At 46.1% G+C, this 57,671-nt stretch carries 47 protein-coding genes (1 of these 47 running past the window's edge); 10 read left to right on the forward strand and 37 right to left on the reverse strand.

Going from position 1 to position 57,671, the window contains the following annotated elements; translation table 11 throughout:
- Positions 1-147 precede the first annotated feature (147 nt).
- A complete protein-coding gene (locus DWW13_RS08465; protein WP_055221858.1) occupies positions 148-1,011 on the forward strand; it encodes an AraC family transcriptional regulator in 864 nt (287 codons plus the stop codon).
- Between the two features lie 72 nt (positions 1,012-1,083).
- On the opposite strand, the gene DWW13_RS08470 is transcribed toward DWW13_RS08465, so the two are convergent.
- The 9 genes from DWW13_RS08470 to DWW13_RS08510 form a co-directional block, all read right to left on the reverse strand.
- Positions 1,084-1,980, reverse strand: coding sequence for a helix-turn-helix domain-containing protein (locus tag DWW13_RS08470; protein ID WP_055221860.1), 897 nt, complete (start codon positions 1,978-1,980; stop codon positions 1,084-1,086).
- Between the two features lie 864 nt (positions 1,981-2,844).
- The gene (locus DWW13_RS08475) at positions 2,845-4,002 is read right to left on the reverse strand and encodes an FprA family A-type flavoprotein (RefSeq protein ID WP_118595824.1); all 1,158 of its coding nucleotides are present in this window, start codon (positions 4,000-4,002) and stop codon (positions 2,845-2,847) included.
- A gap of 355 nt (positions 4,003-4,357) precedes the next feature.
- The gene (locus DWW13_RS08480; RefSeq protein ID WP_118595820.1) at positions 4,358-5,425 is read right to left on the reverse strand and encodes a helix-turn-helix domain-containing protein; all 1,068 of its coding nucleotides are present in this window, start codon (positions 5,423-5,425) and stop codon (positions 4,358-4,360) included.
- A 322-nt stretch (positions 5,426-5,747) separates the two neighbouring features.
- A complete protein-coding gene (locus DWW13_RS08485) occupies positions 5,748-7,355 on the reverse strand; it encodes a glycoside hydrolase family 43 protein (RefSeq protein ID WP_118595819.1) in 1,608 nt (535 codons plus the stop codon).
- Positions 7,356-7,425: 70 nt separating this feature from the next.
- Positions 7,426-8,319: a carbohydrate ABC transporter permease gene (locus DWW13_RS08490; RefSeq protein WP_118595818.1), complete on the reverse strand. Its 894-nt coding sequence runs from the start codon at positions 8,317-8,319 to the stop codon at positions 7,426-7,428.
- Positions 8,320-8,330: 11 nt separating this feature from the next.
- Positions 8,331-9,281, reverse strand: coding sequence for an ABC transporter permease (locus DWW13_RS08495; RefSeq protein WP_118595817.1), 951 nt, complete (start codon positions 9,279-9,281; stop codon positions 8,331-8,333).
- 67 nt (positions 9,282-9,348) lie between these two features.
- Positions 9,349-11,019: an extracellular solute-binding protein gene (locus DWW13_RS08500; protein WP_118595816.1), complete on the reverse strand. Its 1,671-nt coding sequence runs from the start codon at positions 11,017-11,019 to the stop codon at positions 9,349-9,351.
- A 142-nt stretch (positions 11,020-11,161) separates the two neighbouring features.
- Positions 11,162-12,757: a response regulator transcription factor gene (locus DWW13_RS08505; RefSeq protein WP_118595815.1), complete on the reverse strand. Its 1,596-nt coding sequence runs from the start codon at positions 12,755-12,757 to the stop codon at positions 11,162-11,164.
- Between the two features lie 21 nt (positions 12,758-12,778).
- Positions 12,779-14,536 (reverse strand): sensor histidine kinase, encoded by a 1,758-nt coding sequence (locus tag DWW13_RS08510; RefSeq protein ID WP_118719846.1) that lies wholly within the window; start codon positions 14,534-14,536, stop codon positions 12,779-12,781.
- 211 nt (positions 14,537-14,747) lie between these two features.
- Between DWW13_RS08510 and DWW13_RS08515 the strand changes: the two genes are divergently transcribed.
- A complete protein-coding gene (locus DWW13_RS08515) occupies positions 14,748-15,629 on the forward strand; it encodes a helix-turn-helix transcriptional regulator (protein WP_118595813.1) in 882 nt (293 codons plus the stop codon).
- On the opposite strand, the gene DWW13_RS08520 is transcribed toward DWW13_RS08515, so the two are convergent.
- The 9 genes from DWW13_RS08520 to DWW13_RS08565 form a co-directional block, all read right to left on the reverse strand.
- Complete coding sequence (locus DWW13_RS08520; RefSeq protein ID WP_118595812.1) at positions 15,626-17,191, reverse strand: glycoside hydrolase family 43 protein; 1,566 nt, start codon at positions 17,189-17,191, stop codon at positions 15,626-15,628. The two genes, DWW13_RS08515 and DWW13_RS08520, sit on opposite strands and share 4 nt — an antisense overlap.
- A gap of 11 nt (positions 17,192-17,202) precedes the next feature.
- The gene (locus DWW13_RS08525) at positions 17,203-18,939 is read right to left on the reverse strand and encodes an SGNH/GDSL hydrolase family protein (protein WP_118595811.1); all 1,737 of its coding nucleotides are present in this window, start codon (positions 18,937-18,939) and stop codon (positions 17,203-17,205) included.
- A gap of 119 nt (positions 18,940-19,058) precedes the next feature.
- Positions 19,059-20,204, reverse strand: a complete 1,146-nt coding sequence (locus tag DWW13_RS08530) for a glycosyl hydrolase family 8 (protein WP_118595810.1) — start codon at positions 20,202-20,204, stop codon at positions 19,059-19,061.
- 3 nt (positions 20,205-20,207) lie between these two features.
- Positions 20,208-23,105, reverse strand: coding sequence for a glycosyl hydrolase 115 family protein (locus DWW13_RS08535; protein WP_118595809.1), 2,898 nt, complete (start codon positions 23,103-23,105; stop codon positions 20,208-20,210).
- An 84-nt stretch (positions 23,106-23,189) separates the two neighbouring features.
- Positions 23,190-24,863, reverse strand: coding sequence for an extracellular solute-binding protein (locus DWW13_RS08540; RefSeq protein WP_118595808.1), 1,674 nt, complete (start codon positions 24,861-24,863; stop codon positions 23,190-23,192).
- A gap of 547 nt (positions 24,864-25,410) precedes the next feature.
- Positions 25,411-26,172, reverse strand: coding sequence for an aldo/keto reductase (locus tag DWW13_RS08550; protein WP_226906347.1), 762 nt, complete (start codon positions 26,170-26,172; stop codon positions 25,411-25,413).
- 229 nt (positions 26,173-26,401) lie between these two features.
- Positions 26,402-27,988 carry an AAA family ATPase gene (locus DWW13_RS08555; protein ID WP_118601263.1) on the reverse strand — a complete coding sequence of 529 codons (1,587 nt, stop codon included), beginning with the start codon at positions 27,986-27,988 and terminating at the stop codon, positions 26,402-26,404.
- A 144-nt stretch (positions 27,989-28,132) separates the two neighbouring features.
- Positions 28,133-30,082, reverse strand: a complete 1,950-nt coding sequence (locus tag DWW13_RS08560) for an oxidoreductase (RefSeq protein ID WP_118697310.1) — start codon at positions 30,080-30,082, stop codon at positions 28,133-28,135.
- 47 nt (positions 30,083-30,129) lie between these two features.
- The gene (locus tag DWW13_RS08565) at positions 30,130-30,780 is read right to left on the reverse strand and encodes a YczE/YyaS/YitT family protein (RefSeq protein WP_118601265.1); all 651 of its coding nucleotides are present in this window, start codon (positions 30,778-30,780) and stop codon (positions 30,130-30,132) included.
- Positions 30,781-30,973: 193 nt separating this feature from the next.
- On the opposite strand from DWW13_RS08565, the gene DWW13_RS08570 reads away from it, so the two are divergent.
- Positions 30,974-31,531, forward strand: coding sequence for a PadR family transcriptional regulator (locus DWW13_RS08570; RefSeq protein WP_118601266.1), 558 nt, complete (start codon positions 30,974-30,976; stop codon positions 31,529-31,531).
- Positions 31,532-31,592: 61 nt separating this feature from the next.
- Here DWW13_RS08570 and thrH read toward each other — a convergent pair whose 3' ends face one another.
- A complete protein-coding gene (gene thrH / locus DWW13_RS08575; protein ID WP_118601267.1) occupies positions 31,593-32,198 on the reverse strand; it encodes a bifunctional phosphoserine phosphatase/homoserine phosphotransferase ThrH in 606 nt (201 codons plus the stop codon).
- Positions 32,199-32,587: 389 nt separating this feature from the next.
- On the opposite strand from thrH, the gene DWW13_RS08580 reads away from it, so the two are divergent.
- Entirely contained in the window at positions 32,588-33,328 is a 741-nt protein-coding gene (locus DWW13_RS08580) for a hypothetical protein (RefSeq protein ID WP_022462533.1), read from the forward strand.
- Between the two features lie 282 nt (positions 33,329-33,610).
- Positions 33,611-34,339: a hypothetical protein gene (locus tag DWW13_RS08585; RefSeq protein WP_022462534.1), complete on the forward strand. Its 729-nt coding sequence runs from the start codon at positions 33,611-33,613 to the stop codon at positions 34,337-34,339.
- Positions 34,340-34,415: 76 nt separating this feature from the next.
- Here DWW13_RS08585 and DWW13_RS08590 read toward each other — a convergent pair whose 3' ends face one another.
- From DWW13_RS08590 to DWW13_RS08645, 12 genes are all read right to left on the reverse strand, one after another.
- The gene (locus DWW13_RS08590; RefSeq protein WP_022462535.1) at positions 34,416-35,600 is read right to left on the reverse strand and encodes a MalY/PatB family protein; all 1,185 of its coding nucleotides are present in this window, start codon (positions 35,598-35,600) and stop codon (positions 34,416-34,418) included.
- Entirely contained in the window at positions 35,581-36,759 is a 1,179-nt protein-coding gene (locus tag DWW13_RS08595) for a trans-sulfuration enzyme family protein (RefSeq protein ID WP_022462536.1), read from the reverse strand. The genes DWW13_RS08590 and DWW13_RS08595 overlap by 20 nt, the downstream gene beginning before the upstream one ends.
- Before the next feature lie 201 nt (positions 36,760-36,960).
- Entirely contained in the window at positions 36,961-37,722 is a 762-nt protein-coding gene (locus DWW13_RS08600) for an endonuclease/exonuclease/phosphatase family protein (protein WP_022462537.1), read from the reverse strand.
- 229 nt (positions 37,723-37,951) lie between these two features.
- Positions 37,952-38,236 (reverse strand): hypothetical protein, encoded by a 285-nt coding sequence (locus tag DWW13_RS08605; protein WP_147342031.1) that lies wholly within the window; start codon positions 38,234-38,236, stop codon positions 37,952-37,954.
- Between the two features lie 174 nt (positions 38,237-38,410).
- On the reverse strand, positions 38,411-40,153 hold the full coding sequence (ilvD, locus tag DWW13_RS08610; RefSeq protein ID WP_055221176.1) for a dihydroxy-acid dehydratase: 1,743 nt from the start codon (positions 40,151-40,153) through the stop codon (positions 38,411-38,413).
- Between the two features lie 139 nt (positions 40,154-40,292).
- Entirely contained in the window at positions 40,293-41,186 is an 894-nt protein-coding gene (locus tag DWW13_RS08615) for an ABC transporter permease (RefSeq protein WP_118719848.1), read from the reverse strand.
- Positions 41,183-42,190, reverse strand: coding sequence for an ABC transporter permease (locus DWW13_RS08620; protein ID WP_118719850.1), 1,008 nt, complete (start codon positions 42,188-42,190; stop codon positions 41,183-41,185). Before DWW13_RS08620 ends, DWW13_RS08615 begins: the two co-directional genes overlap by 4 nt.
- The gene (locus DWW13_RS08625) at positions 42,187-43,092 is read right to left on the reverse strand and encodes an ATP-binding cassette domain-containing protein (protein ID WP_118719852.1); all 906 of its coding nucleotides are present in this window, start codon (positions 43,090-43,092) and stop codon (positions 42,187-42,189) included. The genes DWW13_RS08620 and DWW13_RS08625 overlap by 4 nt, the downstream gene beginning before the upstream one ends.
- Positions 43,082-44,098, reverse strand: a complete 1,017-nt coding sequence (locus tag DWW13_RS08630) for an ABC transporter ATP-binding protein (protein ID WP_055227871.1) — start codon at positions 44,096-44,098, stop codon at positions 43,082-43,084. The genes DWW13_RS08625 and DWW13_RS08630 overlap by 11 nt, the downstream gene beginning before the upstream one ends.
- A 64-nt stretch (positions 44,099-44,162) precedes the next feature.
- Positions 44,163-45,764, reverse strand: coding sequence for an ABC transporter substrate-binding protein (locus tag DWW13_RS08635; RefSeq protein ID WP_173841667.1), 1,602 nt, complete (start codon positions 45,762-45,764; stop codon positions 44,163-44,165).
- A gap of 359 nt (positions 45,765-46,123) precedes the next feature.
- A complete protein-coding gene (locus DWW13_RS08640) occupies positions 46,124-47,311 on the reverse strand; it encodes a hypothetical protein (RefSeq protein ID WP_118719854.1) in 1,188 nt (395 codons plus the stop codon).
- 95 nt (positions 47,312-47,406) lie between these two features.
- Positions 47,407-48,519 carry a M20/M25/M40 family metallo-hydrolase gene (locus DWW13_RS08645; protein WP_055221225.1) on the reverse strand — a complete coding sequence of 371 codons (1,113 nt, stop codon included), beginning with the start codon at positions 48,517-48,519 and terminating at the stop codon, positions 47,407-47,409.
- 142 nt (positions 48,520-48,661) lie between these two features.
- Between DWW13_RS08645 and DWW13_RS08650 the strand changes: the two genes are divergently transcribed.
- Positions 48,662-49,948, forward strand: coding sequence for a hypothetical protein (locus DWW13_RS08650; RefSeq protein WP_118719856.1), 1,287 nt, complete (start codon positions 48,662-48,664; stop codon positions 49,946-49,948).
- Between the two features lie 23 nt (positions 49,949-49,971).
- Complete coding sequence (locus tag DWW13_RS08655; RefSeq protein ID WP_055227862.1) at positions 49,972-51,129, forward strand: M20/M25/M40 family metallo-hydrolase; 1,158 nt, start codon at positions 49,972-49,974, stop codon at positions 51,127-51,129.
- Positions 51,130-51,256: 127 nt separating this feature from the next.
- Here DWW13_RS08655 and DWW13_RS08660 read toward each other — a convergent pair whose 3' ends face one another.
- Positions 51,257-51,730, reverse strand: a complete 474-nt coding sequence (locus DWW13_RS08660; RefSeq protein WP_118601279.1) for a hypothetical protein — start codon at positions 51,728-51,730, stop codon at positions 51,257-51,259.
- Between the two features lie 226 nt (positions 51,731-51,956).
- Here DWW13_RS08660 and DWW13_RS08665 point away from each other — a divergent pair, with 226 nt between their 5' ends.
- The 3 genes from DWW13_RS08665 (at position 51,957) to DWW13_RS08675 (ending at position 54,676) form a co-directional block, all read left to right on the forward strand.
- Positions 51,957-52,175 carry a FeoA family protein gene (locus DWW13_RS08665; protein WP_117510951.1) on the forward strand — a complete coding sequence of 73 codons (219 nt, stop codon included), beginning with the start codon at positions 51,957-51,959 and terminating at the stop codon, positions 52,173-52,175.
- 52 nt (positions 52,176-52,227) lie between these two features.
- Positions 52,228-54,171, forward strand: coding sequence for a bifunctional diguanylate cyclase/phosphodiesterase (locus DWW13_RS08670; RefSeq protein WP_118719858.1), 1,944 nt, complete (start codon positions 52,228-52,230; stop codon positions 54,169-54,171).
- Between the two features lie 85 nt (positions 54,172-54,256).
- Positions 54,257-54,676: a MerR family transcriptional regulator gene (locus DWW13_RS08675; RefSeq protein WP_330421837.1), complete on the forward strand. Its 420-nt coding sequence runs from the start codon at positions 54,257-54,259 to the stop codon at positions 54,674-54,676.
- A gap of 107 nt (positions 54,677-54,783) precedes the next feature.
- On the opposite strand, the gene DWW13_RS08680 is transcribed toward DWW13_RS08675, so the two are convergent.
- The 5 genes from DWW13_RS08680 to DWW13_RS08700 all read right to left on the reverse strand — a co-directional run.
- Complete coding sequence (locus DWW13_RS08680) at positions 54,784-54,984, reverse strand: hypothetical protein (RefSeq protein ID WP_118719860.1); 201 nt, start codon at positions 54,982-54,984, stop codon at positions 54,784-54,786.
- Positions 54,985-55,046: 62 nt separating this feature from the next.
- Positions 55,047-55,952, reverse strand: a complete 906-nt coding sequence (locus tag DWW13_RS08685) for an SIR2 family NAD-dependent protein deacylase (RefSeq protein WP_243026080.1) — start codon at positions 55,950-55,952, stop codon at positions 55,047-55,049.
- A gap of 52 nt (positions 55,953-56,004) precedes the next feature.
- Positions 56,005-56,787 carry a protein-ADP-ribose hydrolase gene (locus DWW13_RS08690; RefSeq protein ID WP_118601282.1) on the reverse strand — a complete coding sequence of 261 codons (783 nt, stop codon included), beginning with the start codon at positions 56,785-56,787 and terminating at the stop codon, positions 56,005-56,007.
- 79 nt (positions 56,788-56,866) lie between these two features.
- Positions 56,867-57,478, reverse strand: coding sequence for a pyridoxamine 5'-phosphate oxidase family protein (locus DWW13_RS08695; RefSeq protein ID WP_118719862.1), 612 nt, complete (start codon positions 57,476-57,478; stop codon positions 56,867-56,869).
- 46 nt (positions 57,479-57,524) lie between these two features.
- Positions 57,525-57,671, reverse strand: partial view of a pyridoxamine 5'-phosphate oxidase family protein gene (locus DWW13_RS08700; RefSeq protein ID WP_117801882.1) — the end only. Its footprint extends 249 nt past the window's final position; the window shows 147 of its 396 coding nt (coding positions 250-396); its start codon lies beyond the right edge, outside the window — the gene reads right to left on this strand; the stop codon is at positions 57,525-57,527.

A 57,671-nucleotide genomic window follows, 5' to 3' on the forward strand; every position in this document is an offset into this window, starting at 1 on the left:
CTTTCTTTTGTGCAATATTTTGGATTTGCTCATTTATAGCTATATATATAGCTTATCCTAATCCGCAAAACATGTCTATAAATTGGATTAGACAAAATATGCACTAAATGATACAATGATAAAAAGTGCGAAAAGAGGTGCTGTCCTATGTATTTGAACACCGGTTATTTGAACCACTCACATATGGATTTCAAAGACAAAAGTCGTCCGCTGATTGTAGGTAGCTGTGGTACTTACCGTCTTTCCAGACATCCCAAACTTCCTACCTACCGTCCAAGGGGTCGTCTGGATTATCAGATTATATATATCACTGCTGGTTGTGGGCATTTTCATTTTGATAATGTAAATAACGAAACGATTGTTCCAGCCGGCAACATTGTACTGTACAGACCGAAAGAACTTCAGAAATATGAATATTACGGAGAAGATAAGGCAGAAGTATACTGGATTCACTTCACAGGAAGCAATGTGAAAAATATCTTACGTCAATATGGGTTTCAGGATAAAGAACGTGTCTTTCAAGTGGGTACATCTAATGAATATGAACAAATTTTCAAGCGTATTATTATCGAGCTCCAACGCTGTCAAGACAATTATGAGGAAATGCTTGTCCTTTTGCTACGTCATCTTCTGATCAGTTTCCACCGGGAACTGACAAGAGAGCACATATTAAAAAATGAATATCTTGATCATGAGATGGATAATGCTGTTACCTTTTTCAGTGAAAACTACAATCAAAATATCAATATTGATGATTATGCTGCCTCACGAGGCATGAGTGTCAGCTGGTTTATCCGAAATTTCAAAAAATATACCGGTTCTACACCAATGCAATTTATTGTGGGAATCCGCATCAACAATGCTCAGATGTTACTTGAAACAACAACTTATTCCATCAATGAGATTTCTAAGATTATCGGATATGATAACCAGCTTTATTTCAGTCGGCTTTTTCACAAGTTGAAAGGATATTCGCCGAGAGAATACCGAAAGCTGAGAAACAAATTCTGAAATCCACAAAGAGGATACCACCGAATTATCAAAACAATGATTTGTGATATCCTCTTCTCACTTTTGCTATTCTTATTTTACAAACTCAGCCGAATAATAATACATATACTCATTATCTGTATCTATGTATTCTCCTGTAATGTCCTGTATCGGCAACGAACTCACTCCTTGTTCGCCATAGATCAGTGCTGCCAATCCTTGCTCTGTTCCGTACTCTATCGTGCTTTTGTTCTCTATAGAGGTCGCAGATCTTCCATAATATTCTCTGTTTGCAACACCTTCCAAGATTGGCGTTTCTGTCATATATTTTGAATATTCATCTGCTGCAATAAGCTTTGCAGTAAAATTATCAAAATCCGGAGTGATGACAATCAATCCATTTTTTGCAGATTTCACGTCCTCATAGGAAAGTTCCAAAACTCGTTTATGAGAAACTCGTTTTCCAGAATGATATTCTGACAAGTAAACGTATAATGCTTGAAATGTATCTTTTGAATTGTATCGAAACATCATGGTTCCATCAATTCCGGACAACAATTCAGCCGTTTTCATTTCTACACTATCCGGGTCTACTGCTTCTATATAATTTTGTGGTTGCCGCAATTTATTACATACCATGATTCCAAGAGTAATAGCAAATACTCCCACAGCAATAAGAAGTATAGCAATAATCTTCTTTAAATAACGCTGTTTATGACTACTATCTTTTGATATCTGTATCAGTGTATCTTCCGATTTTTTTTCTACATTAGTTACCTCAATATCTTCACCTGCCAAAAATTCATTTAGACTGATGCCTAATATTTCACATAATTCTAAATACACAGACACATCTGGTAAACAAATCCCACGTTCCCATTTGGAAACTGACTTATCACTCTTACCCAGTTTCTCAGCAAGCTGTTTTTGAGTCATACCAAGTTTTTTTCTTTTTTCTGCAATATAGCTTCCGATTTTCACAAGGTCCATAAATACTTCCCCCTTTCAGAATTATAGTATCTATTTTGTCCCAAAAAGTACACCCCTTAATGGTAGAATCGTATTATATAGGCAGAATCTCATCCAATTTCATAAAATAAAAAGGACGCTGTATGCTCTCGTTTCTTTCGGGGCTACAGCGTCTTTTCTGCTTTCACGGCTCGCGCAGACCGCAGGGCAGTCAAACAGATTTTTCAGCAGAAATAGTTTAAGCCCGATCGATTCTTTTTTCTCTCGACCGGGCTTTTAATGAATTTCCAGTAATTTCATTTTATACACCTGCTACTTTCATTGATTTCGGGGTATTTCGTTATGTTCCTTTTGGACCGTACCTCCTGGATTTTTTTGTTTTTATTTTTTCCCTATGGGCCTCTGCCTTTCATTGGAATCATCTCCTTTAGGTTCTATATGTAAACTCTTCAGAGATTTTTTTGATGTTCAGATTAACTATGCCATTGGACTGTACCTCTTACTTTCTTAGATTTCGTCTTGATGTTTCTTTTTCGTTTTTATTTTTGTTTTCTTTTCTTTTGTTGATCTTATATTAACTCATCTTCTCCGTTTTGTCAATACTTTCTTTTAATTTATTTTATATTTTATTATTTTCAGAATATTATGACATCAAGATCGAAAGATCAGAAACCTGATGCAGTCTCACTTACAAAGAGGCGGCCGCAGGCTTTCGCAAAATTCAACCCCCGGCTTTTTTTGACCCACCGCAGGGCGATCCTGCTCCCTCCGGAACTCCACAGAATCTTCTTTCCAAAAGAGTAGAACGAAAGACTCCGCTGTCTTTGCCTTTCGCAAAGTCCAGCGGAGCATTTTTCCCATATTCTTTCTTCTCTTTCTAATTTCTTATTTGCAGAGTTCTTCGGCCAATGCCTCGATCTCTTTTACGTTCTCTTCCTTCACAGCGGACATTACTTTTACATTATTCTCTGTCCAGGTGATATTTTTGCTCTTTTCAAACATACCTTTCATCACTTTCGCTGCGGTCGGTGCCCAGCTTCCGTTTTCGATCAGACCGATGGTGCGGTTCTGGAAGCTGCGCTCTGTCAGGCGGTTGATGAAATCCTGCATGAACGGGTAAATTCCTGCATTGTAGGTCAGCGTTGCGAGAACCAGCTTACTGTAACGGAAAGCATCCGCTACGGCAGCGGACATATCGTCTCTTGCCAGATCGTAAACAACGACATTCGGACAGCCTTTTTCTTTCAGCTTATCTGCAAGCAATTCGGCAGCTTTTTTTGTATTGCCGTAAACAGAAGTATAGGCAACCACAACGCCCTCTTCTTCCGGACGATAAGAAGACCAGATATCGTATTTTTCAATGTAGTGGCCAAGATTTTCCGTCAGAACCGGACCGTGCAGGGAACAGATTTTCTGGATATCCAGCGTACCTGCTACTTTCAGGAGCTTCTGTACCTGCAAACCGTATTTTCCGACGATGCCGATGAAATAACGGCGTGCTTCGTCATCCCACGGTTCCTCGCGATCGAGTGCACCGAATTTTCCGAAGCCGTCTGCTGCGAACAGAACCTTGTCGGTGCTGTCGTATGTAACCATAACCTCCGGCCAGTGTACCATCGGAGCGAACACGAAGGTCAGAACGTGTTTTCCGAGCGTAAGGGACTCGCCATCCTTTACTTCCAGTTTCTTTCCGGCGAGATCCATCTTTGGGAAAAAGTTTTTCATCATGGCAAAAGTTTTTGTATTTGCAACAACGGTTGCTTCCGGATATGCTTTTACGAAGTTTTCAATATTCGCAGAGTGATCCGGCTCCATGTGCTGTACGATCAGGTAATCCGGTTTTCTGCCATCCAGTGCTTTCGCAACATTTTCCAGCCATTCATCCGCAAAGTTTGCATCTACGGTATCCATAACTGCCGTTTTTTCATCGAGAATTACGTAAGAATTGTATGCCATGCCGTTCGGCACTTTGTACTGACCTTCAAACAGGTCTACCTGATGATCGTTGACTCCTGCGTAGATAATATCCTCTGTAATCTTCATAAAAATCCATATCCTTTCCATCTTGTTTTTTCCTGCCCGGAACCTGCTCCGAACCGTATATTTTTATATTATCCTATGATGGAGGAAAAAGCAAGGAAAAAGCAAGGAAAAATAGTAAAGATTACTATTTTTACTTGCTTTTCTCCGTTCACACACACGATATCCCTTTTCCACAGCTTGCAAATCATCACAATACTTCTATTTTGCAGGCATGTTCTTTTGTTTCTTTATCATAACTGATTCCAACCGCCACTCGCAAAAGCAAGTGCAGAAAGATTCCGAGCGTACATGCTGATACTATGAGTATAGTCTTTTTCTGTGGGAGGCGCAAGAATGGAATCCCGTTTCTCACTTCTTATTTATTTTCCGGGAAAACAATCTCTTTCTCTGGTACGCCTTCTGATTTGATGACGTAGCCGTCAACATCATCAAAATGAATCTTGTACTGATATTCGCTTTCACGTCCCTCTTTTGCGTCATCGGCATCAGCGTAATAGGTAAGGCGAATTTCGAAAGTATTTTTGTTTCCTTCGCGCCAGGACTCATCGCCGATCAGCCAGTCGTTTTCGAGGTTTTTGTTTCTTTTCAGCAGCACCTCGGCGTACTGCTGTGCGCCTCTCCAGATTCCTGTGTTTTTGTACCGGTTCTGCATGGTGTTCTGATACTGCCACAGTGTTACAAACATGATCGTCGCCATAATTGCCGTGAAAAGAACGGTTTTGCATTTCTTTTCTTTTTTCTGTCTCTGCCGGCGGATACATCGAATGGTTCCGATCATCATCATTACCAGAACAAACAGATACCACAGGGTCCAGAAGATCTGCTCTTTTCGTTCCAGACCGCCGGGAATGAATTCTGCCAGCTGATCGCCCCAGACGAAATTTACCAGGGATGCCAGAATGCCGATAGACAGAATGGATGCTGCCCCATAGACTTTCCGGCTTTCTTCATCATCGAGGTTCTGGAAGAAATACCACAGCGATACAAACGCTGCTGCCACCAGACCGCCTAGAATCAGGCCGCCGCCCACGTTTACGATCTTTGCCGCCCACGCTGCCGCTGCCACACCGATCACCAGAAATCCCGCGATCACGTTTGCGTTCCGGTCCTGTTTTTTCTGCTGCCTTGAAATGTCACCTGCGTTCTGCAGCATTTCGGCCACCTCCTTCTGAGTATACTGAATTTCCGGCGCCGCCTCTTCCTTCGCCTTCTCCTGCCGTTCGGAGCGCATCAGTTCCAGCACAGAAATCCCAAGTGCCTGAGCCAGCGGCTCAATCGTCTGGATATCGGGAAAGCCAAGTCCCCGCTCCCACCGGCTGACGGCTTTATCCGTCACATGAATCTTTTCCGCAAGCTCTGCCTGCGTCATCTTTTTCTCTTTTCGCATTCCGGCAATAAACCGCCCGAACTCTTTCGCTTCCACGTCGTGTCCCTTCCTCCTGCTGTTCCCGCACCGTCTCATGTTGCCCAGCGGAGCGTTTTTACAGTCTCAGAATAGGCGAAAATAGGCTGTTTTGTCAATCTACGAATCCTTTACCTGCGTTTTTACGCCAAAAAATCCCCGATTCAGCACAAAAGTGCCAAATCGGGGATCTTGTATTTTCCTGTATTTACAGCCCGATCATATTTGCAAACAATACGATCAGCGGAATGGCAATGATGGTTCTCTCCAGAAAGATCACCAGCAGTTTCCAGAAATTCAACGGAATTTCACTTTTGATAAACGCCGGGGCGGGAACTTTTTGTTAAAAATATCGGAATCTGCCGAATTCTGCGATTCCCCCTGCTTCTTTCGTTGCATAGGCAAACAGTCCAACTCTGCATCCTGTGAAATGATCCATTTTGAAATAGAGCTGATGCCATGGTCCGATCTGTTTCCATTTTTCATCGCTCCAATATAAAAACCGGACTTTATCGTGCTGGTTCTGGAAATCCGCTTCCATCCGGATTCTTATTTTCGATGATTCAACCGCCACTGCTTCCCATTCGTTTTCTTCACTGTTGCCCTGATTTCCTTCCAGGCTGTCATTTTCCGCTTCGAGAGATCTCATAACCAGAAACATCCGTCCATCACGCTTTGTAACTGCCGCCATGCCGTAACATCCCTGTAATGCACACATACCTGCATAATCTCCGTCCTTCAGTCTTTCCGCATCAACGGTTACTTCTGTTATGCACATCGGAAACTTCATCCTCTGGGTGATCGTATTTACTGCCTGCGTGACATTTTTGCACTGCTTTTTACAGCTCATTCGGAGGCACCCTTTTTCTGCATCATTCTCAATCCAGGAAAGTTCCGGTTCGTGATTGAACTGCCAGCAGCTCTTCCATCCAAACGTTCCAAACAGCCGTTTCTGGTCCGGATTCCATTCTGAAAAATCATCACTCTCCACAAGCGAATGATACTGTTCCTCCGGTCTTGTGCTTTTTGTTTCCACTTCACAGAGTGCCCTTCCCGAATCACCCAATACCGGATAATTTTCTTTTATGATCTGCTCTTTTTGTTCGCCCGGCGCCGGCATATAGGTAACTCTGACATTTTTCTCCCATTTTACTGGCACAAGAACCGGGATTCTGCCGACAGCACCTCTGTCCTGGAAAAGTACGGCGTACCATTTATGATCCGGCGTATCCACAATTCCTCCCTGCGCAACGCCCTGGCCGCAATACCCCATGGTATCACACAACACATCTCCGCCTCTAAATTCTCCCGTCAGGCTGTCTGATACATAGCATGCCTGCGTCCGCATCCACCTGTCCGGAAGGGAATGAATCAGGAATAAATAATACATTCCATTGATTTTATAAAAATGACTTCCTTCAAAACCAAGCCCCGGATTCCGACTATCACTGACCAGAATCCGATCCAGTCCGCCTTCCTTTGGACCGCCCAGATCTTTTTTCAATTCCTGCAGACGAACATTTCTATTGCCGGAAACAATATAAACATGATCATCCTCAAACAAAAGTGAGCAGTCATGATAAAAGCCTTCTATGATGCGTTTTTCCCATGGTCCTTCGATATCATCAGCAGTATAAAGGTATGTTTTTCCGGTATCATTCGCCACAAAGCAAATATAATACATCCCTTTATGGTATCGGAGCGATGCGGCCCACATGCCTTTTCCATAGCAGTTTTTCTCACCAACAAGCCTCTGTTCCTCTGTGCTGTCCAGTCTTTCATACACATAGCTCAGATGTTCCCAGTGAATGAGGTCATACGACCGCAGAATCTCACACCCCGGCATAAAGTGCATTGTAGTGCTTACCATGTAATACGTATCATCTACCCGGATGACATCTGGATCCGGATAATCCAGTTCTGTAATTGGATTTTTTCCTGCTATCTTCATATGCTCTCTCCTCATATAATATTTCAGGGTCATGCCAAAACAGCATGACCCTGGATAAAATGCAGTATCTTTATTCTTTTACTCCGCCAAGAGTAAGCCCGGCAACAAAGTATTTCTGTAAAAATGGATAAATACAAATAATTGGAAGCATGGTAATAATGGTTGCTGCTGCACGGACCGACGTCGGTGTGACCGAACCGGCTGCATTTTTCATTGCTTCCACAGAGGTTCCCTGATTCGTAACCGATGATAAGAGTTTCATAAGCTCATACTGAAGGGTCGTCAGATTGCTGTTCATTCTGTTGTACAGCATCGCATCAAACCAGGAGTTCCACTGTCCTACCGCCACAAATAATGCTACGGTTGCATATACCGGCTTACAGAGCGGTGAATAAATCTTCAGAAAAATCGTGGTATATCCTGCACCGTCAAGCTGCGCGGACTCTTCCAGACTGTCGGAAATTCCGTTCATATAGGTACGGATTACCAGCATATTGAACGCACTGACCATTCCAGGAATTACATATACCCCGAAACTGTTTGTCAGGCCAAGTTGTTTGTACAGCAGGAATGTAGGAATCATTCCACCGTTGACATACATGGTGATAACCCAGAATAAGGATAATTCTTTTTTAAACAGAAAGCGTTTTCTGCTTACAATAAACGCCAGGATTGCATTTGCTACCAGTGCCAGCAGCGTTCCGATGATGGTTCGCGCCACTGTGATATATGCGCCCGTGATCAGGTTATCCTTCTGAAGAACGGTGATATAGTTTTTCCATGTGAATTTTCTTGGCAGCAGATAAATTCCTCCGCGAAGGGCATCTGTACCATCGTTTAATGATATTGCCAGTGTATTTAATACCGGATACAGTGTAATGACTATAAACAGTACCATGATAATACCATTTATTATCGGAAACAGATCCAATTTTCCGGTCTTTTTTCCAGTTTTTTTTGCCATGATGAACCTCCTTAGAACAATCGCTCTTCGCCATTGCGTTTTGCAATCTGGTTTGCGATCATAATCAGTATAATGCTGACTGCACTCTTGAAAATACCTGCTGCCGTACCGATTGCATAATCGCCCTGGCTGATACCCCATTTCAATACGTAGATATCAATGGTCTGTGATACTCTCTGTACCAGGCCGTTTCCTAAAAGATACTGAATTTCAAATCCGGCATTCAAAACGTTGCCTACGTTCATCAGGAGAAGAATCATAATGGTCGGTTTGATTCCAGGAAGTGTCACGTACTTAATTTTATTCCACCTTCCGGCGCCGTCTATGGATGCCGCCTCATATAAAGATGGATCAATTGCTGTGATTGCTGCCAGATAAATAATGGCATTCCAGCCGGTTTCCTTCCACACATTTGCAAAAGCAACAATAGGCCAGAAGTAGCTCGTATGTGCAAAAAAGTTAATTGGCTGTTTGATGATATGCAGATTCACCAGAACTTCATTTACAATACCAGTTCCGGAAAGCATATCATGCAGAATACCGGTTACAATAATCCACGAAAGGAAATGCGGCAGATAGGAAATGGTCTGAACCACTTTTTTTCCTATATGGCTTCTGATTTCATTTAATAAAATTGCAAACGCAATTGCCGTTACGAAAGTTACAACAAGATTGATAACTCCCATTGCCAGAGTATTCCGGATAACACGGATAAACGTCATATCTGAGAACAGTGTCCGGAATTTTTCTAATCCTACAAACTCTGAATGCAGGATTCCTAGTTTCGGTTTGTAGTTCTGAAATGCCATTGCCCAGCCAGCAAGCGGAAGGTAATAGAAAATCACACCATATGCTACGATAATTGCTGCCCAGAAAAGCAGGACTTTCTGTCTTTTGATTTCTTTCCATGTGATTTTTGTTCTGGGCTCTTTTGTTTTTGATTTTGTTCTCGCTAAAGACATGACCTCACTCCTTAAAAAAACGGGCAGATGAAATTTTTCACATCTGCCCGCTTCAAAATTTCATTTTTTATTTGAACTTCGCTGCCTGCTCCATTCTTGTGTCTAATTCAGTCTGCAGTTCACTGATAAAGTCTTCCGGGTGGCATGCATTGTAAGCATCCATGTAGGTATCCCATGCCGCGTCAAAATCTTTTGCCATAACAACCTGCGGAAGCTGCTCATGTTTTACATCTGCAATTTTGTTCCATGCAACTCCGCCAGGTGTATCTGTTGTGAAATTGTTAGAGAAGGACCACATCGGATACCAGTCTCCAGGTGCCTCATTTGTTCCAAGCATCTCAACATAAGTCTCAACACCATAAGCCTCAAAGGTTTCTTTTACATCCTGATTTAATCCATCAAAGAACTCACTTGCCTGTCCATCCGGTTTATTGGCGTTAATTCCATCATCACTGGTTCCAGTGTACTGTGGGAAGTAGGAATATGGGCAGGTATGAGATGCTTTGTACGCGGTATCAGACTGTTTCGTCCGCTCTTCCTCTGTTCGGTAGAATTCTCCGTTTTCATCCACCTCATAATCGGTACCCTCTACACCCCAAAATCTGAGATTGTGAATATCCTGATCCAGAAGATCATTTACAAACTGTAATGCTCCTTCCACATCTTCACAGCTTGTTGTAATTGCAAGACCGCTCGACTCATTAAATGCCCCGCCTGAATTGTGCCACTGATTGTCACGGCCATCAATCGTAACCGGAACAGGAATATAATCGCAGCCCTGCTCATCCAGTCCAGCCTGTTTGATTGCATCATTTGCATTCGAGAAATCCCACCACTGATCAATCATTCCAAGTACACGTCCGGTAGAAAGTTTGGAAATATATTCATCGTAACTCTGTGTAAAGGATTCCGGATCTACAATTCCCTTCTGATACTCTTCATTCAGTTTTCGGAAGTAGGCAACCGCTGTATCCGAAGTGTTATAATCTAAAACGGTCAGTGTATCCGGATCTACCATACAGGATCCATCATTTGGATATCCGTCGAGGAACTGCGGGGCATTCTCCAGACAGAAATATCTCCAGTCGTCACAGAGGATGGTGTATGGAATATTTTCCGTTCCGTCTTCCATAGTCGGATTCGCTTCGTTGTAGGATTCAATCAGATTAAAGTAATCATCCATTGTTTTAATTTCCGGATAACCCGCCCATTTTAAGACTCTGGCCTGAATCCAGAATGCTTCATCATTATGTGTACATACTTTTTCTTCATTTTTAATGCAGCTAAACTGTGGAATCCAGTAAATATGGCCATCATCCTGTCTTAATTTTTCCCACTCAAGATCAGAGAACAGATTTTTAATATTAGGATAATCATCCAGATAGTCATCCAGTGCAACCAGTGCATCGGCATCATATAACTGCATCTGTCCGTTTCCGCCCTCAATAAAGTCCGGATACTCTCCTCCTGCGATCATGGTGCCAATAGCCTCAACATCCGTCTGACCCGTCAGCCAGGTTTCTTTTACCTTTGCGCCTGTTTTTTCTGCAATGATCTGCTGAACCTCATTATCATCATTGATTTCGGATCCCGGGACTGCAAAAAATGCGGTAAATTCTTTTATCTCTCCGTCAGAATCTCCCTTAGAGGAACTCTTTCCTCCTGCTCCACATCCTGCGAGCAGGGTTGCTGCCATTGCCGAGGCAAGCAGCATGCTTACAATTTTTTTTCTCTTCATCTTGTAATACCTCCCTTTGATAGTATTTATTTTATCAGTTTGCAGGTTTGAAACAATCGGATGAACTATAGTAAGAAACAGGGTAAATTATAGATCGTAGATACGCACTATAATTTACCCTGTTTCTTACTTCCTGTTTTCTTTAACTTCCCTGCTGCATCTGTTTTCGGAATCTGGCCGGTGTGCACCCTTTCACCTGAATAAAACGGTTTACAAAATAATCCAGATCATGATATCCTACTTCTTCTGCAATCTGCACAATTTTTTTATCCGTGCGGATCAGAAGGCCTGCGGCCTGCTCCATCCGGAAATTGTTCAGATAGTCCTTGAAGGAAAGACCATATTTTTTCCGAAACAGCTGCCCGAGATAGGCACTGTTGACATAGTATTTTTCACTGAGACCCTTCAGCGTGAGGTTGGCGGCATAATTCTCTTTGATTTCTTTTTCTACCATGCCGAGAACGCCCCTGGAAACGTTTTTTCGAAGCTGAGAAAGATAATCGCCGTATTCACATGCAAAGCGCGCCATATGCGCCTTACTGCCACGCAGGATACCATTCTCAAAGCTGCTTTCACTGATCAGCCGCAGGATTTCTTCCTGGTTTACGTCATTATCCTGCTCACTCGCCAGATGGATCAGTTGGAAAAGCAGATAATTGATATTCAGATTCATGCTCTCAGCATTCATTCCCATCTGACTCATTTCTTCATAAAACTGTTCTACTGCTTTCCGGATCTCCATGTGGTTATTCTGTTCAATGGTGGTAAGAAGCTGATCCAGCCCCTGTTTGCATAAGACCATTCCAGCCGCTGTAACCTGCACTTCATCCTCATAATAATAGATTTCTTTTCGTGCCCGGAACCCCTGAAAAGAGCGGAGCATACAGGCATTACCATACGATCTTGCCACATTGCTGATATCTGGTACTTTTTTCCCAACCAGCATAATAACCGGCTGTTTCGTATTATTGACAAGATATTGCCGGAATGCAGAAAGGTATGTTTTATCATCCATTCCCAGACGCTCCGCAAGGTTTTCAGAATATACAAAACCAATATCATATATTTTTTCATCCGCAGAAACATCAAATACACAGTGCTTGGCATCTTCTTTCAAAAATTCTCTGCAGCAGTCATACAGCTCTCTTTGAAAATTCCGCAGGTCTTTATCGCTCTGTTCTTCCAGATTGTTCGGCTGTTCTTTCTGAATCTCCACATAACGGATTCCCTGCGTATCTTTCATGTGTTTTTTTACGTAATTAAGATTGACATCATCGTATTTTCCATGGATTAAAGAGATCAGATGTCTCGAAAAATAGGCATGTTCCATTTCCTCATGTGCCTTTGATTCCTGTCTCTCCCGGTCTGATAATGCACGAACCTTATGCAACAGTTTTAACAGGGTTTCCCGGTCAACAGGTTTTAACAGATATTCCGTACATTTATTCTGCATGGCACGCCTTGCGTAATCAAACTCCGCATAACCGCTCAGAATAACAAAATACGCATCCGATATTTCTTCCCTTCGTATCTGCTCCAGTAATTCCAGACCTGTCATACCAGGCATCCGGATATCTGCTATGATAAGATCCACTTTTTCTTTTTTCAAATATTCCAGTGCTTCCAGACCGTTTTCTGCCGTCGCAGCAATTTCAAATCCTTCTTTTTCCCAGTCTATGATGACCTTAATTCCCTGCAGGATAAAGGGTTCATCATCAACCAACAGTACTTTTAACATTTTTCTCCTCCCTGCTCTACACTACATATACTCCAGGGGCATCCAGATTGTTATCAGTGTACCCACCCCTTCTTCTCCATCCAGATCGATCTTCACTTTATTTTCCGATACCATTTTCAATCTTAAACATGCATTGACAATTCCTACCCTTCCTTTCTTTTTCAGCATCTCAATGTCTGCGTTTCTCATGTTTTCCAGAAGTTCCTGCCTTTTGCCTTCTTCCATTCCGTTCCCAGTATCTTCTATTTCCATGCAGATCAGCTCGTTTTGTTCATATACTCTTACAAAAATCCAGCCTGGAGACGCTTTACTTTCAATTCCATGCACACATGCATTTTCTACGAATGTTACCAGCGTAAGTTTTGGAACCTTTCTTTTTCTGCATTCTTCATCAATCTCAATCTGATAACTCAGTCTTTCTCCGAAACGATATTTCTGGAGTGCCAGATACGCCTTTACAAATTCCACTTCCTGTTCAATCGTCACAGAGTCCTCGCCCCATTCGACATACTGTCTTTGCATGACAGCCAGTTTTTCAACCATATCCGCTGTTTCATTCTCATTTTTCAAAATGCTGTGCATGCGGATGCTCTCAAGTGCATTAAACAGAAAATGAGGATTAATCTGGCTGTGAAGGGCAAGAAGTTCTGCATTTTTGCGGCTGACAAGCATCTCCTGCTCTACGAGTTTGTTTTTATAAACTGTCTGAATCAGCTCATTTGTCCTGGCCGCCATTCGATTGTAGCTTCGAATCATACTTCCGATTTCATCTTTTCCGCCTTCATGACGCATCGGTACAAGCTGTTCGGAATCCACGCTTTTAAACACTTCATTCAGCTCCGTAATACGTTTTGTGAACGAATGATTCAGGATATGTACAAAAAAGAATGGCAGAATCGCATTAATCAGGATCAGAAGCAGAATACTCGGTAAATTATGAGCAATATTCGCAATCGCGTTCTCCCCCGTACGTCTGACATACACCTCAAGTTCCGTACCATACAGATTGACCGTCTGATGATATCCCTTCTTTATTTTATCATCCAGTTCTTCAAAGTCTGAACCTGTGCTTCCATGTTTCGTATTGGAAAGTACAATCTGATTCTCCTCACAGATCAAAACTTCGTTGTCAAAATTCATTTTCTGAAGCGTACGCATCATGTTCCCATAGTCAAATTCCAACTGCAGCATTTTTTCCTGATCTCCTGAAAAAAAATCGAGTTTTTGAAGAAATACCACCTTGTGTTCCTCTGCCGTTCCGGATCTGTTTTTGTCATAGACAAAGAAAAAACCTTTTGTTTCCCCACTCTGGTTCAGTTTCTGATACGCCTGCGTTTCTTTCAGATCCTCTATATTACCTACTTTTCCTCCCTTCACAATGGTGTCATTGTTCGTATACATCGTAAATACAATCTGATTCATTCCCAGCAGATTTTCTAACAAAGTATCCTTGAAAAACTCCTGGTATTCCATGATATACTGAGCAGAGGTATCATATTTTCTGGATAGAAAATCATCAATATATCTGCTGGTATAGATCGTTTTTGCCATTTCTCCTGCATTATTTACCACGCTGCTGATGTTGTAGCTTACCGCATTTGCAATGTTGGTCATATCATGTTTCTGCTTTTCCATCTCGGAATTTCTTATGATTAAAAAAACCACGCTGTCCGTAATGATCAGCGGAAGCAGTACGCAAAAAATATATAAAATGTATAATTTCTTTTTGACCGTAAAGTCATCCATCCGTTTTTCAATTTTTTGAAGCAACTCTTTCATTCTCAGAACCTCTCACGTGAATCAGGGAGCAGACACTGCCTGCTCCCTTCTGGATTTTCCAATGTCATCTTTCACACAGTTATCTTATCATATCCAGATTTAGATTGGAATTCTGTTTTCAGTTCTCTTCTTTCAATTTTTTCTCTTGTGATCTCTGTTTTACTGTATTATGATAATATCAAATTTACAGCAGTCCTCCGGAGGCAATATTATGATTGAACATTTAGACGGGATTCACGAAACCGTAACGTATAAAGAGAACAGCAGTCTGCGGCTTTTTGTAAACACAGACTGCGAGGACTATCCCATTCACTGGCATACTCCCATGGAAATCATTATGCCTCTGGAAGGGACTTATACGGTTTTCCTCGGGGATAAACCTGTTCTTCTTCAGGAGGGCGACATTATTTTCATCTGCCCTGGGATCCTTCACTCTCTTGTGGCACCGGAAAACGGAAAACGAATTATTCTGCAGATTGAATGGTCGGTTGTGTCAAAAATCCGCGATCTCAATTCCATCCTCGCGCTGATTTCCCCGGTTCTCACTCTTACTCCTCAGACCGCTCCTGACATCTATTCCGATATTTATCATCTTATCTGCCAGATTCTTTCGGAATATGAAGAGGATTCCTTTCTTTCGGAAGCTGTTATCTATGCGCGCATGCTTGATATTCTTTCTCTGATCGGCAGATACCAGGCCTTTGCATCCTGCCGTTTTGATGCCGGACCGCAAAAGCAGAAAGAATATCTGGATCGTTTTCTTTCCATCTGCAATTATATTGATGAACACTGCACGGAAGATCTTTCTCTTGACCAGGTTGCAAAAACAGCAGGCTTCAGCAAATACCACTTTACCAGACTGTTTAAGCAGTTTACAAATACCACCTATTACAAATACCTTAATCGCAAAAGAATTGATCATGCCATGCTGCTCTTATCCGATCCCGATATTCCTGTCACGGAGGCAGCACTTCAGTCTGGTTTCTCCAGTCTTTCCACCTTTCTTCGCGTCTTCCGTTCTGTCAAACAATGTACGCCTACGGAATTCCGCGATATGTATATTCATCCGGAAAAGCAGCAGAAAAATCCCTAATTCCTGCTGCTGCAGGTAAACCATGCAAAGTCTGCATGGTTTTTGCTTTCCATTCCATTAGAAGAAGCATACATGCCGATGGTACATCCGACAAAACCACCTGCCTCTTCTGTTGTGTACGGAAGAAGACTGATTTCCTCTGCCGCACATTCCCAGCCATTTTCTGACGCAATCCATACTTTTGCCGTCTGATCATGGCATTGCAGGCGTATTTTCAGCAGTTGTTCCGTCTCTCCTGGCAGTAAAACTTCTGCTGCTTTCGTTTCTGTTCCTTTGATACACGTTACAACACGAAAAACTTTCTGTTCCTGCTTTTTTGCGATTTCCATCCTCAGATGATTCTCATAATTCTGGTAAAGAACCAGACCTGCCGTTTCCTTCTCGTTTTCCGGCACAAAGAAAACTCCTGTTTCCGCTTCAAAGCGATAGCTTTTCTGCCGTAATCCAAGATAGGAGCAATAGGCTGCTTCTGCAATACTTTCTTTTCGGGGATACAACCGCAGCATTCCCTCTTTTTCTTTCAGCGAATAAATGGTTTCATCACACCCGCCAATTCCAATCAGTCTCTGATCCAACTCTTTATCCCAGAAATGAATCTGATCACATTTTGTAACTTCCTGTGCAAAGCGATATTCTTCCATTGGGATTTCCACCTGCTCTTCCAGATGTCCCACTCCAGGCGCAATGACCGGCCATCCATTTTCCCATATCACTTTAGCAAGAAATGTCTCTCTGCCCATACTGCTGTGTTTTCTGCACGGCCGTGAAGCAAGCATTACTACATACCAGTTTCCATGTCCATCATCTACAAGATCTCCATGGCCTGCATAAATCACCGGATAATCCATTCCCAGATTGCGATGTGTAAAAATGGGGTTCCTCGGGCATCCTTCAAACCACTGAAACAGTTTTCTGCTTCTGGCAACTGAGATACTGTGTTCCGGACCTGTACCGCCCTCTGCATGCATCAGGTAATAATATTCTCCGATTTTGTAAATATGCGGCCCTTCCGGCCAGATGCAGTCTTTTACCGCACCTTTCCAGATTGTCATGCTTTCTCCTGTCAGTTTCATGGTGTTCAGATCAAGTTCCTGTACCCAGATTTCCCAGTCCCCATTATATCGCACACCTTCCGGGTTTGGTCTTGTTCCGCAGTAATAGCATTTTCCATCCTCATCAAAAAACAGGCTTGGATCAATTCCTGCTGCTTCTTCACCAAGATAATACGGATCTGACCAGGGACCCTCCGGCTTTTTCGCTGTAACAATAAAATTTCCGCCGTAGCTTACGTTTGTTGTTATCATATAAAATAATCCTTCATGATAACGAATCGTCGGTGCAAAAATACCTCTTGAGATTTCACTTCCCTCTACTGGAAGCTGCTCCTTCCGGTTCAGAATATTTCCGATCTGTTCCCAGTGTGCCAGATCTCTGCTGTGAAAAATCGGAACTCCCGGGGCATAAACAAAACTTGAATTTACAATATAGTAATCATCCCCCGCCCTGCAAATCGACGGATCCGGATAAAAACCGGATAAAATTGGATTATTTGCCGTTACCATAACTTTCTCCTTTACTGTACATACCCGAATCCAAGAATCGTAAACTGTTTATTCCTGTCTTCTTCTGGTATTGTAATTCTCACGATATGTTTCTTACTCTCTTCCTCCTGGAAAAGAATGACCGCATTGCAATGCAGCCAGTTATTGATATGCGGATCCGCTGTCATACAGTATCCTCCATCTACGGAAATCTCTGCTTTTCCCGTATAAATTTCACCGGAATCTTTAAAAACAAGAAGCAGACTTCTGCAGGTTATCGTCATTTCGAAATAGTTTTTATCGGAATTGGTGCCATCATACATCCAGTTATACGGGAACTGCGGCACAGGTGTAAGTTCTGCGTCCATTTCGACGCTCTGCAGTTCCCTGTCCACGGCTGTAAATCCACCTTCATCAATTTCGGCTCCTCTGTATCTGTCTTTTCGATCCAGCAGACGAACTGTTTCAAAACTCTTTCCGATTGCGGGTGGCTCGCTCATGCATTCTTTCAGTCGTTCTTCCGCCTTCATCTGTCTTTCCAGTGTTTCACCCCCACATTGATTCCTGAGATCGCATTGTTCAAACAAATACTGCAGACAGTCCGCCATAATCGTGTGCCCCATATTGTTTGGATGAAACATATCATAAAAGAACTGATTTTTTGTCAGAACCCGTCCCTGTCCTTTTGGCATCTGAAACTGCGGGCTTACGGCATCCCGTATACTGACCATCGGAAGATCATAGCAGTATCCCACCGGTTTCAGGCGTTCCTGAAGATTCCAGTCATTTGCAAAAACAGAAAACAGAAGCACTACAGCAGGCTTCCAGGGAAGATTCAGCACTTTACGTACAAGGCTTTCATAGCAGTCCCCCTTTGTTTCATCCCCTTCATCATTAACAGCAAATTCGATCACTACAAGATCCGGCTGTTCCTCTCCGCGCAGAACATCTCTGTCAAAGCGGATCATCCCCAACTCAGAAGGGGTGCCTCCCACTCCTGCTTTTATCAATCTGACATTATCCTGTGCTGCAAAGCGCTTCTGAAATAATTGGCAGGACTGATAGGCGTAACATTTTGTATGGATCGGAATTGCTCCCGCCCCCTGCGTGATAGATCCGCCGATATATGCAAGCGTAACTTCTTTTCCGTCTCTGGCTTTTTCAATTACTCTCTGTATCCGGCAGGTATTTCCGAAATTCATCAGAGATCTTTGTATCATTTCCCTGTATTCTTCCGAACGAATATCTATTTTTTCTTCTGCGGTTTCTTTCGGTGCATCATATCCATCATTCAAATAAAGTCTTACACTTGCTTTTCCCAGCAATTCCGGTGTCTGAAAGATAAATTTTATCTGCCCCGGAATATCATCATCTTCTGTCCATGTATAATCGGACAGATCTATTTTTCTCTCCATTCCATCTCCGGGCAGTTTGGTTTTCAGATTCGTTCCCCCTCCATAGAGATCCTTTTTTCCATACATCTGAAACACAAATTCAACAGACTCTCTGGGATCATCCAGTTCCACAGAGATTCCGATGCTGTGTACCAGTTTTCGAAATCCTTCTACGTTCTCCAGTAAAGCCAGTTCCTCCTGATCTGTGATATTTCCGGCAATCTGTGCACTGTTGATCAGTCTTCCGTCACTCTCATACACGAACTGGATTCCGGTTCCATCTTCCTGTTTTGATCCAAAAATTTCTTTGTCCTTTAAAATATAAAAATAGGGTCTCATTTTTTCCGGATCTCTTGGCGCCTTCGGTCCTTCCATCCTTATTATTCCTCCTGCTTTTCCTGTGTTAACTCAAGATAACTCCATTGTAACAGAACTCCCGGTGCTGTACACCGGGAGAAACTATAGGAAACCTTCCTGCAAAATATATGATTTTATTACCGATAGATCCGGTAATTTCCTGACAAAGCAAGCATTGCAAAAAGATACAGAAAATTATCATAATACCGTCTCTCGCCTGTCCGAAGCGGTGTATTCCAGAAACGTCTTACACATTCCTCTGCATACGGTCCGTCTGCGGCAAGTGAGGCCTGTGCATTTACCGCAATAATTGCCGTCGGATGAAGTGCTTTTTCTTCCAGCCTGGTGCCGTCAGTCAGAAATACCCCATCCCAGTGTTCCGCCTGTTCTTCACAGTAAAATTGCTGCAGCTTATTGGCATTTTCCGTCTGCCAGGGATCCGCGTCAAACCAGAGATGATCCATTCCGATATTGGCAATCGTACGATATGCATCGCTGTAGTACCAGTCATGACGGCCGAAAATCTCCTGATGCTGTGCATGCGGTGTTCCGTCATAATCTGCATATTCCGCAGATAATCCAGTTCGGAAGTGACATGCCGTGTGAAGATATTTTCGGCTTGCGTCCGCTGCCTTTTTCCAGAATTCATGATCGCAGGGATCTGCCCACAACGCAAACAGCTCATAAAAGTGCGGCAGATGATAGGATGGATCACTGAACTCAAAAGAGGTAACAAATTTGATCAGATGATTTTCCGGATTCCACATCGGCTCTCCCGGATGCCCTGGCTCTCCCTTATGAACACATTCCCGTAAAATCGCTCTTGCCTCGCTGCTGTAATTGAAAATGCCTTCTCCATCTCCCCATCTCTTTGAAGCAAAAAAGAGCGCCATTGCAAAATATTCTTCTCCGTCCGGCGCCGGTCCGTCCGCGTTTCTTGTACCATCGACAGCACACGACCAGACAAAATAATTCTTCCCCGGACCATCCTCGATATACATATACGTCCGTACCCATTTCCATAAACGGTCAAATTCCTGTTTCCGGTTCATCTGGACGCACACCATCATTCCATATGACATGCCCTCCGTTCTGACATCATGATTTCCGGTGTCCTCCATGTATCCCATGTCCGCACCTGCTTCATGATAGAAACGCTCTTCTTCACTTCCATAAAAGATTGTTTCAAATGTTTCTTTCACTCTTTTTTCAATTTCCTCTTCGGAATATCCACACTCTTTAAAAATATTGCGGTATACTCCTGTTTCATATGCTCCTGCCATATTTTATTTTTCCTCCTGTCTGCCGTGATACGTTTCTGCCGGTCCAAGATAACTTTCTTCCGGCTTTTCCCCCATCGGATAAATCACGATTTTTTCGAGAACGAAGCCGGGTGTCACATGATAGACCCGAAGTGTATTGAACCCTGCTCTGCATTTTATCGAAACTGTTTGTCTTCGAATCTGACTCAGAACACCTTCTGCCCATTTCTCTGCCTGATCACCGACCTGATAATCTTTCTCCACTGCGTTTACGGTTTCTGTCATCTCTTCATTTATCCTGACCGCATAAAGAAGTTGATTCTCTCTGGTAACCGGATTGGATGGCTGCATATAGAATTCTGCTTCATATGTTCCGCTTTCTTCCAAAACAAATTGATACTCCAGATACGGCGCATCCTGTCCCGGAACTGTGCAGGCATCGGATGGAAATGCCTTCATCGCTGAATTCGTCTTTCCATATCCCTGCAGATTTTCAAATTTTACCTGTCTGTCTTTGTAATTTCCAGGAACAGAATTTACATAATGTGCCGCTTCGATGCTGAGATACCCCATTGTATCCACAAATACATTTTTCTTATCCTGTAGATTTCCTGTATAAACCGGCACTGTAATCTCACATTTTCCTTCCGGTGTTGCAATCTCGAGCGAATCCTGAATAGTATCCTGGTTCGTTTCCGGTAATCTCTGTTTTATCAAGGTAAGATTCAGCCGCACTTTCTTCTGGCTCACGCCATCCAGCCATCCTTCCATCGGCTCCACAGACAGCCAGCCCGGTTTTTTCAGAACTTTGTACTCTGCCTTTAAATCACTCCGGCTATATAGGGTGACGGATGCTCTGGTACAGTCCGGATTTAAGAAATCCTTTAATTTCATCGTGTTATCCAGCCACGGGCTTCCTTCCGCATGCTGCGCCGTGCCGTCTGCTGCCACAAGGATGGATCTTTTCTTTAATGGTATGACCCGCATAACGACTGGATTCCTGCATTCATCTTCATTCCAGTGTGTAAATCCAATATGCTGTGACATTCCCATTCCATACCATCTTCCCTGATCCATCTGATGATACATTTCCACAGCTTTTCGATCCTGTTCCATGCATCTTTCCACTTCATCCCCATAATCATTGGCACAGACCGCACCAAGATTAGCATAATAATGATTCCAGCCTGCAAGAATCTGCATCTTCACAAGATTCATTGTCCCAAATGCCGGATAATATACAAGCGCGATAAATGCGGACAGATTCTGCGGATTCGTTTTTTCAATTGTTTCATATACGTCCTGCAGTTTTTTCAAAAGCTGCTCTTCTTCTTCGAAGATCCTGCTGCTTTCCTTTTCCTGCACCGGATGATACGTCTCCGGGTTCAGTGCTTCCGGCCTTCTTCTGTGGATGATTTTTGTGTACTGCTCTAAAATGTCTGCAATAGTGTCCTGTGTCTCTTCTTCCACAGAACCGAATTGCTGTCTCACCCACTTTCTGGTGTACTCCTGCGTGCAGTTAAGCGCCCTGCTTCCCCAGCGATCAAAGTCATACGCCATGTCCAGAAAAAAGCTCAGTGGAAATTCCTGTGTGGCGATGTCTCCGACATTTACCATCCAGAGTTCCCGCACACCAAAATCGTATGCCATACTCATCTGCTCCCAGATTTTCGGCAGATAAGAACTGTTGATCCACTCATAGGAAACCGGCCATCCGTGGTAGTCCAGATGATAATACATACCATAGCCGCCCGCATGTTTTCGCATCTCTTCTGTTGGAAGTGTCCGGAGATTTCCATAGTTATCATCACAGAGCATCAGAATCACATCCTCTAACTCCTCTGCTCCCATTAGTCCCTTTGTTTTTTCATTTCCATAGAAAAATTCTTCTACTTCTTTGTATAAGGCTATCATGCGCGGAACCTTGGTCAGATCAGGATTTACACGTTCCTGAATCAGTTTTTTCTGCGTTTTCAGTACATCCCGCAGCAACTGAATATTATCTTCCAGTGTTGCATTCTTTCCCATGATCGCAGTATCCGCTTCTCCACGCATGCCGACGGTGATTACATTTTCAAACTTTCCGCTTCTTTTCAGTCCATCTTCCCAGAATTTTGTAATTCCCTCTCTGTTTGTTCTGAAATTCCAGGCATCTCCGTAAACAGAATTCTTACCTCTGAGATATTTGTATTCTTCCCCCTGCCTTAAGCACGGCTCATGATGTGACATTCCCATAATAATTCCGTATTCATCTGCAAGCTCCGCATTTAAGAGGTCCGGTCCATCATCTGCAAATCTTGCGCTCCACATAGCCGGCCAGAGATAATTTCCTTTTAATCTGAGTAAAAGTTCAAATACATGATCATAAGCTTTTGCATTAAAGCCGCCAAAATTATGATTGCACCAGTTTCCAAATGCCGGCCATTCATCATTAATAAAAAATCCCCGGTATCTGACGGATGGCTCTTTGCTGATACAGGCCATGTCTTCCCTCAGTTCTATCTTTTCCTGCTTTGGCGGCATCAGTCCGCACCAGTCGACAAACGGTGAGACTCCCAGCATTTCCGATAAATGAAAAAGGCCATAAATCGTTCCTCTTTTGTCGCTCCCGGCAATTACAAGAAGGTTCGATTTTGTCCTGTTTTTTATTTCAGGAAAAATCCATGCATAGCATTCTCTCTTTTGTTCCAGCTCTTTTAATTCCGCACTCCCGGCTTCTTCCAGCTTTTTCAGGAAGCTGCTTTTTCCTTTCGTCGCGGCAATGATCGTCCAGTCCTCCCCGCTGCTTTCCAGTGTTTCCGGTATCTCTTTTTCTACCAGAATCTGCGGTTTCTTTCCCGATACAAGTTCCACATCGTGTGCTACCTTTTCCGTAACTCTGATTACGCCCGGAAAGGCACTTTGCTCCAGACAAATTCTCATAGGATTCCCTCCCGTATTTTATAAAAAGCCCCCATCTGTTTACTGGTTATCACCATTGTAAACAAATAGGGGCCTTCGGACTATTTAGTTCTTGTCATTCAATATGCAAAAATTGCTATTCTTTTTGTTCATTCGTTGATCGAGCTCTTTCTGTAAATCCTCAAAATAGCTCTGTGGATCGCATGCGTTGTATGCTTCCATATAGGAATTCCATGTTTCTTCAAAATTCTGTGCCAGAATCACCTGCGGAAGCCACCGGTGTTTTACTTCATCCATCCGTTCCAGTGTCTGTCCTGCCTGTGTATTTGATGTCAGTGAATTGGTATACGAATACATGGGATACCACACTCCCGGCGCATCATTTCTCCCAAGCATATCTACATAGTTTGTTACTCCATACGCCTCAAAACATTCCTGTATATCCCGGGGCTGGCTTTTCCAGAATTCTACCGGTTGATTTTCCGGCGAAAATGCATTGATTCCATCTGACAGCATTCCTTCACTCCTTGGAAAATAGGAATATGTACAAAAATGCGTCTTTTTCAGTTTCCGATCATTTACCCTTACGCCCTGCTCCTCATTCAGATAAAATATTCCGTTTTCGTCTATCGAATAATCCAGATTTTCTTCTCCCCAGAAACGTAATTTCGTAATCTCCGGATCAAGGAGGTTATTTACAAACTGCATTGCCCCTTCCGGGTCTTCACAGGAAATGGTAATAGAAAGTCCTGACGCGGTATCCAGCTCTGCTGATCTTGCCGTATGCCACTGATTCTTTACTTTTTTGTCTATTGTTATCGGAAGTGGCACATAATCACATCCATAACTGCGCAGATTTCCGGAATCATACGCTGTCTGTATGGCATAATAAAACTGCCATCTTTGATCCACCATACCAAGAACAGCACCTGTGGACAGCTTATCCAGATATTCTTCATAAGTATCCAGAAATGTTTCCGGGCTGATCATTCCTTTTTTGTATTCTTCATTTAATTTCTGATAGTATCTTTTGGCTGTCGGTGTTGTATTATAGTCAATGACCTGCAGTGTATCTGGATCTACGATGCAGCTCCCATCATTCGGATATCCATCCAGAAATTGAGGAACATTCTCCAGACAAAAGTATCTCCAGTCATCGCATAAAATAGCAAACGGAATATTCGGTGTTCCATTTTCCAGACAGGGATTTGCTTCCTGATACCGTTCCAGAAGATCAAAATATTCATCCACCGTCGTGATTTCCGGATAGTCTGCCCATTTCAAAACTCTTGTCTGAATCCAGAAAGCTTCTCCGCTGTGGATTACTTCCGTGTCCTGTCCCTGTGAAACTCCGAATTGTGGAATCCAGTAGATATGTCCGTCTGCCTGCCGAAACAGGTCCCACTGTTCCTCTGTCAGATAATTTTTTATATTGGGATAATTGTCCCAGTATTCGTCAATGGGAATCAGTGCTCCTGCATCATATAATTTACTTTCGCCGGAAATAAAATCCGGATACTCGCCGGCTGCAATATAAGCATTCAGTGCATTATCCTTTGTCTGTCCTTTCAGCCATGTTTCTTCACAATCGGCTCCGATCTGTTCAGCGATCTTCTTTTTCATATCATTATCCGAAGTGATCTCTTCCCCTGTTGTTGAAAAAAAGGCCGTATAATGACGGATCTGATTTCTGCTGTTCTGGCTCTGGTACAGGAGAGCAGCTATTCCAGCTATCATCAGACTCCCTGCCAGTAATAATATTGTTGTTTTTTTCTTCATTCTTTTCCCCTGTCTCATTTCCTCTTTCTATTTGTTATAATAAGCACCTGATATTCTGCAATAATACTTGCTAAAAATAACACCTAGGCCTCTGGCTTAGATATTGTCATTATTGTTTTTATTTTATTGCTTTCTACTTCTTGCACACCAAGGGCAGCCCCATGTTAGCCACTTCAATTAAATAAGCAAGCTAAAACCTGTAATAAAAAGAGCCTGACGCATCAGGCTCTTTCAAGGTGTTGTCCGAAGACGGCCACCGCAATTCATAACTATAATGTACCACACAGGGTGAAATCCTGCAAGAAATTTTAAGAGTTATATGTTTTTCCTTTCAGCAGTTCTGCCGCAAGTGCCTCATTGATATCATCGGACAGATTGTTTTCCTCCGGTTTGCCGAAATATGTTTCCATTGCATAGCTTAAGGTATCAAACGCACCGGAAATGACCTACTGGAATGGTACAGACATCGAATATTCTGGATCCAGGAACGCAACGTCTGCCTGTGCAAAAATGATCTTACAGCAGTTGGAAACCAAACCGCCCTGTTTTATTCGTGGATCTTTCTGATATTGCACATTTTAACAAATTCCGGATCAAAATGCTTGACCGCAGTTCCCTGATAGCCAAGATCCAGTGAACTGATTTTCTGCATCTCCTCTTCAGTCAGTGTAAAATCCCATATCTGGAAATTCTCTTCGATTCTCGCTTTGTGAACCGATTTCGGAATGACCACAACGCCGCGCTGCACATTCCAGCGCAGAACAACCTGTCCTACGGTCTTTCCGTGTGCGGCAGCGATTTCTTTTACCATCTCGTTGTCAAACGGATTGTGGCGTCCTCCGCCGAGCGGTGCCCATGCCTCCGGCACGATCTGGTACTCTTCCATGACTTTTAATGCAGACTCCTGTGCGAAGTACGGATGCATTTCAATCTGGTTTACCATCGGACGGATCGCTACCGTTTCCAGTTTACGGTATCCTGCCATGAAATCACCTGCAGGCTGATGGATAAACATCAGATCGATGTAGTCGGTTCCAAGCAGTTCCAGACTCTTTTCTACGGTTCCTTCTGTCAGATACTGGCTTGCCCAGATTTTGGTGGAGATGAAAATGTCCTCTCTTGCCACACCGGATCTTTTGATTCCGCGTCCGACCGCGCGCTCATTCATGTAAGCCTGTGCAGTGTCGATCATGCGGTATCCGCAGGCTAATGCGTCCACAACCGCCTGCTCTGCCTGATCTGGTGTCATCATAAAGGTTCCGATTCCCACTGCCGGAATCTGCACCTGATTGCTTAATGTAAAGTTCATCATCATAACCTCCCTGTTTTATTTTGATGTGTGATATTTTGTTATTTCCCTGTCTTTGTAGCTTTAGCTTATCACCCGGGAGTTGCTACCGGTCAAGGACTTTTTTAAAAAAATTTCTAAAATCTAATCGTTCATTCCTATTTCGTATCGACTGAAATATTTACAAAAACGTCATATCATGAATTCCGTTGTCCATGATATGACGTTTTTCCTCTCAGCATTCGGTTTTCTATCTTTTTATCTTTTCAATCCTGCACTCATGTTCTTTCGTCTTTTTATTGTAGTTAATTCCCACCAGAAGAATATTTCCTGTATATTCCAGAATAGAATCCGGATATTTTTTATCCCAGATCTGCTCTATGGCAGTATCTGTGCTTTTGTTCCACTTAAGTTCTACCAGCAGCGCCGGATAACTTGTTCTGTATTCCGGTTTCGGAAGATAAACAAAATCTGCAAAACCGCGTCCGGTCGGTAGCTCTCTTACGGGTTGGAAATAATACTGCATAGAGCTTAAATATGCTATCGTAAGCACGCTGCTCAGGGAATTTTCATCATTATATTGGATCACCGAACTGTACTCCTGATGAATTCGCTCTATCCCATCTGCTACCGCTTTTTCATCCATATCCAGGGTTGCATCCAGCAAATCTGCGGATTCCTTCTGAAAAGTAATCATTTCATTCCATTTATTGCGTTTCACCGCATTGTTTAATTCATGTCTGATTTCCTCATTTGGAATAAAAACCTGCTCCCTGTCCTGATCGTAAGCCAGATATCCCAAGTGGATCAGATACGTCAGTACATCATCCCGGTTGGCGAAGCTTACGGTATCATTCTGGAAAGATGTCACATCCACATCCACGGCGGCCCCCGACATCATTTCTATAATTGCCGCCCGCAGTCCGTCGAAATTCATGTTAATCAGTGGCACGATTGCTTCATAGCTGCCGGTATTGGACCAGTAGCTTTTATATTTTCCATTCAGCATCAGGCTGACAACGGCTTTTGGATTATATACCTGATACCCTTCCAGAGAATATCCATCATACCATAATTTCACCTGCTCATAGATCTGTCCGTACCTGTCGCATAAATCATGCACTTCCTCTTCTGTAAAGCCAACATACGGTGCCATTCTTCCTGCATCCAGCATGGTAAATTCTTCAAAATTGTTGAGAGCGGACTGTGTCTTTAATTTCTTGATCGGCAGAATTCCTGTCAGATACGCCAATGCAATATATTTTGACGGTTCTGACCCTTTAAACATGCCACGCAGAAAATCAATATACTTTTCCTGTACTTTATGATTCTGTGCCTCATCACGGATCAGTACATCCCATTCATCGATGATGACAACAAATTTGTTTCCGCTGGCAGCCTTGATATAAGACATCGCACCATAAGCAGTTTTTACCGTATCCGGAATCAACTCTCCGTATTTTTCCTTCAGTTCCTGCAGTATTCCATGATTGATATATTCCACAACCTGATCCGCATTCCCGGCGTCCATCATGCACCATTGTACATCAAAATGAATGACATCGTACTGATTCAGATGTTTTTCAAAAGACGAAGCCTTGCAAATCGCATAATCTGCAAACAGTGCTCTGGAATCACAGCCCTTGCTGTAGTATGCTGACAGCATCTCCGCTGTAATCGACTTTCCAAAACGTCTGGGACGGCTGCTGCAGATAAATTTTGATGTCGTACTGATTACTTTATTGGTGTATTCCAGAAGCGGTGTTTTATCTACATAAATTTCCGAATGAATGACTTCCGAAAATGCTTCATTTCCCGGATTTAAAAATCTTCCCATGGCGTCCTCCTGTTCACATTTTTTCTGACTGATACATTCATTATACACGGAAAAAACGCGGATTGGTAGACTTTATCTTTTAAAAAATGCTGCACCACGGATTCTTTTTCCATGGTACAGCATTTCCAAAATTTCTATTCTTGATTAAATATCCAGCGCCGCATGATACCCCTGATATACGGCATTGGTGATGGTAGATACACGTCTTGCGTCTCCGATCACGCGTACAAACGGCGCGGTATTACGGAGCTGCTCTACAACGTCGGTTCTTGCTCTCTGGCCGAGGGCGCAGATGACGGTGGTTCCTTCTACGAGGTGGCGCTCCCCATTCGCATCGGTGCACCATACGCCTTCCGGGGTGATCTCCTCGGCGCGGTAACCGGTGTGGACGGCTTTGACCTGTTTTTCGATTTCTTTTAAGAGCAGCGGGCGGTGGCGGACGTTTGCATCCGGGGCGAGGGCGTCGCGCATTTCGACGAGCTGAACTTCTTTTCCTTCCATGCCAAGAGAGATCGCACACTCGCATCCGGCGAGGCCGCCGCCCATGACAACGACTTTGTCGGAAATCTTGTCGAGATTGCGGTACAGCTCATTGACAACGACAACCTGCTCTCCATCCATGCCTTTGATCGGCGGAACAAGCGGACGGGAGCCTGCGGCGATGATGAGGGCATCCGGTGCTTCTTTCTCGACGTACTCCGGTGTTACCTCGGTGTTGAAGCGGATTTCCACACCTGCATTTCTTGCGAAACGCTCGTAGGTCTCGGTCAGCGCGAACATTTCCCGTTTAAACGGCAGGGCAATTTCGCTCTTTAAGATACCGCCGAGCGCTACTTCTTTCTCGCAGAGCACCACGCTGTGGCCTCTTCTTGCTGCAGTCCATGCCGCATACAGTCCTCCAGGGCCTCCTCCTGCGATGAGGACTTTTTTCTTCACCAGAGCCGGCTGTACTTCATCGCCCTCCATCTCTCTTCCGATCAGCGGATTGACGGTGCATCGTCTCGTGCCGGTTGCCGCACGCTCTGCCATACAGGTGAAGCACCGCAGGCAGTGCACGATATCTTCGGAACGGTTTTCCATGACTTTGCGCGGCAGGAATGGATCTGCGAGAAGGGCTCTTGCCATGTAAACAACATCGGCTTTTCCGGATGCGATGATCTCTTCCATCTGCGCCGGATCATTCAGACCGCCGATCGTTGCGACCGGAATGGAAACGTGTTTTTTGATCTCGGCTGCGAGGTAAACGTTGCATCCGTGGTCTTTGAACATCGACGGATGCGTATCGCCGAAGCCTCTCTGATACGTTCCGGCGGAAACGTGAAGCAGATCGATGCGGGACTCCAATGTCTGTGCGATGCGGACACCTTCTTCCAGATCATAGCCGCCCTCGAACAGCTCGGAACCGCTGAAACGGAACTCGATCGGGAACATCGGGCCGACAGCGGCGCGGACGGCATCGAGTACCTGACAGGCAAAGCGGCAGCGGTTTTCCAGGCTTCCGCCGTACTCATCGGTTCTGTGGTTGAAATACGGGGAGAGGAACTGGTTGATCAGCCAGCCGTGGCCGCCGTGGATCATGATCATCTCGAAACCGGCGCGTTTGGCAAGGCCTGCTACCGTTCCGTATGCCTGTACGATCTCATCAATCTGCTCTTTCGACAGTGCGCGGACCGGTACGCCGTCCGGGCGTGTCGTGTCGGACGGGCCCCACTGGCACATTTCGTGCTGTCTCGTTTTATCGGTCATGTAAGTTCCGGCATACATACCGGAATGGGACAGCTCCAGGCTCGGCACAGCGCCGTGGCGGGAAATTGCATCGGCAGCGTACGTTGCAGATGCCAGGGAATTTAAGACTGCGGTATCCAGATGATACGCATGGGAACCATCGGTTACCGGGTGTACCATGCACTCGCTGACGGTGACAGCTGCTGCTCCGCCCTTTGCGCGAAGCTCATAGAATGCTGCGGACTTCGGTCCGATACATCCGTCGTTCGTGATATCAGTTCCGCCCATCGGTGCGGAAAACATGCGGTGCGGGAAGGTCTTTCCTGCAATGGTAATCGGGCTGCAAAGGTGTGGGTAATCGTATTTCATTTTTGCTTCCTCCTCTTTTTTAAATCTGTAAAATACCCCATTTTTTTTTATTCAAACAGCATCCCCGGAAGGAAATGCAGTTTTTTGCCAATCGTTCTGGCAATGAATCCGACCAGAAGGGCTGCTACGATGGTTCCCTCGCGGACACCGTTCAGCTCACGCGCCAGGAAGAACGAAGCGGCAGCGGCAATGACGGCCATCGAAACATCGAATGCGATTTTCGTCACACCGAACTCCGTTTCCCATCTGGCAACAACCGCGCGGACAAAGGATTCGCCCGGCAGCATGACAACATCAGCGAGCACTTCCATGTAAACACCGACGCCGAGGATCAGACATCCGATCAGAAGATAAGCAACTTTTGCCGCATACATCTGCGGATTCAGTGCGTTTAACAGAATCATACTGAAATCAATGAAAAATCCAAAGGCAATGGATACCGGGATCTGAAGAAGGGATTCCGGTTTGAAATTCTTTCCGAGAATCACAATCTGGAGAACGATCAGCAGGATGCTGAAGATGATCGTAAAGTTTCCGAGAGATAATGCAAAGTTAAGACTTAATACGTAAGGGATCGAAGAGATCGGAGACGTTCCGAGATTTGCTTTGGTGATGAGTGCAACCCCGAGGGAGTTTACAAACAGTCCCGCAAGAAAAATCAGGTAACGTTTCAGAAGGTCTTTTTTGTTGTTTGTCATAGGTGCAGTTCAAATCCTTTCCTCATAATTGTAATTCTTTGTTATCTTATCACCAACCGCAAAACATGTCAACTTTTACATGTTTTATTTTACTTATTTTTTCTGTGGATTTTCCGGTGAAGCTGTGCTATACTCAAAAACACAAAAGCAAAACGGTTTTGAAAAATTATTTGGATAAAGGAGTTTCATGCGAATGGGAACTTTGAAATATGCGATTCTCGGACTTTTGAACCGAAATGAAATGACAGGCTATGAACTGTCGAAAGAATTTGAGACAACCTTATTTGAATTCTGGAATGCAAAGCACAGCCAGATTTATCCGGAACTGAAATCACTGAACGCCGAGGGGCTGATCCAGTATCGGGTGGAAATCACGGGAAATGTGCTGGAGAAGAAGGTCTATACGATCACCGATGAAGGACGGCGCGATTTTTCGGAATGGGAAGAAACGCTCTGCCCGATCCAGACGGCATCCAAGGATGAATCCCGCCTGCGGCTCTTCTTCCTCGACGGCGCTTCGCCGGATTTTCAGCAGCGTTTTCTTGCCGACCAGCTTTCCCAGCATCAGAAGCATCTGGAACATCTGCTGGAAAACCAGAAAAAGTTTGATGAAATCCCTCCCACAGATGACCGCGCGTTTTCGGATTATCTCGTCCTGCGCGGCGCGGTGTACCGGGAAGAAGCTGCACTGCAGTGGATTCAGGAATGCATCAAACTTGGTGAGCAGCGGTCTGCGGAATTAAAAAAATAATTAAAAAATGCAGAGAACCTGTTTTTTCGGTTCTCTGCATTTTTTATAAACGTATTTATACTTATTTCTCCATTGCCTTTTTGATCGCTCCAAGCAGCTCCTCATACGTCTCATACGCCGGGATCTGCGGATAGTCGGCTTTGATCTTATCGGTCGAGCGGAACAGGAATCCTGCCTTGCTTGCCTGAATCATGCCGAGGTCATTATAGGAATCGCCGCTTGCGATCGTTTCGAATCCGATAGACTGCAGTGCTTTGACCGTGGTGAGCTTCGACTGCTCGACTCTCATCTTAAAGCCGGTGATCTCTCCGTCGTCTGCGACTTCCAGGGAGTTGCAGAACAGGGTCGGATAGCCGAGTTTTTTCATCAGCGGTGCGGCAAACTCCGTGAAGGTGTCGCTGATCAGGATCACCTGGGAGAAGGTGCGCAGCTCGTCGAGGAACTCTCTTGCGCCCGGCAGTGGATCAATCTTCTCAATCGTAGCCTGAATCTCTTTCAGTCCCAGGCCGTGCTCTTTTAAGATTCCAAGTCTCCATCTCATCAGTTTATCGTAATCCGGTTCGTCGCGTGTCGTTTTTTTGAGTTCCGGGATTCCGCTTGCCTCTGCAAACGCGATCCAGATCTCCGGTACCAGTACTCCTTCTACGTCCAGGCATGTAATATACATTGTTATAATCCCCTTTCCTGCGCTGCCCGCCTTGTTTGCCGACGGGGTTTTGTTTTTTTTCACAGCATCACTTTACCACACTATATCATAGAATCCATATCACTGCAAATTAAAATCACGTTTTATTTTTTTATACGTATATATCTCTCTAAAATTACATTCTTTTTACAAAATCGTTGTTTTTTACAAATTCATATATTTATTTATATGTTTTTTGACTATTGATTTATTTTTCATATATTTATATAATAATTACAATCATTTTTATTAATTTTCTATTTTATCATCCATATTAACGAACGAATTTACTTTTCAGATAGTGCACTAATCTAAGGATAAATAAAAAACTAAAACCATCCAACAATACTTATGAAAGGAGACCACTCATCATGAAAAAATTAAAAACATGTCTTGCATTTTTTATTTGTTGTATTCTGTCCTTAAATATGGTAATTTGCAATGTAAAGGCAGATAATAATGTTGTTCTATCTAACAAAGCATATCTATTAAAAACCGGAATGCCACAAAAGGAAATAGAAAAGCTGGATGATGACGTCATGCAGTTCATTGTGGATGACTTAAAAAGTGGAGGTAAACATTTTGAATATATTAATTCAAATATCGAAAATCAAATATCGATACTCAGTAGCGAAACTTTAACCGGTATTTCCTTTACTGCATCAGCTTTTAAAAATGCATCAACCATTTATATCTATCCAACATACGAGTTTACTTCTAATAAACAACCTCGCGGAAAAGACAGTTTTTCTTTTCAATTAGGCGCTGCTATGAGACCGTATGAATATGGTGGAAAATTATGGTACAAAGATAATACTATGAACGATTGGAAAGTCGGTGGAACTCTTACTGCAAATAATCAGCAATTATCTGGTGCTGAATTTTCAGGGAGTCAACTAGGAACACCCGACTATGCCATGAAGCTTAAAGGTGTTACATACTGTCACGCTACTGCAGGTAATAGCAGTGATAAAAGAATTGTAATGGGATACTTATATAATCCCCAGAAAACCGGCTACAGTATCTCTTTTTCCTACAACGGTGGTGGAATTAGCTACTCTCCATCAGGAACAGCCTATACTGCATATAAAACAATGAACCTAAGTTATTAAACTTTCATTCACCACATACAAATACATTTAATTTCTAATTACTCTTTCAAAGTAACAATTTGCCTATCCAGAAGCACAAATTTCTCTGATAGGCAAATTGTGTTTAAGGTATTTTCAAGTAATTTAAGTAAAATCATGAGCAAGTCGCCATTACTCGTAGAAAAACGGGCAGATTATGAATGTTTTAGGAATTGCAGGAACAAAAAGTACAGAACAACCATTCAAAAAAACTTTTAAATCCGGCATCAACTGAATAAAGCCATAAATAAGAGGTAACTCATTATGAAAAAAATCAAATTTTTATTTTTCACCCTGTTATTCTGTTTTTCTGTTCCAGTCAAAGCAGACACTGCATTCGAAAATGACGATACGGTATTGTGCTCTTTTTTAAAAGAAAACGTACCAGAAAATGCTTCGCCAATAGAATCCAGTTTAGAAAACGAGTATCGAAAAACTTCTTCCAAACCTATCGATTTCTATTTTTTTAAACGATCTGAAAAGACAAAAAGTTTCCAAGATCTGTATGCCGCAAATGTACTCACCTATCAGGAAAAATCAGATCGTTCTTTGTTATATCAGACAGTTTTCGATTTTCAAAATATAACCCAGGTAAGAACTGCGAAAGAAGACTTTATCCGTCTGGAGACAGATCCACTGATGTATCTTTTTGAATTAGAAAAAGCAGAATTGTGGACTCGGAACAGCACGGAAGAACCCTGGACGCTGGAACGGAAAATCACAACGCCTGGAAACCCAGATTTTTATCTTCCTTATAGCCAGTTTTCTTCTGATAAAAAATATTTTCGAATTCTGGCATCTTTTTCCTGGAGCCCGAGCCCTGCTGAGGAAAGCGAAGTTTCTTCGCCAGAATATCATTGCATTTATACCTCTGTGTATCCGGTATATCAGATTCCGGTGAAAGTACTCGTTTTGATATGCGGAGGCGCAGCTTTCTTCTTTCTCTACCGGAGACACAAAAAAAATCATATCTCCCAAAAAGATGTTCCGTAAGCTGCGCCTTTTCAACATGTTTTCGTCACTGTTCAGAGCCAACTTCCAAAATGCTACGCATCTCATCGGTGTGGCTTTATCTGCTTTTCATCGCATCCCGAATCCGCTCCAGTGCCTCGGTCAGGGTTGCGCGCGGGCAGGCGATGTTGATCCGCTGGAAGCCGCGACCGCAGTCTCCGAAGATCTTGCCGCTGTCGAGCCACAGCTTCGCCTTGTTGATGATCAGGTCTTCCAGTTCGTCGACAGAAAGCCCCGTCTCGCGGAAATCGAGCCATACGAGATATGTTCCCTCCAGGTCGATCATCTTCACGCCCGGAATCTGCTCCTCCACATACTGCCTTGTAAATTCTGCATTTGCCTTCACATAGGAAAGCATTGCCTCATACCACTCCTCGCCCTTATTATATGCCGTCTCGCATGCCACCAGACCCATCACACCAAGCTGGCTCGTTCCGGCTGCATCGAGCTGTTTCCGGAATTTCGCACGGAGTTCCGGGTTGGCGATAAAGATGTTTGACATCATCATACTTGCCAGATTGAATGTCTTACTCGGCGCGGTGCAGGTGATCGTGATGTCCTCGTACTCTTTTTTGATCGCAGCAAACACCTGATGCTCGCCCTTAAAAATGAAATCTCCATGGATCTCATCACTTACAACGGTCACGCCGTACTGCACGCAGAGATCGCCGATCGCCGTCAGCTCCTCTTTCGTCCAGACTCTTCCGACCGGGTTGTGCGGATTGCAGAGGAAAAAGAGCTTCACGTTTTCAGCTTTCAGCTTCTCCTCGAAATCCGCCACATCCATGTGATAGCGGTTATCATTGCCGAGCACCAGCGTGCTGCTGACAACTCTTCTGCCGTTATCCGCAATGACTTCCGAAAATGGATAGTAAACCGGTGACTGGATCAGCACGGCATCCCCAGGCGCGGTGTAAGCTTTGACTGCCATCGCAAGTGCAAATACAACGCCCGGCGTTTTGATCAGCCATTCTTCTTTCGGCTCCCAGTTGTGATGGCGTTTCATCCATCCCGCAACGGCCTCAAAATACGGAGTCTGCGCATCGCTGTAGCCGTAAATGCCCATTTTCGCACGCTCTACCAGCGCATCCTCGATGTAGGAGGATGTCTCAAAGTCCATGTCCGCCACCCACAGCGGCAGCACGTCGGCTGGCATACCGCGTTTTACTGCGAAGTCATATTTTAAACAGTCTGTATTTTTTCGGTTGATGATTCTGTCAAAATCAAGATTTCTTTCCGTCATTTTTCTCTTCCTCAATTTCTGCAAAAACCTTCTCAAGCTCGCCGATCAGGTCCTCGATATTTTCAATTCCAACAGAGAAGCGAAGGGTGCTCTCCGTAATTCCGTTCCGCTCACGGATTTCCTTCGGCACATCGGCATGTGTCTGCGTCGTCGGATACGTAACGAGTGTCTCCACGCCGCCGAGGCTCTCTGCGAAACGGATCATTCTTACCTTTTCCAGAATGGCAAGGGCAAACTCTTTGCTCTCGAGCTGGATTGTCAGCATGGCACCGAAGCCTCTTGCCTGTTTTTTCATAATCTCATGGCCCGGGTGATCCGGCAGTCCCGGATAAATCACTCTTGTGACTGCTTTCTGCTGCTGCAGCCATGCGGCAATCTGTTCTGCATTCTCCTGGGAGCGTTCCATGCGGATGCCAAGCGTCTTCATGCCGCGCAGTACCAGCCAGCAGTCAAACGGAGCAAGGCCTGCACCTGTTGTCTTGATCAGGAAACGCAGTTTTTCCTGAATATCTTCGCGGTTCGTCACGATAAAGCCTGCCAGTGTATCGTTGTGGCCACTCAGGTATTTCGTGCCGCTGTGAATCACAACGTCCGCACCGAGATCGAGCGGATTCTGAAAATACGGGGACATAAAGGTGTTGTCCACAATCAGAATCAGGTTGTGGCGTTTTGCAATATCCGCCATCTTTCGGATGTCGGTTACGTTCATCATCGGGTTCGTCGGAGTTTCGATGTAGATTGCTTTTGTATTTTCTTTCACATAACTCTCCACGTCATCACGGCAGCAGTCGATGCTGGAAAACTCGACGCCGTTTTTCTCGTTGACGTTGTGGAACAGACGAATGCTTCCGCCGTACAGATCGGAATCCGCAATGATGTGGTCGCCCTGGCGGAACATTTCCATCAGAAGAGAGATCGCTGCCATGCCGGAGCTTAATGCAAACGCATCAATTCCGTTTTCCAGTGCAGCCACCATCTTCTCCAAATGCTCTCTGGTCGGGTTCTGCAGTCTGCTGTAATCAAATCCGGTGCTCTGTCCTACGCCCGGATGCGCATACGTTGCGGTCTGATAAATCGGGTAGCTGAGTGCGCCGTAGTGGCTACACTGTCCTTCGTCTTCTTCTAAATGGATACATTTTGTGTCAATTCCTCTTGCCATATGAATAATCTCCTGTTATTTCGTAATTTTTCTTTCTATACTAATCTGATAGGTTTTGTAACGTAACCTATCATAACAGAAAATGCGGCGTTTGTATATTCCCTTTTTTCTTTGACTTGTTATAAGTTTTTCCTATAACTATCGTAAAAAAACGCCGCCAGAAGATTTTTTCTCCCGGCGGCCGCCTCTTGCATCCATATTTTAAATAAGTTCCGCACAGATCGGATAATGATCAGAAAGGCACACACCGTCCTTCTGCTCCGTCCATTTTTCCACCTTTTTCAGTTCCCAGTCCCCTTTGAGAATGATGTAGTCAATCGAGCACTGCGGATCATTCGGATCATCGCGATGATAGTTGTGGAAGGTAATGCCGATTCCTTCCGTCGCATTCACAAGACCGGCAGTTTCCCTCAGCGGTTTCATCTCTTCGCTGTCCGGCTCGGCATTGAAGTCGCCGCTAAGAATCACCGGCACATCGGCAAATGCTTTCTCTGCTCTCAGATGTGCGAGAATCTGCTCCAGGCCAAGCTTTCTCGCCCCGGCGCACTCGTGATCCAGATGGGTGTTGATGACGCGGAACACTTTTCCGGTCTCCATATCCTCAAATACCACATCCGTCGCAGTACGCGGGCACATACTCTGTACCGGATAGCGGGATCCCGGCACGTACGGTGTCGGTGACAGCCAGAAGGTTTCCAGGCTCACACTCTGAAAACGTTCTTTCCGATAGGCAATGATCATTGCCTCACCGGTCAGATCCTTTTCTCTTCCACATCCGGCAATGTAATATTCCGTCAGATTTTCCTTCAGCCAGGCAGCCACATGCGGCAGTACCTCCTGAAAACCGATGATATCCGGCTTTTCCTGTCTGATTTTTTCCAGAATCAGCGGTCTGCGGTAGATAAAATTATTGGCTCCATCCTGGCCAAAATCACAGCGAATATTAAATGTTACAAATTTCATGGTAAAATCCCTCTTTTCATTTGTTTTCCTAACCCTTATTTTTGCTGGAAAGCGCTGTGCTTTCTCTTCTTTTTCTTCGTATTCACACGGCGCAGACACGCATAGCGCAGCTTCAGCCGCATTTTCCAGCTGCAGCCCGGTACCGGCTCCATCAGCTTTTCCAGAAAATGGTTCAGCGTACGTTCCTCATAAGGAGACAGCAGAATCTCACCGTAGATATGTTTCTCGATCAGATGGCAGACACGCGTATATTCGCCTGGCTCGACCGCCGGAAATCTGCGGGCGAGTTCTGCATCGGTTGCTGCTGTTTCTTTGCCGCCTGTCCAAGGCAGATGATCCGCGCCGCCTCCGCCGCAATCACAAGCAGCGTCAGCAGAATCAGAAGCACGCCAAGCAGCCCGAGAAGAAACAGCGAAACACTGCGCAGTACCGGAAGAACGGCTTCGCCTGCCTTGCTCTTTCGGTTTTCCACACCGGTAATCTGCTCCGCCGACAGCGAATTGTTCTCCAGCACCACATTCTTCTGGACAGAATCTGGACTTCCGACCATTTTCTGAAGAGATGCAACATTATACAGGAACAGTTTGTTTTTTAGGTATTTTCTTTCACTTGTTTTTCTGTTGCTCCTTCCTCCATTTTTTGCTCTGCCTTAACTTCTAAAGACCATCCCAGAAAAACGCAAGTATTTTTAGTACTCCAGATACGCCCCTTTCATCGGGCTTGCTGCGTGGAGGCTGAAAAGACGGAGTACGCCTTTTTTGTATTTCGGCTCGCGCGGTTTCCAGTTTTGGCGGCGTTCTTTTAAGATCGCATCGATTTCTTCCATGGACTTGCGCTCACCGGCGATTCCGATAATGTTAAGTTTTCGTTCCTTCACATCAATCTCAATCAAATCCCCTTCCTCGACGAGTGCGATCGGGCCGCCGTCTACAGCTTCGGGACTGCAGTGGCCGATAACCGGGCCGGTGGAGGCGCCGGAAAAACGGCCGTCGGTGATAAGCGCGATGCTCTTTCCAAGCTCTTTGTCGCTGCTGATTGCCTCGGAAGTATAGAACATCTCCGGCATACCGCTGCCTTTCGGGCCTTCGTAGCGGATGAAGACGGCGTCGCCTTTCTGAACCTTATGTTTCAGCACGGCATCGAGGCACTCCTCCTCGCTGTCGAACGGTCGGGCACGGAGGACGGCGTGGAACATTTCTTTCGGGCAGGCCGTGTGCTTGATGACGGCTCCCTCCGGCGCAAGGTTTCCGCGCAGAACAGCGATGCTGCCGTCCGTTCCGATCGCCTTGTCATACGGGCGGATAATATCTTCTTTTGTAATCGAAGTTCCATACCGCTCATTGAATTTTGCGAGCCATCCGCTGCACTTCTCATAAAATCCATTTTCACGAAGCTCCGCCAGATTTTCTCCGAGCGTCTTTCCGGTCACCGTCATCACATCGAGATGCAGATGATCTTTGATTTCTTCCATAATCGCCGGAACGCCGCCCGCATAATAGAAGCACTCTGCCGGCCATCTTCCCGCCGGGCGGACATCGAGCAGATATCTTGCGTTGCGGTGCAGACGATCGAATGTGTCGCCGGTAATCTCGATGCCGAACTCATGCGCAATGGCCGGGATGTGCAGCAGGCAGTTTGTGCTTCCCGAAATTGCCGCGTGGACAAGAATCGCATTCTCAAAACTCTCTTTCGTCACAAGATCGCTTGGCCGCATATGCTCCATCTGTGCCAGTTTTACCGCCTGGCGGCCTGCCTCCCGTGCATATGCCAGAAGATCCGGGCTTGTCGCCGGCATCAGAGCGCTTCCAGGCAGGGCGAGGCCGAGTGCCTCCGCCATGATCTGCATCGTGGATGCCGTTCCGATAAACGAACAGGCACCGCAGCTCGGGCAGGCATTGCATTTCGCCCAGTCGAGCTTCTCCTCGTCGATCTCACCGCGCTCAAATTTTGCGCTGTACATGCCAAGCTGCTCCAGTGTCAGCATCTCCGGTCCCGCATTCATCGTTCCGCCCGGCACAACAACCGCCGGAATATCGACACGCGCAAGGCCGATCAGATTGCCCGGCATACCCTTGTCGCAGCTCGACAGATAGACGCCGCCGTCAAACGGTGTCGCATTCGCGTGGATCTCGATCATATTGGCGATCATCTCGCGGCTCGCAAGACTGTAGTTGATGCCGTCCGTTCCCTGGCTCTCGCCGTCACAGATGTCGGTGCAGAAATACCGCGCCCCGAAGCCCCCCGCTTCCGCAACGCCTTTCCGCACTTCCTCGACCAGCAGATTTAAGTGGCCGCTTCCCGGGTGGCTGTCCCCGTACGTACTCTCCACCATAATCTGCGGTTTTTCAAGATCCTCTTTTTTCCATCCTGTTCCAATCCGGAGCGGATCCATCTCCGGTGCAAGTTTCCGCATTTCCTGACTCTTCAGCATTTCCTTCTCCTCCCGCTGTTTTTTAGGTATTAAAAATACTCTTTCTGCTTTTCACTATAGCAATCCCTGTATTTGATTGCAAGACAAAAAAGCTGCAGTCTGCAGGGATTCCCCACTGACCGCAGCCTCTCTGAACAGCTCACAGATTTCTCTGTTTTCTGTTTGCCTGCTTCCGCAGATAATTTCCAATGCTTGTAAAACTAAGCAGCGTCACAATCAGAAAAACACCCGGGATCAGAATGATCCACCATGCCTTTGTCATCAGCGCTTTTTCCGAGAGTGACAGCATGCTGCCCCAGGAAATCACCTCCAGTGGAAGACCGATTCCCATAAAACTCAGTGTGGATTCTGCTACAATCGCACTTCGGATGTTCATAACCACCATAAACATAATAGACGAAAAAAAGTTCGGTGCCAGATGGTGCCATAAAATATAGAAAAAGCTGCCTCCCATACAGCGCGACGCAATCACGTATTCACTGTTCCGGATCTGCCGTACTTCGGTCCGCACAACCTTTGTAATGCTTGTCCAGCTTGTCATTCCGATCACGGCAGAAATCGTAATCACATTGGATTTTCCCGCAGCGGCCAGAAGAAAAATGACAAGAAGAAGATTCGGCACCGACAAAAAGATCTCGGTCAGCCGCATCAGAAGTGCGTCCAGCCACGCCGGTGCACATCCGCTGACTGCGCCGAAGAGAACGGCAATCACAGTGGAAATCAGCGTAGAAAGCAGACCGATCGCCAACGATATTCTGCCGCCGTACCAGATCATCGAGAAAATATCTCTTCCCATCGTATCGGTTCCAAACAGAAATTCCCGGCACGGCATGACGGAACAGTTTTTCAGATCCATATATGAGGGATCCTTCGTCATGATCTGCCGACAGAAAAGGCAGCCCAGCACAAGAAGACCCAGAAAAAGCTCTGCTGCCACCGGCCGGTCCTGATACCATTTTTTCTTTTTTTCTGCTTCTGTTTTTTCTGCAGGCCTCTCTCCTGCAAATTGAAATAATTGTGTTTTTTCTGTCACAGCATCATTACCTCCGATGTTTCTGCCGCTTCTTTCTCCCGCATCCGCGGATCAATTCTCTCGTTGATGATCTGTGCCGCCATATTGCACAGAATCACAACGATTCCGGACATCAGGCAAAGCAGCATCAGAAGATTGTAATCTTTGTACCGTGCGCTCTCATACGCCAGCGTTCCGATACCGGGATACGAGAAAACCGTTTCTACAATATAGGTTCCCCCCAGCACATGCGGAACAGAAATGGCCATGATGCCAAGATACGACGGAATCGTATTCCGCAGGCAATGCCGGAACAGAACCGTCTTTCGTTTCAGCCCCTTGGCTCTTGCCAGAAGCACATACTCTTCCCGCACTTCATCCAGAATTTTATTGCGGATCATGTATGCGTAATACCACAAATGACTCAGCACTACGACCGTCATCGGCAGGATCAGATGACAGACACGGTCAGAAAAATCTGCCTGTTTTCCAACAGAGTAGGCACCGGAACTCGGCAGCCATTTGAGCTGCATGGAAAAAACAAGAATCAGAAGCAGCGACAGCCAGAATTCCGGAATACATCCCGTGATGGTTCCCACCTTACAGATGATGCGGTCCAGCCATGTGTCTTCCTTCCATGCACAGAGAATTCCAAGAAGCAGCGCGAGGGTGAAAATCAGCAGAAACCCAATGCCGCCAAGCACCAGCGTATTTCCAATTCTTCCCTCGATCACGCGCGTTACATCCATTTTATATTTGTACGAAATTCCGAAATCCCCATGCAGCGCATTGCCTGCCCAGCGAATATACTGTACGGAAATGGGATCATTCAATCCCAATTTTTCTTCGGCCCACGCTCTTTCTTCGGGCGTCATTTTTTCCACGCGGTCTCCGTAATATGATACCAGCGGATCTCCCGGCGCAAGCCTTGAAATATAAAATACGAGCACAGACAGCAGCAGAACACTTGCCAGAAATGCCGCTGCCTTTTTCCCATAATAAAGTACTCTGTTCCGGCTTTTCATGTCGCATCGCCTCCCTCCATCAGCACAAAATGGTCTTTTTCCACTTCCTGTAGGGTTCCTTTCCGGGAGAATTCCATATTGGCAAAATCCGGAACGGCTCTCGCCCGTTCCCTTCGCGGATCCGGAATCGGAATGGCCGCGATCAGCGCTTTTGTATACGGATGCAGCGGATTTTGAAACACGGCTCCTGCCGGACCGGTTTCCACCAGCTTTCCATGATACATCACACCTACTCTGTCACACAAAAATTCGACCATATCCAGATCGTGTGCAATGAACAGGATCGAAAAGCCATGCTCCTTCTGCAAATGGCGGAACAGATTCACAATCTGCGCCTGGATCGACGCGTCCAGCGATGCAATCGGCTCATCTGCTACCAGAAGCTCCGGCTCCATCGTCAGAGCCCGTGCAATCGCAACGCGCTGCCGCTGTCCGCCGGATAATTCTCCCGGATATTTTTTCAGATATTCCGGATCCAGCCCCACGTATTTCATCTGGAATCTGGCTTCCTCCTCATAGCTTCCCCGCAGCGGCCGGATTTTCTGCACGCGCATCGGCTCCTCAATAATGTCGCGGACCTTCATCCTCTGATTCAGACTGGAACCGGAATCCTGAAAAATCATCTGGCGTGTCGTCTGCAGCATTTTTTTATTTTTCCGGAACTGGCCTCTGTCGCAGGTATCAATCCCTTTATAATAAATCTGGCCGGCATATGGCTGATAAATATTCATCACACAGCGTGCAGCGGTAGATTTTCCGGAACCGGATTCTCCTACCAGTCCAAAAATTTCTCCTCTTCGAATCTGAAACGATACATCATCGACTGCCTTGACTGCTGTTTTCCGGGACAGTGGAAAAATATGGGTCAGATGACGCACATCCAGCAAAATCTCATGTTCCATCTGTGTTTCCTCCTATCGGCGGCACAACCTTCGGTGCTCTCTCATCCAGCAGCCATGTTGCCGCATAATGGCTGTCTGTGACCCGGAACATCGGCGGCTCCTCCTCAAAATCAATTTCCAGCGCATAAGCATTGCGGCTGGCAAAGGCATCGCCTTTCGGCGGATGGAGAAGAGACGGCGGCATTCCCGGGATAGACGGCAGGCTTTCTTTTCCCCTCGAAAACGCCGGTATGGAACGCAGCAGTCCCCACGTATACGGATGACGGGGATCATAAAAAATCTCATCCACGGTCCCGATCTCTACGATTTTTCCTGCATACATGACCGCTACCCGGTCTGCGATCCGCGCTACAACGCCAAGGTCATGTGTGACAAAGACCGTCGCCGTTCCCAGTTTTTTCTGAATTTCCCGAAGCAGGTCCAGAATCTGTGCCTGAATCGTCACATCCAGCGCTGTCGTCGGCTCATCAGCAAACAGAATTTCCGGATTGCCCGCCAGCGCAATCGCCAGTACGATCCGCTGCCGCATTCCGCCGGAAAAGTGATACGGATATGCCTTTTTCCGCTCTTCTGCCTGCTCGATTCCCACCAGCTGCATCAGTTCTGTCACTCTCTGTTCCACTTCTTCTTTTCCCATGTCTTTCTGATGCGCCCGCACTGCCTCTGCAATCTGCGCTCCGACTGTCATCGTCGGATTTAAGGAAGTCATCGGATTCTGGAAAACCATCGAGAACAGTTTTCCCCGCAGTTCCCGCATTCTTCGCTCCCCGTATCCTGCAATTTCTTCTCCATTGACCAGAATTTTTCCGTTTTTGATCTTTGCATTCTCCGGCAGCAGCTTCATAATGCTTTTGCAGAGCACACTTTTTCCGCAGCCTGACTCGCCTACAACAGCGAGCACCTCACCTGCATTCAGGGAAAAGCTGACATCGCGGACCGCCTGTACTTCCCCCTCATCCGTAAAAAAGCTGACGGAAAGATGTTCCACTTTTAATCGTTCCTTCATTCCGTTTTTCTCCTGTACAGACAAAAAGGAGGTAACCATACCTCCTTCGTCTGCTTTTTTGTTTTTATTCTTCGATTGTCCAGTCCTGAATATTCCAGAAAATACCAACGCCGTGGTGGCCCAGCACCGTGTCTTTGGAAATTCCCTGAATACCGGAATCTGCCACATAATTTGCATCAATATAACAGATGAATGCATAGGCCGGATCTTCTGCCAGTTCTTCCTGGAATTTTCCGTAATATTCTTTCCGCACTTCCGGATCGTCACTCTGGCGGGCAAGAGACAGATACTCATCTACTTTTTCATTGGAATAGCTCGAATAATTCGCCCCTTTGTCCGTGCCGAAAACCTTATATGTATGATCGTCCGCATCGAACGGGCTTCCCCAGCCGATCAAACAGGCCATCTGTCCGCCCCAGTCCATCTGTGCCGGAATTTCTACGGTACAGTTGATTCCGGTTTCCCGGAGCTGCTGTGCTGCTGCCTGGGCAATATCAATGCGGTCCTGCTCACCGGACATCACGCTGATGACAAAACCGATTTCTTCGCCGTCCCGCTCATAGAAACCATCGCTGTTTCTGGTGCATCCGGCCGCTTCCAGAATTTCCTGTGCTTTTTCCGGATTGTAATCATAGTGTTCTACATTTTCGTTATTATAAATGTTACGCTGCAGAGGACTGTATGCCGGCATTCCCTCGCCAAGAAGTACAGAATCAATGATCGCCTGACGGTCAATAGAATAGCATACCGCCGGAATGATGTCTCTGTTTTTCGTCCAGTAATCATTTGCAAAGTTAAATAAAATTCCGCGGTAATCTGCCGTTGTCATATCGTAGCAGGTAAAACCGTCTTTTTCTTTGAAATTCTGTGCATTTTTCGGGTCAAGCAGCGCCAGATCCAGTTCGCCGGATTCCAGCTGCATTGCCTGTGCATTATCATCCGGTACAATTTTGAAAATGACCTTGTCAATCTTTGGTGCACCGAGGTAATAATTTTCATTTTTTGTCAGAACGATCGACTGGCCTTCATCCCAGCTTTCCAGCTTGTACGGACCTGTTCCGACCGGTGCTCGGAAGAAATCCGACTCCTGCATATTTTCACCTTCCAGCAGGTGCTTCGGCAGGATGGCCATCGTCATGTATTCCAGGAAAGCCACGTTCGGCTCGGAAAGGCGGAAGGAAACGGTGCTGTCATCTATAACTGTAATCTCTTCTACATCCTCATAATTTGGTGCATTTTCAGATCCGTTTTCCGGATCCATGATCGCTTCGATGGTGAATTTCACATCATCCGCCGTAAATTTTTCTCCATCATGCCATTGGATGCCGTCCCGGATATGAAAGGTGTAGGTGCAGGTTTCTGCATCGTACTCCCATTTTTCTGCCAGACCCGGAACAATGTTGTCATCCGCATCGTGTGCGGTCAGTCCGTTGAACAGCAGTAGATTAATTTCACCGTGCTCATCCATCGCCGGATTAATCCTGGTATAATCAGCAGAACCGTAAACCAGGGTCGTCTCTTCCTCCCCTGTCTGGCCGGAAGAAACTTCCGTCTCTGTTTTCGACAAATCTGTACTGTTGCTGTTTTTCCCGCTGTCCTGACCGCATGCCGCAAGGGATGCTGCAAGAGACACCATCAGCATCAAAGATAATATTTTCTTTTTCATCCTTTTCCTCCCATTTTCAGACCGTTTTTACCCGGACTGACCGCTTTTTTGCTTTGTACTCCCATGATCTGCGCGCCTGATCCATGTACTGTTCGTTCATTATATTTGATATTTCAGGCTCTCACAAGCCGGGTGGGGGGATATTTTTTCCTTTTCCCGTAAAGTCAATTGTCTCTCCATCTTTCTCTCCAGTTCCGGCCTGCTGCCCGGCATGGAAGCACAAGAAAGAATCCTGCCCGGAGGGCTTTTTAATTTACAGGAAAATTCAACGAAATTTCCTGTAAATCAAAAAATGACCTTGCGCAGGGGATCGTTCCTCTGCATCAAGGTCATTTTAACTTTCGTATTTTTGTCGAATTTTACAGCATGTTAATGACAAATCCAGCCAGCATCGTCGAAAGAACGGTGATAACCGTAATTCCTCCCACGACATACGGCACATTCAGCGTATCTTCGATAAACGCTTTCTCCTCCGGTGTCTCTCCGACTGCATCGCCGACCTCGCGGCAGATGACTACGTTGCTCGGGAATCCGAGGAACTGCTCGACACCGATGCCGACTGCCAGGTCTTTGTCGCCCACGAGTTTCCAGGTCGGAAGAACCCAGCCAACCAGTGCAACACCGATCAGCGCTGCGGCGAACAGAACGATTGTCTGGAATGCCATGGTGCCGAGATCGCTTAAGGAAACTTTCGCCAGGGACGGGATGATGGAACCGAAGACAGCAATCATCATGAGGCCGTAGGAGTTCGATTTCTGCAGCGGTTTCATCGGAACGAGTCCTGAAGCAACACAGACAACGCCGAGAAGCAGAGCCCAGATGCTGTAGTTGATCGGGGTCAGATCGCCAAGAATATGGGCAACCCAGGAACCGGCTGCCACGAGTGCCATCATGACGTTGGCAGAATACCATTCTTTATGTTTGTCTGCAAAGAAAACTTTTGCGGAAGCACCCTTTCCGGTCTCCTGCTTTTGGAACTGTGTCGGATTCTCGCGGTACGCTTTCAGCAGTTTCTTTCCATAGCGGATACCCATCGCAGATGCGATCGGCGCACCGACGAATTTCTGTACGGAATAGATGACTGCACAGAGTGCTGCTGCCGTTGCCAGCCCTTTTTCTGCTGCGGCGCTTGCCATCAGCGAAGTCGCCATTGCCGCACCGTTGATAACCGGCATGCCGACGAGCACAGTGTCAAATCCGATGATCGGGGATGCCAGAAGCATCACAAGGCAGGACGCCAGCATACAGAGTGCCGCCATTAATACGGTTCTCCACTCCTCGATCAGCTGTTTCACGTTCAGGGTAGTACCCATGTTGAACAGTACCATCGCAATTGCCAGTTTTGATAACGCCGTAAGGCCTCCCTGATCGATGATGTCCGCCGGGATCAGTTTCGTCAGAAAGCCTACCAGGAACAGGAGCATGACGACCATCATTCCGGACAGCTTTCCTTTTGTAATTTTACCGACAATGTCGCCGAGTGCAAACACGATCAGAACAATCATGAAGCTGGAGAACATTGCGTTGTTCGTTAAAATCTCAGCCATTTCTTTTTCTCCCTTGCTCTTTTTAATTTGAAATTATACATAATTTTCTTTTATTTTGCAAGTTTTATCCAGTTTTTATTTTATATTTTGCATATTTATGCAATCCTTCCAATTATCCGCGCCACAAGCTCTCCGGCATGATAGAAGTCATCGAGATGCAGATATTCTTCGGTCGAATGATTCTTGAAATATCCTGTTGCGATACCGACACAGGTGATTCCCTTCTGATTGAAAATATTGCCGTCCATACCGCCGCCTCCGCCGTTGATCTGCGGTTCGATTCCCATCTCTTTCAGGGATTCCGTGACGATCTGAATCATCTCGGAATCCTCCGGGATGAAGAACGGCAGGAAGGTGTTTTCTCTTTTAAATTCCACACGCGCACCGCGCTTTTCTGCGATTTCACGGCAGTGCGACTGGAAATACGCTTCATAGCGGTCGAGTTTTTCTCCCGACCGGCTCCGCATCTCTCCGCGCAGGATTGCGTGGTCGCAGACAACGTTCATTGCCTCGCATGTTTTGGACCAGAGGTGAGAAAAGTTCGACGTTGTATTTTCATCCAGTCTTCCCGTCTCCATCGTTGCGAGCATTTCCGCCATAATTTTTGCCGCATCAATGCCTTTCTCCGGCTCATTTCCCGCATGGGCTGCCTTGCCGAAAACCTGTGCTTCCAGAAGGGCACGGCCCGGCGCACCATTTACAATTCGGCCGATGCGTCCCGGGGAGTCGAGCACATACATCGTTTTTGATGTCAGCAGGCTTACATCGAATGCTTTCGCACCGTACAGACCGGCCTCCTCGCCGACCGTAAAGAGGATCTCCAGTTTCGGAAGCGCCTTCCCGGATTCAATCGCCTGACGCACGCCCTCTAAAATGGCTGCCACACCGGACAGATCATCCGCCGCCAGAATCGTGTCGCCCGAAGAACGAAGGATTCCATCCTCCTCCACCGGTTTGATTCCAATGCCGCCCGGCACACGGTCCATATGGGAACAGAAACAGACAACACCGTCCCGCTCTCCTTCCCGAACCGCCAGAATATTGCCGCACACGCCGCCAAACGTAGCCCCGGCCTCATCCCGCGTAATCGCAAATCCCATCTGCTCCAGTTTTTTCACCAGATGCTCTGCAATCTCCGTCTCCTGACCGCTCGACACATCAATCCGCATCAATTCGGTCAGTTCATCTAACATACGTTGATTTTTCATTTCTTTTCCACTCTCCATTCTTGAAAAAAATTTTCAAAAACAATTCTTCTACATCTTACCATTTGCCTTTCGTCCTTAATAGGTGTAAAATTATGCCATAATTCATTTTTATGTCTTTAATTCTCGGAAAGGAATTTTATATATGAAAATCGGCGTAACAGGTTCTGACCATATCTGCGACAGGATTCAGAAAACGCTGGAGAAGCGCATGCCGGACCTTGAAGTGGTCTACCGGCGTTCCAACGATTACCGGTACGGTCTGGAAGCGGCTGCCCAGTTTCAGAAATGGAAAGTATCCGGCATTATTTTTACTGGGCCGACCAACTATCACTATGCTTTAAAGCGGCTGGAGCCAAACGTTCCCTGGACCTTTCTTCCGCACAATCAGGCTTCCATCTTAAAAGCGCTGGCGGAATCTGCTGTCCGTTATTCCTGCGTGCCGGATGTCATCAGTATCGATATGTATGAGGAACAGCTTGTGCAGGAAACGCTGGAAGAGATCGGCATTTCCAATGGCCGCGTCCTTGTGGCACACGGCTCTTCTCCCGATCAGGGCGATTTTCAGGATGCCCTCACGGATTTTCACCGTTACAACTATTTTCACAACGGGGCAAAAATCTGCTTTACCAACATGGAAAAAACGTATGAGGCACTGTCGGCAGAAGGCATTCCCTGCATCCGCATCTCGGTTTCCGAGGATGTAATTCTGGAACAGGTTTATCATCTTCAGTTTCTGGAAAATACGGCGCAGAAGAACCGCGGGCAGAGTGCTTCCGTGCAGATCTATTTTGATTATTCCTTTGATCAGGAGACGGATCTTTCGCTCCGGGAATGGGAGAAGGTTCATTATCAGAATGAGATGCGCGAGCTGATCTACTCTGCCGCCCACCGCATGGGGGCTGCTGCGTTCTCCGAGGGCGCTTCTATTTTTTATATCATGTCATCCCGTCCGGTTCTGATGCGGGAATTTATTCAGAACGGGGAATATCAGAAGATTCTGTTTCACGGACAGCAGACGCCGCACAACCGGCTGTGGATCGGCATCGGCTACGGTGATACTCCCATGGAGGCGAAATCCCGCGCGGCAATGGCGCTCAACCACTCGATCGCGGACCGCTCCGGCGCGAACTATATTGCGGAGGATGAGCATCAGTTTACCGAAATTAAGATCGATGACCCGACCGATCACACGGCGTATCTTCTGCACCGGCTTCACATCAGCAGCAGTACGTATGAAAAACTGAAAGAGATTCTGCGGTCACATGATCAGGTAATCACTTCCGCACAGCTCGCTGCAGATATGGGGATCACGGAGCGGAGCGCCAACCGGCTGATTCTGCGGCTGGAACAGGAAAACTGTGTGACCACGATCGGCAAAATCAGCGGCGGCAGGGGACGGCCGGCACGGATTATGAAAATCACTTTATAAAACATAAGAAATGGAGAATGTTTATGGATAAAAGAACGGAACAGGCATTTGCCTATCTCGAGAAAAACGAACACAGTATGATGGAGCTGCTGAAAAATCTTGTCTCCATTGAAACACCTTCGGCTGATCGCGAGGCGAATGAGCGGATTGCGGCGCATCTCGATACGTACTGTGATGCGCTCGGCATGGAGCGTCAGATTCATCACTTTGAGAAGGCTGGCCCGACGTTTGCCGCGTGGACCCGGCCGCAGGAAAAGAAGCCGATTCTTCTGCTTGGGCATATGGATACAGTTCATGCGGTTGGAAAGTTCGGCCCGGAACCGTTTCTTGTGAAGGATGACCGCGTGTACGGTCCAGGCGTTTATGACATGAAGGGCGGCGATGTGATCGCGCTGTTTGTGCTCCGCGCACTGAATGCGGTCGGGTATGAGGACAGACAGATCAAACTGGTGCTCACCGGTGATGAGGAAGTCGCCCATGCATTTTCCCACGGCGAGGCCGGAAAGCTTGTCGAGCAGTATGCCAGCGGCTGTGAGGCGGCTTTTAATCTGGAATCGGGCTACACCAGCGGCGAAGTGACTACGAGAAGAAACGGCGGCGCGATCATTCGCGTGAAAGTAAAGGGCAAAGCGGCTCATGCAGGAAAGGAGCCGCAGAAAGGCGCGAGTGCGATTCTGCAGGCGGCGCGCATGATTACAGAGATTGAGAGCCGCTCGGTGTTCGGCTATCTTTCCTTCAACTGCGGCCGTATTTCAGGCGGAACCGGAGCCAATGTCATCCCGGATTCCTGTGAGTTTTCCATCGGTATCCGATACGCGGCAAATGCGCAGTATGAAGAAGCCATCGCTTTCTTAAAAAATCTCTGCGAACACGTTACCGTTCCTGGCACAAGCTGCACCATGGAACAGAACGGCTACTACCCCGCCATGGAAATGGTCGACGGTGCCGACCGCCTCCTCTCCCTCTATCAGGAAAGCTGTAAACTCCTCGGCGAACCAATCCCGCAGGGCATCCAGCAGAGCGGTTGCTCCGACACCTCCTTCGTCACCCGCATCGGAATCCCCGCCCTCTGCAGCCTCGGTATCCAGGGCGCAGGCGCACATTCACTTGATGAGTATGCGATTCCGTCCTCACTGCTCGTGCAGTGCAAGAAACTGGTGGCCACGATTTTGGCGATGTAAAATGCTATGCGGTTCTTGACAAAACAGGAAAGTCATTTTAGCATAAAAAAAGAAACGGGTTTTTTGTCCGGTAAGCTCATCGTGAGCCGAGGGAGTTGCTCGTTTCTTTTTTATTATCTTATTTTCTTTACCCAATCACATCCGTAACCGCATTCACCGCTTTCGCCACAAAGCTGATCGTCTTTTCGCTGAACACTTCCCCGTCTTTTGAGAACGAAACGTGTGCCAGTCCGATCTCATCTTTCTCGCTCGCTTCGGTGCTGCCCATGAGGGTGGTCCATTTGATATGGACATCGTCGGCGGTGATGGCGTGGTCGCATATTACGATGTACTGTGCTTCATCGAACAGCGGCGAATTGGATTCCGCATAGACGATGATGTCGTTGTTTTTTTCCTGATAGACGCGCACGGTATAATTTACCAGGTCTTTTTCATCCGTAATATAGTCCTTGTTCGGCGATACGGTTTCTTCGCAGATCAGGCTTGCATCTTTTGGAATGGTATTCTTCTCTTTCGTTTTGGTCATCCCGATCATCAGCATACAGTTGCAGAGCGCTGCGATCAGAACTGCAAGCAGCAAGATTTTTATTCTATGTTTCATTGTTTTCTCTTCCTTTTCCCATGTCATAGTTTGTCACTGATGTTTCATTTCCATTATACATGATTTCCCCAAAATAAGAAACGTTAAAATACGTCCGTCCCCATAAAAGCTTTTTTGAAAAAATTTCTCAAAAAAAAAGTTTTCCATTTTGTTCCAAATATGTTATGCTATACTATCCGTTAGGCAATTCTAACTTGATGCACTCTCGCAATAAAGGAGGTCCTGCATGCCTTTAAATTTAACCGTTTTCAATCAGTTTTACGCCATCAATAAAATCTGCGGCCAGGAAAAGCAGCGTCATTATCTGGAGTCGCTTGGGTTTGTTCCCGGGGCCAGGATTTCGATTCTGTCGGAGCTTCACGGTTATTATCTCGTCATGGTGAAGGGCAGTAAAATCGGGCTGGATAAGAGTCTGGCCAAGAAAATTATTGTGTATGCCAGCTGAACCGATGGCAGGGTTCACTTTTTGCATACACATTTAGAAAGTATGGAGTATTATGGAAAAGAACAAAAAAATCATCAAACTGTGCTATCTGCAGATCGCATTCTATGTCGTCTTTCTGACATCGCTGCTTCTGCATTTCAAGCGTGGGCTGGATCATCGCGCCTTTGCGCTTCTGATTATCCTTACGCTGCTCGGCTGCGCCTCTGCACTGACGCTTACCGATTATCTGAAAAGCCTGATCCGCCGCTCCGGCTTTGATGTCGCCGGCGTGCACGATAAAAAGTCGCTGGAAGAAAAGCTCCTCCAGCTTCAGAACGCAGACGATACACTCGATGTCGGCGTGATGATGTTTGATATGAACAATTTAAAGATGATCAACGACACGTACGGCCACGAAGAAGGCGACGTCTTTATCCAGACCTTCGCCTCCTATCTGACCCGCATTCTGACCGAGGACAGCTTTCTGGCGCGGTTCGGCGGTGATGAATTTGTCATTGTGCAGAATCATGCAACCTGGAACCAGCTGGAGCAGATGAATCTTCAGCTGCAGACGATGATCGACACCTACAACCAGACGGCGGATCACCCGCTGAGCTATGCCGTCGGATATGAGCTGAGCTGCAAAAATCATTATTATCTGATCATGGATCTGCTGCAAATGGCGGACGAAAAAATGTACCAGGACAAGCGGTATAAAAAACAGCTCCAGAAAAACGGACCTCTCGCCGCCCGCCGCAGTATGCTTGCTGAGAGCATTTCCACGGATTCTTTAAAAGAAAAAATTTTTACGCTTCTCAATAACAGAAGCGAAGAAAAGCAGTACGCCTTTCTGATGACGGATGTCGACAATTTTCATCTGATCAACGATTACTGGGGTTATGAGATGGGTACGAACATTCTGAATTTCATCCTGAAAAAGCTGGAACTCTTTCCGCAGACACTCTTTGTGAACCGCTATCACTCCGATATCTTTGTCGGCATTATCGATATCACCGGGCAGGATCCGGCCGTGGTGCGGGAAAAGATTTCCGCCTATCACAAGCAGGCGATCCGCGAAGTGCTGGAATCGTACCCGCTGAATTACATGACGCTGAACACTGGCGTCTATTATCTGAATGACACGGACACACCAGCGGAGGAAGTCATCTCTCATGCCAACATTGCGCGGCGGCGTGCGAAGGAAACTTCCACCTGCGTCTTCGAATACAACGCCGAGCTTTCCAGCACGGAACAGAAGCGCGCGGAGACCATTCATTCCTTCCAGAATGCCCTTGCGAAAAAAGAATTTCAGATTTATTTCCAGCCGAAAATCAGCGGAAAAATGCAGGAAATTGCAAGCGCCGAGGTGCTGGTACGCTGGCTGCGCGAGGACGGCACGCTCTGGTTCCCGGACAGCTTCCTGCCGATTCTGGAGGAGACCGGAGAGATTGAGTCGCTCGACTATTATGTGTATAATGCTGCTTTCCAGTGGCTCGCTGACCGCCGGGAAAACGGACTTCCGCTGCTGCCGCTCTCGCTGAATGTGTCGCCGGTTCATTTCCGCAAGATCGATACATTCACACAGCGGATCACACAGCTGCTCGATCATTATCAGATTCCTTCGAAGTACCTGGTTTTTGAGATCACAGAGACAACGTACATTCATAACATTGATGCCGTCAACCAGATGATCCGCTTTTTCCACGACCGGAATATCCGCATTTCCATGGACGATTTTGGGTCTGGATATTCGTCCTTAAATTCGCTGAAGGATATTCTGTTTGATGAAGTTAAAATTGACAAACATTTCCTCTCGGCGGGCCTCTCCGAAAAAGGAAAAATTGTGCTGGAAGAGATGTTCCATCTTTTAAAACGCACAGACAAATGGATTGTCTGCGAGGGTGTGGAAACGAAAGAGATGGTAGATTTTCTGATCGCCGAAGGATGCGACGAGCTGCAGGGATTCTATTATTATAAACCGATGGAACAGAAAAAATTTGAAGAGCTGATCGCTTGACAAAGTCCGAATTCTATACTATGGTTATCTTGCCCGGTAGTTACTACCGATTCAATTCTGTTATCAACTTTGTTGGGAGGTATGCATGATGTATTCCATGAAAGAAGCCTGCGTTCAGACAGGCATGTCGTATGAAACCCTGAAATTTTACTGCAAAGAAGGCCTCGTCCCGAACGTAAAACGCGACAGCCACAATTACCGCGTTTTCGACGACCGCGACATCAAATGGATCCAGAGCCTCGGCTGCCTGAAGCGCTGCGGCATGACGCTGGCGGAAATGAAAGAATATCTCGCCTACTGCCTCGAAGGTCCATCCTCCATTCCGGAGCGTAAAGAAATTCTCGCGGTAAAAAAAGAAGCGCTGCTCGCATCGATGGAAAAACTGCAGAAAGCCATCGATTATATCGACTGGAAACAGAATTTTTACGATGATGTCCTGTCGGGAAAAATCGAATATCACAGCAATCTGATTTCCGATGAAGAGATTGCACAGAAGGCACAGTAGTCCTTCCTATCCTATGCAAAAAACGGCGCCGATCTTTTTACAGATCAGTGCCGTTTTCTCATTTTTTCTCTTCTTTCCTCCACCGTCTCCATGCGTCGTCTGTGGAGCTATTCATTTACTTCGGCTGCGGTCCGCATACTCTGTCCGAAATCGACGATGTGCCACAGGATTTTTGCTCCCAGGATAAAGGATCCGTAGATGGCTGCATCCAGCGGGCCGTACCAGAAATGCCAGTAATGTGTCAGCGGCAGCAATGTGATTTCCAGCAGGCAGGTATGTAACTCTGTTGAATTTATCTCGTCAATCATGTCATCATCTCGTCACGTAAGTGACGTGATTAATTTTCTCGAATATTATATGTTTTTCCGTCTCAGATCCGATCCAGCACTTCCCCAATATCCCCTTTAATGCACACCGCTCTGTCACGGATCAGATCCGGGACACGCATATCGCTGGTGTTGATGCAGACATAAAGATTATCTTTATCTTCTGCTGTCATGCTGAAAAATGGATATTTGATGATTCCCGGCGTGTTGTATCCCACGCCGAGTTCCAGATACAGGATATGGCCTCTGTTGTGACGAAGCAGGAAATCGATGCGTCGGCTGGATGCCTCATGCCAGCCTTTATCTTCCACAAACGTGTCATCCGCGCGCAGATTCATGCTCATCGGTTTTCCGCAGTGTGGGCAGTACGGCACCAGTTCGGATGGGATCCGCATGCTCAGGTTTCCGTTCTCCGGCGGAACAAGGCTTCCGTCTTCCGGGATCTGATACCCCTGGGCAAGCAGCATCTTTCGAATGATTTCTTCATTGTCATACTTTTCCTTGCAGCACGGCTCAGAGCACTGAAACAGGCCGTAATCTCCCTGCGTGTAAAACAAACGGTTTTTATCAAATCCGGCTTTCTGGAAGCAGTGGTCTACATTTGTGGTGATGACAAAATAGCTCTTATTTTTCATCAGGCTGAGCAGTTTCTGGTAAACCGGTTTTGGCGCGTCCTGATAACGGTTGATGTAAATGTATCTGCTCCAGTACGCCCAGTATTCTTCCAGCGTATCGTAAGGGTAGAAGCCGCCAGAATACATATCGTGGAAACCGTATTTCTGTTCAAAATCTGCAAAATATTTCCGGAACCGCTCACCGCTGTAGGTAAATCCGGCCGATGTCGAAAGCCCAGCCCCGGCTCCTATTAAAATCGTGTTTTTTTCCTGCAGTGCGGTGCGAAAACGCTCCATCTTTTTTTCAAATTCTCTTTCTTTCCAACTTTCAAACATCACAAATTCACCTCTTCTTTTCTTTCTGCTTTTGTTCCCCATTCTTCAGCGATTACTTTTCTCCCAGCAGCTCCTCATAAATCTCCCGGTCGCGGTCCTTGAACACGTTGAAAATGACCTTCTCCACGCTCGTCTCTTTCTGCGCCAGAAACTCTTTCACCGTCGCAACGGCAATCTCCGCTGCTTTCTCGTTCGGAAAATGAAATTCTCCAGTGGAAATGCAGCAGAACGCCACGCTTTTCAGTCCGTTCTCCGCCGCAAGTGACAGGCACGACCGATAGCAGTCCGCCAGCTGCCGGCAGTGTGTTTCCGTCAGATGGCCGCCCACAATCGGTCCAACCGTGTGGAGCACATAGCGGCACGGCAGATTATACGCCGGCGTGATTTTCGCCTGCCCCGTCGGCTCCGCATGGCCCTGCGCTTCCATCATCTCCTCGCAGTACAGCCGAAGCTGCACACCCGCAAACGTATGGATGCAGTTGTCAATGCACCGGTGATTCGGCACGTAACAGCCAGTCATCCCGCTGTTCGCCGCATTCACAATCGCATCGCACCGGAGCGCGGTGATATCGCCCTGCCAGAGATACAGCCCCTGCTGCACCGGCGTAAGGTCGTCGACATTCGTCACGCCCTTTTTTGCCGTCTCCTCCTGCAGATACGCATCCTGAATGTTCAGAAATTCTGCACTGCTCTTTTTCACCATGCGCACATTCATCAGCCCCCGCAGAAGCTGTCTCTGCCCGGTGCTGTCAGACGGAATCTGCATTCCGCGGTACTCCCGGCTCTCTTCCAGCAATGACTGGATCAGAAAATTTCTTCGTTCACTCTGGTTCATGTTATTCCCTCATTTCCATCGTTTCTATAGACTTTATCTTATCACTATTCCCATAAAATCTGTAGCTAAAATAAGGGGACTACTGCCCTCTTTTGCGAATCGTTCCTCTCGGACACGTCTCCGCGCATCGGCCGCAGTGCAGGCACTGGTGCTGGTCGATGACGGCCGGGATGCGGGTGATGTCGATGCATTTCTGCGGACAGACTGAAAAACAGAGCTTGCAGCCAATGCATTCGTTTCCCACCTCGTACCCAGCCATCGACTGCTCTGCGCCGCCGATCAGGATCGTGTCCCGCACGATATGCGACGGATCGCTGATGTCGAAGTATTCTCCCTCGGCCTCGTACACGCAGAACACCTCAAGTGCCGCGCGTGTATCGCCGGGATAAATTTTCTGCATGTATGGATTTTTTCCGAAAATTTCATCCAGCTTTTCACTGTGGATGTTCTGGATTCTGCCGCGGAGAGAGACTGCTTTTTTATCTTTCGTCGCAGAAATTGCCACATAGCCCTGCTCCATGAGCTGTGCATAAAAGGCTTTTCCTTTTGCCGTCAGAAAATACACTCCTTTCTTGTCCCACAGCATCATATCGATCACACGGGTCTGTGGATGACCGTCTGCACCGATCGTCGCCATCGTGGTTGAGTGCATCTCCTCTACTAACATCTTCAGATAATCATTTCTCTCCATAGCGGCAGATTCCTTTCTCTTTTTACTTCAAATTCATAGCGACAGATTAAAACTCGTACGGCGGGTTTCCGGAAAAGTCTGCGATTACACCGTGTGCATTGTTCAGATAGAATACCTCGAAAATCGGGTTGTCAGCGGTTTGGTACTGGCCTTTTACAATCGGATTTCCCATGCACATTTCTTTTGCAGCCAT

This window comes from Blautia sp. AF14-40 (assembly GCF_003479665.1).
In the GTDB taxonomy this organism is placed as follows: domain Bacteria; phylum Bacillota; class Clostridia; order Lachnospirales; family Lachnospiraceae; genus Fusicatenibacter; species Fusicatenibacter saccharivorans.

Excerpts from the sequence above, each read along its gene's own strand:
- DWW13_RS08490 (WP_118595818.1), bottom strand. The coding sequence starts at position 8,319 with ATGGCAAAAAAAACTGGAAAAAAGACCGGAAAATTGGATCTGTTTCCG.
- DWW13_RS08680 (WP_118719860.1), bottom strand. The coding sequence starts at position 54,984 with ATGATTGACGAGATAAATTCAACAGAGTTACATACCTGCCTGCTGGAA.
- DWW13_RS08600 (WP_022462537.1), bottom strand. The coding sequence starts at position 37,722 with ATGAAATTTGTAACATTTAATATTCGCTGTGATTTTGGCCAGGATGGA.
- ilvD (WP_055221176.1), bottom strand. The coding sequence starts at position 40,153 with ATGCTGAAGAGTCAGGAAATGCGGAAACTTGCACCGGAGATGGATCCG.
- DWW13_RS08530 (WP_118595810.1), bottom strand. The coding sequence starts at position 20,204 with ATGGCAGGAGCATATGAAACAGGAGTATACCGCAATATTTTTAAAGAG.
- DWW13_RS08510 (WP_118719846.1), bottom strand. The coding sequence starts at position 14,536 with ATGAAAGAGTTGCTTCAAAAAATTGAAAAACGGATGGATGACTTTACG.
- DWW13_RS08540 (WP_118595808.1), bottom strand. The coding sequence starts at position 24,863 with ATGAAGAAAAAAACAACAATATTATTACTGGCAGGGAGTCTGATGATA.
- DWW13_RS08655 (WP_055227862.1), top strand. The coding sequence starts at position 49,972 with ATGGATAAAAGAACGGAACAGGCATTTGCCTATCTCGAGAAAAACGAA.
- DWW13_RS08650 (WP_118719856.1), top strand. The coding sequence starts at position 48,662 with ATGAAAATCGGCGTAACAGGTTCTGACCATATCTGCGACAGGATTCAG.
- DWW13_RS08625 (WP_118719852.1), bottom strand. The coding sequence starts at position 43,092 with ATGGAACATGAGATTTTGCTGGATGTGCGTCATCTGACCCATATTTTT.
- DWW13_RS08670 (WP_118719858.1), top strand. The coding sequence starts at position 52,228 with ATGGAAAAGAACAAAAAAATCATCAAACTGTGCTATCTGCAGATCGCA.
- DWW13_RS08465 (WP_055221858.1), top strand. The coding sequence starts at position 148 with ATGTATTTGAACACCGGTTATTTGAACCACTCACATATGGATTTCAAA.
- DWW13_RS08640 (WP_118719854.1), bottom strand. The coding sequence starts at position 47,311 with ATGGCTGAGATTTTAACGAACAACGCAATGTTCTCCAGCTTCATGATT.
- DWW13_RS08515 (WP_118595813.1), top strand. The coding sequence starts at position 14,748 with ATGATTGAACATTTAGACGGGATTCACGAAACCGTAACGTATAAAGAG.
- DWW13_RS08690 (WP_118601282.1), bottom strand. The coding sequence starts at position 56,787 with ATGAACCAGAGTGAACGAAGAAATTTTCTGATCCAGTCATTGCTGGAA.
- DWW13_RS08580 (WP_022462533.1), top strand. The coding sequence starts at position 32,588 with ATGAAAAAATTAAAAACATGTCTTGCATTTTTTATTTGTTGTATTCTG.
- DWW13_RS08495 (WP_118595817.1), bottom strand. The coding sequence starts at position 9,281 with ATGTCTTTAGCGAGAACAAAATCAAAAACAAAAGAGCCCAGAACAAAA.
- DWW13_RS08685 (WP_243026080.1), bottom strand. The coding sequence starts at position 55,952 with ATGTTTGAAAGTTGGAAAGAAAGAGAATTTGAAAAAAAGATGGAGCGT.
- thrH (WP_118601267.1), bottom strand. The coding sequence starts at position 32,198 with ATGTATATTACATGCCTGGACGTAGAAGGAGTACTGGTACCGGAGATC.
- DWW13_RS08525 (WP_118595811.1), bottom strand. The coding sequence starts at position 18,939 with ATGGAAGGACCGAAGGCGCCAAGAGATCCGGAAAAAATGAGACCCTAT.
- DWW13_RS08635 (WP_173841667.1), bottom strand. The coding sequence starts at position 45,764 with ATGAAAAAGAAAATATTATCTTTGATGCTGATGGTGTCTCTTGCAGCA.
- DWW13_RS08665 (WP_117510951.1), top strand. The coding sequence starts at position 51,957 with ATGCCTTTAAATTTAACCGTTTTCAATCAGTTTTACGCCATCAATAAA.
- DWW13_RS08565 (WP_118601265.1), bottom strand. The coding sequence starts at position 30,780 with ATGACAAACAACAAAAAAGACCTTCTGAAACGTTACCTGATTTTTCTT.
- DWW13_RS08555 (WP_118601263.1), bottom strand. The coding sequence starts at position 27,988 with ATGGGAAGATTTTTAAATCCGGGAAATGAAGCATTTTCGGAAGTCATT.
- DWW13_RS08550 (WP_226906347.1), bottom strand. The coding sequence starts at position 26,172 with ATGAACTTTACATTAAGCAATCAGGTGCAGATTCCGGCAGTGGGAATC.
- DWW13_RS08645 (WP_055221225.1), bottom strand. The coding sequence starts at position 48,519 with ATGAAAAATCAACGTATGTTAGATGAACTGACCGAATTGATGCGGATT.
- DWW13_RS08500 (WP_118595816.1), bottom strand. The coding sequence starts at position 11,019 with ATGAAGAGAAAAAAAATTGTAAGCATGCTGCTTGCCTCGGCAATGGCA.
- DWW13_RS08475 (WP_118595824.1), bottom strand. The coding sequence starts at position 4,002 with ATGAAGATTACAGAGGATATTATCTACGCAGGAGTCAACGATCATCAG.
- DWW13_RS08595 (WP_022462536.1), bottom strand. The coding sequence starts at position 36,759 with ATGGCAAGAGGAATTGACACAAAATGTATCCATTTAGAAGAAGACGAA.
- DWW13_RS08660 (WP_118601279.1), bottom strand. The coding sequence starts at position 51,730 with ATGAAACATAGAATAAAAATCTTGCTGCTTGCAGTTCTGATCGCAGCG.
- DWW13_RS08560 (WP_118697310.1), bottom strand. The coding sequence starts at position 30,082 with ATGAAATACGATTACCCACACCTTTGCAGCCCGATTACCATTGCAGGA.
- DWW13_RS08570 (WP_118601266.1), top strand. The coding sequence starts at position 30,974 with ATGGGAACTTTGAAATATGCGATTCTCGGACTTTTGAACCGAAATGAA.
- DWW13_RS08620 (WP_118719850.1), bottom strand. The coding sequence starts at position 42,190 with ATGAAAAGCCGGAACAGAGTACTTTATTATGGGAAAAAGGCAGCGGCA.
- DWW13_RS08470 (WP_055221860.1), bottom strand. The coding sequence starts at position 1,980 with ATGGACCTTGTGAAAATCGGAAGCTATATTGCAGAAAAAAGAAAAAAA.
- DWW13_RS08485 (WP_118595819.1), bottom strand. The coding sequence starts at position 7,355 with ATGAAGATAGCAGGAAAAAATCCAATTACAGAACTGGATTATCCGGAT.
- DWW13_RS08585 (WP_022462534.1), top strand. The coding sequence starts at position 33,611 with ATGAAAAAAATCAAATTTTTATTTTTCACCCTGTTATTCTGTTTTTCT.
- DWW13_RS08535 (WP_118595809.1), bottom strand. The coding sequence starts at position 23,105 with ATGAGAATTTGTCTGGAGCAAAGTGCCTTTCCGGGCGTAATCAGAGTT.
- DWW13_RS08505 (WP_118595815.1), bottom strand. The coding sequence starts at position 12,757 with ATGTTAAAAGTACTGTTGGTTGATGATGAACCCTTTATCCTGCAGGGA.
- DWW13_RS08630 (WP_055227871.1), bottom strand. The coding sequence starts at position 44,098 with ATGAAGGAACGATTAAAAGTGGAACATCTTTCCGTCAGCTTTTTTACG.
- DWW13_RS08520 (WP_118595812.1), bottom strand. The coding sequence starts at position 17,191 with ATGGTAACGGCAAATAATCCAATTTTATCCGGTTTTTATCCGGATCCG.
- DWW13_RS08695 (WP_118719862.1), bottom strand. The coding sequence starts at position 57,478 with ATGGAGAGAAATGATTATCTGAAGATGTTAGTAGAGGAGATGCACTCA.
- DWW13_RS08590 (WP_022462535.1), bottom strand. The coding sequence starts at position 35,600 with ATGACGGAAAGAAATCTTGATTTTGACAGAATCATCAACCGAAAAAAT.
- DWW13_RS08675 (WP_330421837.1), top strand. The coding sequence starts at position 54,257 with ATGATGTATTCCATGAAAGAAGCCTGCGTTCAGACAGGCATGTCGTAT.